General features: G+C 66.6%; 55 protein-coding genes and 1 pseudogene (1 of these 56 only partly in view). 37 read left to right on the forward strand and 19 right to left on the reverse strand.

Features of this window, described 5'->3' with window-relative positions; all coding sequences use genetic code 11:
* A partial coding sequence (locus tag C662_RS11990; RefSeq protein ID WP_037984566.1) for a hypothetical protein occupies window positions 1-822 on the reverse strand: 822 nt, incomplete at its 3' end.
* A gap of 172 nt (window positions 823-994) precedes the next feature.
* Here C662_RS11990 and C662_RS11995 point away from each other — a divergent pair.
* The 6 genes from C662_RS11995 to C662_RS12020 are packed head-to-tail and all read left to right on the forward strand — an operon-like array spanning window position 995 to window position 4049.
* On the forward strand, window positions 995-1324 hold the full coding sequence (locus C662_RS11995; protein WP_002929327.1) for an ArsR/SmtB family transcription factor: 330 nt from the start codon (window positions 995-997) through the stop codon (window positions 1322-1324).
* 36 nt (window positions 1325-1360) lie between these two features.
* Window positions 1361-1777 (forward strand): rhodanese-like domain-containing protein, encoded by a 417-nt coding sequence (locus C662_RS12000; protein ID WP_002929329.1) that lies wholly within the window; start codon window positions 1361-1363, stop codon window positions 1775-1777.
* Window positions 1774-2049 (forward strand): glutaredoxin 3, encoded by a 276-nt coding sequence (gene grxC, locus C662_RS12005; protein WP_232433259.1) that lies wholly within the window; start codon window positions 1774-1776, stop codon window positions 2047-2049. The genes C662_RS12000 and grxC overlap by 4 nt, the downstream gene beginning before the upstream one ends.
* A 56-nt stretch (window positions 2050-2105) precedes the next feature.
* Window positions 2106-2570 carry a protein-export chaperone SecB gene (secB, locus tag C662_RS12010; protein ID WP_002929331.1) on the forward strand — a complete coding sequence of 155 codons (465 nt, stop codon included), beginning with the start codon at window positions 2106-2108 and terminating at the stop codon, window positions 2568-2570.
* A 10-nt stretch (window positions 2571-2580) separates the two neighbouring features.
* Window positions 2581-3060, forward strand: coding sequence for an SH3 domain-containing protein (locus C662_RS12015; protein ID WP_002929332.1), 480 nt, complete (start codon window positions 2581-2583; stop codon window positions 3058-3060).
* Window positions 3057-4049: an NAD(P)H-dependent glycerol-3-phosphate dehydrogenase gene (locus tag C662_RS12020; RefSeq protein WP_002929333.1), complete on the forward strand. Its 993-nt coding sequence runs from the start codon at window positions 3057-3059 to the stop codon at window positions 4047-4049. The genes C662_RS12015 and C662_RS12020 overlap by 4 nt, the downstream gene beginning before the upstream one ends.
* Before the next feature lie 79 nt (window positions 4050-4128).
* Here C662_RS12020 and C662_RS12025 read toward each other — a convergent pair whose 3' ends face one another.
* Together C662_RS12025 and C662_RS12030 are read right to left on the reverse strand one after the other, a co-directional pair.
* Entirely contained in the window at window positions 4129-4599 is a 471-nt protein-coding gene (locus C662_RS12025) for a tRNA (cytidine(34)-2'-O)-methyltransferase (protein WP_002929335.1), read from the reverse strand.
* Between the two features lie 60 nt (window positions 4600-4659).
* The gene (locus C662_RS12030; RefSeq protein ID WP_002929340.1) at window positions 4660-5379 is read right to left on the reverse strand and encodes a ComF family protein; all 720 of its coding nucleotides are present in this window, start codon (window positions 5377-5379) and stop codon (window positions 4660-4662) included.
* Window positions 5380-5477: 98 nt separating this feature from the next.
* Here C662_RS12030 and C662_RS12035 point away from each other — a divergent pair, with 98 nt between their 5' ends.
* Window positions 5478-6398, forward strand: coding sequence for a methyltransferase domain-containing protein (locus tag C662_RS12035; RefSeq protein ID WP_002929344.1), 921 nt, complete (start codon window positions 5478-5480; stop codon window positions 6396-6398).
* A gap of 23 nt (window positions 6399-6421) precedes the next feature.
* Window positions 6422-7069: a pyrimidine 5'-nucleotidase gene (locus C662_RS12040; RefSeq protein ID WP_002929347.1), complete on the forward strand. Its 648-nt coding sequence runs from the start codon at window positions 6422-6424 to the stop codon at window positions 7067-7069.
* Between the two features lie 5 nt (window positions 7070-7074).
* Here C662_RS12040 and C662_RS12045 read toward each other — a convergent pair whose 3' ends face one another.
* The 3 genes from C662_RS12045 to yihA form a co-directional block, all read right to left on the reverse strand.
* Complete coding sequence (locus C662_RS12045) at window positions 7075-7581, reverse strand: GNAT family N-acetyltransferase (protein WP_002929354.1); 507 nt, start codon at window positions 7579-7581, stop codon at window positions 7075-7077.
* Between the two features lie 8 nt (window positions 7582-7589).
* Entirely contained in the window at window positions 7590-8606 is a 1017-nt protein-coding gene (gene hemB, locus C662_RS12050; RefSeq protein WP_002929357.1) for a porphobilinogen synthase, read from the reverse strand.
* Window positions 8607-8783: 177 nt separating this feature from the next.
* On the reverse strand, window positions 8784-9434 hold the full coding sequence (yihA, locus tag C662_RS12055; protein ID WP_002929358.1) for a ribosome biogenesis GTP-binding protein YihA/YsxC: 651 nt from the start codon (window positions 9432-9434) through the stop codon (window positions 8784-8786).
* A 122-nt stretch (window positions 9435-9556) separates the two neighbouring features.
* Here yihA and C662_RS12060 point away from each other — a divergent pair, with 122 nt between their 5' ends.
* From C662_RS12060 to phoU, 4 genes are all read left to right on the forward strand, one after another.
* Entirely contained in the window at window positions 9557-10186 is a 630-nt protein-coding gene (locus tag C662_RS12060; protein ID WP_002929361.1) for a c-type cytochrome, read from the forward strand.
* Between the two features lie 363 nt (window positions 10187-10549).
* Window positions 10550-11800 (forward strand): molybdopterin molybdotransferase MoeA, encoded by a 1251-nt coding sequence (gene moeA / locus C662_RS12065; protein ID WP_002929364.1) that lies wholly within the window; start codon window positions 10550-10552, stop codon window positions 11798-11800.
* Between the two features lie 26 nt (window positions 11801-11826).
* Entirely contained in the window at window positions 11827-12486 is a 660-nt protein-coding gene (gene rpiA, locus C662_RS12070; RefSeq protein WP_002929366.1) for a ribose-5-phosphate isomerase RpiA, read from the forward strand.
* 94 nt (window positions 12487-12580) lie between these two features.
* Window positions 12581-13276 carry a phosphate signaling complex protein PhoU gene (gene phoU / locus C662_RS12075; RefSeq protein ID WP_002929368.1) on the forward strand — a complete coding sequence of 232 codons (696 nt, stop codon included), beginning with the start codon at window positions 12581-12583 and terminating at the stop codon, window positions 13274-13276.
* An 81-nt stretch (window positions 13277-13357) separates the two neighbouring features.
* On the opposite strand, the gene C662_RS12080 is transcribed toward phoU, so the two are convergent.
* The 9 genes from C662_RS12080 to C662_RS12120 form a co-directional block, all read right to left on the reverse strand.
* Entirely contained in the window at window positions 13358-13630 is a 273-nt protein-coding gene (locus tag C662_RS12080; RefSeq protein ID WP_002929370.1) for an oxidative damage protection protein, read from the reverse strand.
* A gap of 70 nt (window positions 13631-13700) precedes the next feature.
* On the reverse strand, window positions 13701-15062 hold the full coding sequence (locus C662_RS12085) for a GGDEF domain-containing protein (protein ID WP_002929371.1): 1362 nt from the start codon (window positions 15060-15062) through the stop codon (window positions 13701-13703).
* Complete coding sequence (gene argA / locus C662_RS12090; RefSeq protein ID WP_002929373.1) at window positions 15059-16384, reverse strand: amino-acid N-acetyltransferase; 1326 nt, start codon at window positions 16382-16384, stop codon at window positions 15059-15061. Before argA ends, C662_RS12085 begins: the two co-directional genes overlap by 4 nt.
* Before the next feature lie 180 nt (window positions 16385-16564).
* Entirely contained in the window at window positions 16565-17167 is a 603-nt protein-coding gene (locus C662_RS12095; RefSeq protein WP_002929375.1) for a hemerythrin domain-containing protein, read from the reverse strand.
* Between the two features lie 43 nt (window positions 17168-17210).
* Entirely contained in the window at window positions 17211-18002 is a 792-nt protein-coding gene (locus C662_RS12100) for an ABC transporter ATP-binding protein (RefSeq protein ID WP_002929376.1), read from the reverse strand.
* A 14-nt stretch (window positions 18003-18016) separates the two neighbouring features.
* Window positions 18017-19810, reverse strand: a complete 1794-nt coding sequence (locus tag C662_RS12105; RefSeq protein ID WP_002929381.1) for a branched-chain amino acid ABC transporter ATP-binding protein/permease — start codon at window positions 19808-19810, stop codon at window positions 18017-18019.
* Complete coding sequence (locus C662_RS12110) at window positions 19807-20844, reverse strand: branched-chain amino acid ABC transporter permease (protein ID WP_002929384.1); 1038 nt, start codon at window positions 20842-20844, stop codon at window positions 19807-19809. The genes C662_RS12105 and C662_RS12110 overlap by 4 nt, the downstream gene beginning before the upstream one ends.
* A gap of 111 nt (window positions 20845-20955) precedes the next feature.
* Window positions 20956-22104, reverse strand: coding sequence for an ABC transporter substrate-binding protein (locus C662_RS12115; protein WP_002929386.1), 1149 nt, complete (start codon window positions 22102-22104; stop codon window positions 20956-20958).
* A gap of 346 nt (window positions 22105-22450) precedes the next feature.
* Complete coding sequence (locus C662_RS12120) at window positions 22451-23272, reverse strand: IclR family transcriptional regulator (protein ID WP_002929388.1); 822 nt, start codon at window positions 23270-23272, stop codon at window positions 22451-22453.
* A gap of 64 nt (window positions 23273-23336) precedes the next feature.
* Between C662_RS12120 and paaY the strand changes: the two genes are divergently transcribed.
* Window positions 23337-23960 (forward strand): phenylacetic acid degradation protein PaaY, encoded by a 624-nt coding sequence (gene paaY, locus C662_RS12125; RefSeq protein WP_002929391.1) that lies wholly within the window; start codon window positions 23337-23339, stop codon window positions 23958-23960.
* Window positions 23961-23979: 19 nt separating this feature from the next.
* On the opposite strand, the gene paaX is transcribed toward paaY, so the two are convergent.
* Window positions 23980-25074, reverse strand: coding sequence for a phenylacetic acid degradation operon negative regulatory protein PaaX (gene paaX / locus C662_RS12130; protein ID WP_232431600.1), 1095 nt, complete (start codon window positions 25072-25074; stop codon window positions 23980-23982).
* 359 nt (window positions 25075-25433) lie between these two features.
* Here paaX and paaN point away from each other — a divergent pair, with 359 nt between their 5' ends.
* The 13 genes from paaN (at window position 25434) to C662_RS12195 (ending at window position 40038) form a co-directional block, all read left to right on the forward strand.
* Window positions 25434-27101: a phenylacetic acid degradation protein PaaN gene (gene paaN / locus C662_RS12135; protein ID WP_002929395.1), complete on the forward strand. Its 1668-nt coding sequence runs from the start codon at window positions 25434-25436 to the stop codon at window positions 27099-27101.
* A gap of 10 nt (window positions 27102-27111) precedes the next feature.
* Window positions 27112-27909 carry a 2-(1,2-epoxy-1,2-dihydrophenyl)acetyl-CoA isomerase PaaG gene (gene paaG, locus C662_RS12140; protein ID WP_002929398.1) on the forward strand — a complete coding sequence of 266 codons (798 nt, stop codon included), beginning with the start codon at window positions 27112-27114 and terminating at the stop codon, window positions 27907-27909.
* The gene (gene paaH, locus C662_RS12145; protein WP_002929401.1) at window positions 27906-29465 is read left to right on the forward strand and encodes a 3-hydroxyacyl-CoA dehydrogenase PaaH; all 1560 of its coding nucleotides are present in this window, start codon (window positions 27906-27908) and stop codon (window positions 29463-29465) included. The genes paaG and paaH overlap by 4 nt, the downstream gene beginning before the upstream one ends.
* Entirely contained in the window at window positions 29458-29925 is a 468-nt protein-coding gene (paaI, locus tag C662_RS12150) for a hydroxyphenylacetyl-CoA thioesterase PaaI (protein ID WP_002929404.1), read from the forward strand. The genes paaH and paaI overlap by 8 nt, the downstream gene beginning before the upstream one ends.
* A gap of 36 nt (window positions 29926-29961) precedes the next feature.
* Window positions 29962-31287: a phenylacetate--CoA ligase PaaK gene (paaK, locus tag C662_RS12155; protein WP_002929406.1), complete on the forward strand. Its 1326-nt coding sequence runs from the start codon at window positions 29962-29964 to the stop codon at window positions 31285-31287.
* A gap of 10 nt (window positions 31288-31297) precedes the next feature.
* Window positions 31298-32518 (forward strand): 3-oxoadipyl-CoA thiolase, encoded by a 1221-nt coding sequence (gene pcaF / locus C662_RS12160; protein WP_002929407.1) that lies wholly within the window; start codon window positions 31298-31300, stop codon window positions 32516-32518.
* A gap of 16 nt (window positions 32519-32534) precedes the next feature.
* Window positions 32535-33320, forward strand: coding sequence for an enoyl-CoA hydratase/isomerase family protein (locus C662_RS12165; RefSeq protein ID WP_037984552.1), 786 nt, complete (start codon window positions 32535-32537; stop codon window positions 33318-33320).
* A 107-nt stretch (window positions 33321-33427) separates the two neighbouring features.
* Window positions 33428-34432 carry a 1,2-phenylacetyl-CoA epoxidase subunit PaaA gene (paaA, locus tag C662_RS12170; protein ID WP_002929409.1) on the forward strand — a complete coding sequence of 335 codons (1005 nt, stop codon included), beginning with the start codon at window positions 33428-33430 and terminating at the stop codon, window positions 34430-34432.
* Entirely contained in the window at window positions 34429-34725 is a 297-nt protein-coding gene (paaB, locus tag C662_RS12175; protein WP_002929410.1) for a 1,2-phenylacetyl-CoA epoxidase subunit PaaB, read from the forward strand. Before paaA ends, paaB begins: the two co-directional genes overlap by 4 nt.
* Window positions 34725-35510, forward strand: coding sequence for a 1,2-phenylacetyl-CoA epoxidase subunit PaaC (gene paaC, locus C662_RS12180; protein WP_002929411.1), 786 nt, complete (start codon window positions 34725-34727; stop codon window positions 35508-35510). The genes paaB and paaC overlap by 1 nt, the downstream gene beginning before the upstream one ends.
* Window positions 35511-35521: 11 nt before the next feature.
* The gene (paaD, locus tag C662_RS12185) at window positions 35522-36028 is read left to right on the forward strand and encodes a 1,2-phenylacetyl-CoA epoxidase subunit PaaD (protein WP_002929413.1); all 507 of its coding nucleotides are present in this window, start codon (window positions 35522-35524) and stop codon (window positions 36026-36028) included.
* Between the two features lie 18 nt (window positions 36029-36046).
* The gene (locus C662_RS12190; protein ID WP_002929418.1) at window positions 36047-37144 is read left to right on the forward strand and encodes a 2Fe-2S iron-sulfur cluster-binding protein; all 1098 of its coding nucleotides are present in this window, start codon (window positions 36047-36049) and stop codon (window positions 37142-37144) included.
* A 236-nt stretch (window positions 37145-37380) separates the two neighbouring features.
* Window positions 37381-40038 (forward strand): bifunctional acetate--CoA ligase family protein/GNAT family N-acetyltransferase, encoded by a 2658-nt coding sequence (locus C662_RS12195; RefSeq protein ID WP_002929420.1) that lies wholly within the window; start codon window positions 37381-37383, stop codon window positions 40036-40038.
* A 19-nt stretch (window positions 40039-40057) separates the two neighbouring features.
* On the opposite strand, the gene pap is transcribed toward C662_RS12195, so the two are convergent.
* Both pap and C662_RS12205 read right to left on the reverse strand, forming a co-directional pair.
* The gene (pap, locus tag C662_RS12200; protein ID WP_002929421.1) at window positions 40058-41539 is read right to left on the reverse strand and encodes a polyphosphate:AMP phosphotransferase; all 1482 of its coding nucleotides are present in this window, start codon (window positions 41537-41539) and stop codon (window positions 40058-40060) included.
* A 62-nt stretch (window positions 41540-41601) separates the two neighbouring features.
* Window positions 41602-42324, reverse strand: coding sequence for a 16S rRNA (uracil(1498)-N(3))-methyltransferase (locus C662_RS12205; protein ID WP_002929422.1), 723 nt, complete (start codon window positions 42322-42324; stop codon window positions 41602-41604).
* 50 nt (window positions 42325-42374) lie between these two features.
* Between C662_RS12205 and C662_RS12210 the strand changes: the two genes are divergently transcribed.
* The 8 genes from C662_RS12210 (at window position 42375) to fba (ending at window position 53600) form a co-directional block, all read left to right on the forward strand.
* Window positions 42375-43184, forward strand: coding sequence for an inositol monophosphatase family protein (locus C662_RS12210; RefSeq protein WP_002929423.1), 810 nt, complete (start codon window positions 42375-42377; stop codon window positions 43182-43184).
* Between the two features lie 85 nt (window positions 43185-43269).
* A complete protein-coding gene (locus C662_RS12215) occupies window positions 43270-44145 on the forward strand; it encodes a phosphoribulokinase (protein WP_002929424.1) in 876 nt (291 codons plus the stop codon).
* Between the two features lie 96 nt (window positions 44146-44241).
* Window positions 44242-46242 carry a methyl-accepting chemotaxis protein gene (locus tag C662_RS12220; protein ID WP_002929429.1) on the forward strand — a complete coding sequence of 667 codons (2001 nt, stop codon included), beginning with the start codon at window positions 44242-44244 and terminating at the stop codon, window positions 46240-46242.
* Window positions 46243-46380: 138 nt separating this feature from the next.
* Window positions 46381-48396, forward strand: a complete 2016-nt coding sequence (gene tkt, locus C662_RS12225) for a transketolase (RefSeq protein ID WP_002929430.1) — start codon at window positions 46381-46383, stop codon at window positions 48394-48396.
* 142 nt (window positions 48397-48538) lie between these two features.
* The gene (gap, locus tag C662_RS12230; RefSeq protein WP_002929431.1) at window positions 48539-49567 is read left to right on the forward strand and encodes a type I glyceraldehyde-3-phosphate dehydrogenase; all 1029 of its coding nucleotides are present in this window, start codon (window positions 48539-48541) and stop codon (window positions 49565-49567) included.
* A gap of 67 nt (window positions 49568-49634) precedes the next feature.
* Complete coding sequence (locus C662_RS12235) at window positions 49635-50819, forward strand: phosphoglycerate kinase (RefSeq protein WP_002929434.1); 1185 nt, start codon at window positions 49635-49637, stop codon at window positions 50817-50819.
* Between the two features lie 140 nt (window positions 50820-50959).
* Window positions 50960-52414 (forward strand): pyruvate kinase, encoded by a 1455-nt coding sequence (gene pyk, locus C662_RS12240; RefSeq protein WP_037984571.1) that lies wholly within the window; start codon window positions 50960-50962, stop codon window positions 52412-52414.
* A 121-nt stretch (window positions 52415-52535) separates the two neighbouring features.
* Window positions 52536-53600, forward strand: a complete 1065-nt coding sequence (gene fba / locus C662_RS12245; protein WP_002929444.1) for a class II fructose-bisphosphate aldolase — start codon at window positions 52536-52538, stop codon at window positions 53598-53600.
* A 67-nt stretch (window positions 53601-53667) separates the two neighbouring features.
* Here the strand turns inward: fba and C662_RS12250 are convergent, their stop codons facing one another.
* A complete protein-coding gene (locus C662_RS12250; protein ID WP_002929445.1) occupies window positions 53668-54588 on the reverse strand; it encodes a LysR family transcriptional regulator in 921 nt (306 codons plus the stop codon).
* Window positions 54589-54800: 212 nt separating this feature from the next.
* On the opposite strand from C662_RS12250, the pseudogene C662_RS12255 reads away from it, so the two are divergent.
* The 3 genes and pseudogenes from C662_RS12255 to cbbX all read left to right on the forward strand — a co-directional run.
* Window positions 54801-56189: pseudogene (locus tag C662_RS12255) on the forward strand (form I ribulose bisphosphate carboxylase large subunit).
* Window positions 56190-56224: 35 nt separating this feature from the next.
* The gene (locus C662_RS12260; protein WP_002929450.1) at window positions 56225-56650 is read left to right on the forward strand and encodes a ribulose bisphosphate carboxylase small subunit; all 426 of its coding nucleotides are present in this window, start codon (window positions 56225-56227) and stop codon (window positions 56648-56650) included.
* A gap of 28 nt (window positions 56651-56678) precedes the next feature.
* Window positions 56679-57066 carry the beginning of a CbbX protein gene (gene cbbX / locus C662_RS12265; protein ID WP_002929452.1) on the forward strand. The gene runs 515 nt beyond the window's last position, so only the first 388 of its 903 coding nucleotides appear in the window; its start codon is at window positions 56679-56681; the stop codon falls past the right edge of the window.

Here is a 57066-nt window from a genome sequence, read left to right on the forward strand (position 1 = left end):
GGCCTGCGCAGCGCGACGCTCGGCTTCGCGCTGCTCGGCGAGCCGACGCGCAGCCTCGCGCGCTGCCGCCTCGCGCGCCCTGCGCACCAGGGTATCGATGACCTTGGCCAGGCGCTGCTCGTCCTGCTGCAGCGTGCTGACCTGCTTCTTCTGGTCCTGCAACTGGCGCGAAACCTCCGCCAACGCCTGTTTGCGCCGTGCCTGCACGGCTTCGAGCTCAGCCTGCCGACTGCGCTGCGTAACCTCGAGCGCCACCAGGCCGTCACGGCGCGACTGGATCTCGGCGGCACGCGCCGCCGTCTCGCGCAAGTCTGTGCGCAGGCCATCGATCAGCCCCAGGCGCGCGCGCCCCAGGTGTTCGAGATAGTGCGCGTCACGCGCAAGCTGGTTCGGATCCCGCGCGGACAGCAGCGGCGCCACGCCATCGGCACCGCCATGCACGTAGTGACGCCTCAACCACTCCGCGAGTTCGCCACGCCGAGCCTCGATACGCTGCTCCGTGGCACGCTGTTCCACCTCGAGCAGGCGGAGCATCTTCTCCACCTCACGGCGCTCGCCCTCGATGCGGGCAAGCTCCCGGCGGACGCGCGACACGCCGCGTTCGGCCTCGACCACCGCCTCGGCAGCGCCGGAGCGCACCTGCTCGGTACGGGCGATGTCCTGCTGAAGATCCTGGATACGCTTCTTGAGGTCTTCGAGATCGGAGCGGCGCTCCACGATCTCGCCCCCCGACTGAGCCTGTGCTGCCGCGGGCGACGAGAGCACGGCGCCGATACAGGCCAGCGCCAGTCCCGCCAGCATTGCCCTGGAGCGATCACGCATGTTCGCTTCGACGCCCGGCACGAGAGTTCGGTTTCCCCGGATACGGGAAGCAATGCACGTACATCAGAATGCGCCTTCGTCCACCTGCAATAATCGTCGCCAACAGCGGCCACCCCTGCATCAGGGCAACACGTTATTTTATACTAGCGCTTTCCAATGAGCCGACTTCATCGTGAACAATGACGACATATTCGCCCTCATCGACAAGCACGAGCACATCGAAACCGCTGCTCGCGCCCTGAAGGCGATCGCCCATCCGCTGCGCCTCAAGATCCTGTGCGTACTCGGCGAAGGCGAGGAGTGCGTCCAGGACATCGTCGATGCGGTCGGCACCTCGCAGAGCAACATCTCCCAGCATCTTGCCATCCTCCGCGACAAGGGCGTGCTGCAGACGCGCAAGGACGCCAACCGGGTCTACTACCGGGTAGGCGACCAACGCACCCTGCAGCTGATCGTCCTGATGCGCGAGGTCTTCTGCGGCGTCGAACCCGGCAAGAGCTGACCCCAACCGAACCCAACAGACGGAGCACCCCCTTTCGTGGATTTTCTGCAGCAGAACTGGTACTGGGCCGCCCTCGCAGCCCTCTCGGGCACCTGGCTCATGGTCGACATGATCCGCAACCGCGGCGACAAGAGCCAACTCTCGCCGATCGAGGCGACGCTCCTTGTGAACCGTGAAGACGCGGTGATCATCGATGTGCGCGAACAAGGCGAATATGCCCAGGGCCATATTCCCAACGCGCGCCACATCCCGCTCGGCGAGCTCGAGCGCCGCAGCAAGGAGATGGACAAGTACAAGAGCCATCCTGTGATCCTGTGCTGCGCCACCGGCAGCCGCTCCAGCACAGCGATCAAGCAACTCCGCCAGGCGGGCTTCGAAAAGCTCTACAACCTGCGCGGCGGCATGATGGAATGGCAGAAGGCCGGCCAGCCGGTCAGCAAGAAGCGCAAATGAGCACTCAGCCCCGCGTCCGCATGTATGCGACCGCCACCTGCCCCTACTGCATCCGGGCAGAGCAGCTTCTTCTGCACAAGGGCGTCGGCGAGGTCGACAAGATCCGCGTGGACCTCGACCCTGCACGCCGCGAAGAAATGATGAAGGCAAGCGGGCGGCGAACGGTTCCACAGATCTTCATTGGCGACTACCATGTCGGTGGCTGCGACGACCTCCACGCACTCGACCGCGCAGGCAAGCTCGATGCATTGCTGCGTGGCGAGCCTGCCTGAAGCACGGACCAGCGCAACCGCCCTTTACTGAACGAACCCTGAACGGACTCTCATCCATGTCGGAAAATACCCAACCCGTCTTCTCCATCGAAAAGCTGTACGTAAAGGACCTCTCGCTCGAGGTTCCCGGCGCACCGCAGATCTTCCTCGAACGCGAGAGCCCGCAGATCAACGTTCAGCTGCGCACTTCCGGGCAGGCGGTCGACGAGGGCGTCTATGAGGTTGCGCTGACCGTCACCGTAAGCGCGAAGATCGGCGAGGACCGCACCCTGTTCCTCGTCGAAGTAGCCCAGTGCGGCATCTTCCAGATCCGCAATCTGCCCGAAGCCGATCTCGAGCCGGTGATGATGATCGGCTGCCCGAACATTCTCTTCCCGTATGCCCGCGAAGCGGTTTCCGACGCCGTCACCCGCGCCGGCTTCCAGCCCGTGCTGCTGTCGCCGGTCAACTTCGAGGCGCTCTATCAGGCGCAGCGCCAGCAGGCCAGCCAGGGCGCGCCTGCCGAAGTCCCCATTCAGTGAGACCACGCTCATGAACGCCGGGCATCGCAGGACCGCACACTGGCAGACCGGGCTACGGTTCCTGTCGGTGCTTGCCGCGAGCGCGGCCCCGGCCGTGGCGAGCGCCCAGGCGATCGAGTTCCGCTCGCTCGGCGAGGAGGCAGTCGTTCGCGACGCACCCTCGCCACAAGGGCGACAGCTGTTCGTGCTGCGTGCAGGCACACCGCTCGAGATCATCGTCACTCAGGACGGTTGGGTACGGGTGCGCGACCCTGAAGGCAGCCTGAGCTGGATTGAAGGCCATGTGCTCGTGCCGCGACGCACCGTGATGGTGTCCGTGGAACGCGCAAGCATCCGCCGGGAAGCTCGCGAGGATGCAGCCGTGAGCTTCGAAGCCACGCGAAACGTCGTGCTCGATCTCGTCGAGCCGGCAGCGGTGGGCTGGGCGCGCGTGCGCCATCGCGACGGCGTCGAGGGCTACGTGCGCGTGAGTGAGGTGTGGGGCCTGTGAAGCGCTGCCGCATTGCCGTCTTCGGCGCGGGCGCCTGGGGCACCGCGCTCGCCCAGGCTTTCAGCGCCAGCCACGACGTCTGCCTGTGGGGCCGCGACCGCGTACATCTCGGCGAGATGGCGGATCGCCGCGAAAACCTGCGATACCTGGCGGGCGTTCGGCTACACGACGCCTTGGTCATCGAACCCGATTTTGAAACGGCGGCACACCGCGCCGACCTTCATCTCGTCGTGACCCCGCTGTCCGGGCTGCGTGACACCGCACGCCAGCTCCACCGCCTGCAGCCAGCGACGCCGCTGCTATGGGCCTGCAAAGGCTTCGAGGCGGGTACCGGCTTGCTCCCGCACGAGATCGTGGCCGAAGAGCTCGGTACGGATGCGCCGTGCGGGGTTCTGACTGGCCCGAGCTTCGCCGCAGAGGTCGCACGCGGACTGCCTGCCGCCATCACCCTGGCGGCCCGCGACCCCGCTTTTGCCCGCCACTGGATCGGGGCGCTGCATCAACCGCGCCTGCGCCTGTACGCCAACACCGACCTCGTCGGCTGCGAAATCGGCGGCGCGGTCAAGAATGTGATGGCAATTGCTGCGGGGGTCTCCGACGGCATGGGCTTCGGCCTCAATGCCCGTGCCGCGCTCATTACGCGCGGACTGGCCGAAATCGCCCGCCTCGCCCAGGCGCTGGGCGGTCGCGCGGAAACGCTGATGGGCCTTGCCGGCATGGGCGACCTGATCCTGACCTGCACCGGCGACCTTTCACGCAACCGGCGTGTCGGCCTCGCCCTGGCTGCCGGAAAGACGCTGGACGACATCCTGCGCGAACTTGGTCATGTTGCCGAAGGGGTATCGACGGCGCGCGAAGTGGTGGGGCTCGCCCATCGCCACGCCATCGAGATGCCGATCTGCGAGGCGATCGACGCCCTGCTCCACCACGGCCTCAATGCTCGCAAGGCGGTTGAGCTGCTGCTCGCCCGCGACCCCCGCGACGAGTAACCCGCATGGACCGCGCAGTGCTACGGGCCGCATCGGCTCGGCGCCGTAGCATGCGACGTCGATCCGCAGCCTTTGGGCGCTAAACCGCAAGCGCCCCGGCAAAATCGTGCTGGCGCCAGGCCTCATAGGTCACGATCGCGACCGAGTTCGAAAGATTCACGCTGCGATTGGTCGGGCGCATCGGGATGCGAATGCGGTGCTCCGGCGCGAACGTATCCAGAACGGCGTCGGGCAAGCCCCTGCTTTCGGGACCGAAGACGAGAACATCGCCGGGCAGCCAAGCCACCTTGTCATGACGTAGCGTTCCGCGCGTAGTAAGGGCGAACATCCGGCGACCAGCAAGCGCCTCCAGGCAATGCGCCCAATCGTGGTGTACGCTCACGCAGGTGAGGTCGTGGTAGTCGAGCCCGGCCCGGACCAACTGCTTGTCCGTAAGGTCGAAACCGAGCGGTTCGACCAGATGCAGGCGGCAGCCGCTGTTGGCCGCGAGGCGGATCACATTGCCGGTATTGGGCGGAATCTCGGGCTGGTAGAGGACGATCTCGAACATCGGGGCGAACGCGAAAACGGAGAGGATATCGGGCGCGCACTGTACCGCAGCACGGCCTGTTCAGTAAGGGGCGGGGGTACGCGCGACCACCAGGTTGCCGACCCAGGCAGCACCGCACAACTTGAGACAGCGTGCAAGTTCGTCGAGGGTAGCGCCCGTAGTCATCACGTCATCCACCACGATGACCCGCTTGCCATTGAGTGCGGTGTCGCAGCCGAAAGCGCCGCGCGGATTGCGCAAGCGTGCCGCGCGGTCCAGGCCGGCCTGCGGCTCGGCGTTGCGCACCTTGGCGACAAGGGCGAGCGCGAGCGGCAAGCCCCTTGCCCTCGCATAGGGGCGTGCGATCTCGACTGCCTGGTTGAACCCACGCTCGGCCAGGCGCAGCGGATGCAATGGCATCGGCAATACCAGGTCCGCATCGCCGCCGAAGTCGCGCGCAAGCGCGATGAGCGCATCGGCAAAGAACGATGCCAGCGCGAGTTGATGCCGATACTTGAGCGCATGCACCATCGCATCGACAGGGAATGCGAAATCGTACAGGGCCCGTGTCGCATCGAACGCGGGAGGCGTACGCTGACAGGCTGCGCACTCGGCACCCGCCAGGCCCGGCAAGGCGCAACGCGGACACGCCGTTGCCGGACGCCGCGGCAACTCTGCAACGCAGTGCTCGCACACCGCCTGGCCACCCGCATTCGCTCCACAGACGAAGCAATCCTGCGGCGCAAGGACGTCGGCGACGCGTTGCCACAGGGCGAGCAGATCAAGCGCGGAGTTTGACAAGTTTTCTTCCGATGAAAGAACATGCGCACCTCGCAATTACAGCCCGGAATGCCGCTCATGACAACGGTGTCGAAGCCGCCAGACCGCAACCCGCAGCGATGAGCACCGATACCGCCCCGGTGTTCGCGCTCGACCGCGCACTACTGCGCCGCCGCTGCGAGCGTGCAGCGGGCACGGTCGACGGCGCCGACGTCCTTGCCCGCGAAGTCTCACGGCGAATGGACGAGCGTCTCGACTACATACGCATCGCGCCGCGGCGCATCCTCGACCTCGGCTGCGGCACCGGCGCAGACCTCGCCCGCCTCAGCGCACGCTTCCCCGAGGCAAGTGTACTGGCCGCCGACTTTTCCCCCGCCATGCTGGCCCGGGCCGGCGCGCGCGCGCGCGCGAACACGGGTGGTCGCGGCCTGCTCGACCGCCTCTTCGGCAGGCATCCCGCAACCCCACTGCCGCACCTGGTGGCCGACGCTGCAGCGCTGCCGCTGGCGCGAGCGAGCCTGGGCCTGATCTGGTCCAACCTCATGCTGCCCGCGCTGACCGACCCTTTGCCGGTATTCAAGGAGGCCCACCGCAGCCTCGAGGTGGGCGGACTGCTGATGTTCTCCACCCTCGGTCCCGACACGCTGCGCGAACTGCGTGCGACCCTGCCGACCACTCACGGCGAACGCGTGCACCGCTTCATCGACATGCACGACCTCGGCGACGCCCTTGTGCAAGCCGGTTTCTCCGACCCGGTGATGGACATGGAAGTGCTGACCCTCACCTACACCGATCTCGACACCCTGTTCGCCGACCTGCGTGCCTGCGGCGCACGCAACGCGGCGACGAACCGCCCGCGCGGCCTGTCCGGGCGCAGCGGCTGGCAAGCCGCGCGCGCCGCATACGAGCGCCTGCGCAAGGACGGCCGACTGCCCGCAACCTTCGAGATCATCCAGGGCCATGCCTGGAAAACGGCAGCGAAGGCCACCGACGATGGCCGCAGCATCGTGCGGTTCCAGCCTCGCCACGGCGGACGCTGACCCCGACACGGAAGCCGAACAAGATGCCCCGCACCCCGATCTGGCTATTCGACCTCGACAACACCCTGCACAACGCCAGCCCGCACATCTTCCCGCACATCAACCGCAGCATGACGGACTATCTCGAGCAGCACCTCGGGCTGGCCCGCGGCGAGGCCAACGCCTTGCGCACACACTACTGGCACCGCTACGGCGCCACGCTGCTCGGCCTGATGCGCCACCACGGCACCGATCCACACCATTTCCTGCACGAAACTCACCGCTTCGACCGCCTGCACGAAATGATGGTATTCGATCGCGCCCTGCGCGGCATGCTGCGCAAACTGCCCGGTCGGCGCTTCGTGTTCTCCAACGCACCCCGCCATTATGCCAACGCTGTCCTCAACATCATGGGCGTGTCCGATCTGTTCGAGACAGTGATCGGCATCGAGGACCTGGACTTCCACCCCAAACCCGGCATTCGCGCCTATCGCAGCCTGCTGAGTTCGCACCGTCTCAACCCGGCGCACTGCATCATGCTCGAAGACTCGGCGGTGAATCTGCGCACGGCCAAGCGCCTGGGCATGCGCACGGTGCTGGTTGGCCGAGATCTGCGCACGCCGGGATATGTGGATCTGAAGCTGGCCTCGATCCTAGACCTGCGCCGACGCCTCGGCGCCCTGCTTGCCTGAGGCGATCAGACCGCGGAGCGACGCATGTAGAGCGCCCCTGCACCGTACCCACACGGCAACTCAGCGCCATCGGCAGCAAAACCAAGCCCGCGCCAGAAATCGATCGCATCGGCGAGCGCGACCAAGCCGAGAGCCTGCAGATTGCTCGCCCGAGACCAGGCCTGCACCTTGCCGAACAAGGCCCGTCCAAGGCCCAGCCCGCGCGCTGCGGGCGACACCGCGAGATCGTGCAGGAAGCCCTGCTCGAGGACGTCCGGCAGGCGCTCGATCGGCGAATGCAGGCGAGGAACACCCGACGACCAGGGGTGAGCAAAGACATAGCCGAGTGCCTTATCCCCATGCTCGGCAAACCAGCACGCAGCGGGCGCGAGTGCGAGCTTGCGGGCGAACACCTCGGCGTCCTCCTGGTAATCGTCGCCGTAGGCGAGGCGCTGAATTGCCAGCACCGCGCCAAGGTCAGCCTGCCGCATCGGTCGCAGCGTCACGCCGTTTGCGACCTCCTCCATCTCCATCCACCCACTCACGCGCCGGCTTTCATCCAGCGCGCGGCGTCGAGCGCGTAGTAAGTGAGGATGCCATCCGCGCCCGCGCGCTTGAAGGCAAGCAGCGCCTCGAGCGCGCACGCCTTCTCGTCGAGCCAGCCATTGGCCGCAGCCGCCTTGAGCATCGCATACTCGCCGCTGACCTGATAAACGTAGGTCGGCACCTCGAGCTCCTGCTTGACCCGCCGCACGATATCGAGATAGGGCATGCCCGGCTTCACCATGAACATGTCCGCCCCCTCTGCGATGTCGAGCGCAACCTCACGGATCGCCTCGTCGCTGTTGGCCGGATCCATCTGGTAGGTGTACTTGTTGCCCTTGCCCAGATTGCCCGCGGAACCGACGGCATCACGGAAAGGGCCGTAGAAGCTCGAGGCATACTTGGCCGAGTAGGCGAGGATGCGCGTGTGGATGTGCCCGCCCGCATCGAGCTCGGCACGGATGCGCCCGACCCGCCCATCCATCATGTCGGAGGGTGCCACCACGTCCGCGCCCGCCTGTGCATGGCACAGCGCCTGCTTCGCCAGCGCCTCGAGCGTCTCGTCGTTCATGACATAGCCGCGCGGGTCTGCAGGATCGATCAGACCATCCTGGCCGTGGCTGGTGTAGGGATCGAGCGCGACATCGGTGATCACACCAAGCTCGGGAAAACGCGCCTTGAGGGCCTGGACGGTGCGCGGCACAAGACCATCGGGATTCCACGCCTCCTCAGCCCCCTCGGTCTTGCCTGCGGCATCGATGACTGGAAACAGCGCCAACGCCGGCACACCCAGCGCCACCGCCTCCTCGGCCACCTTCAGCAGGCGGTCGATCGACACCCGCTCCACGCCAGGCATGGACGGCACGGCCTCGCTGCGCGCGCTGCCATCGAGGACGAAAACCGGGTAGATGAGGTCGTCCGCAGTCAGCACATGCTCGCGCATCAATCGCCGCGAAAAATCGTCACGACGCATGCGGCGCATGCGGATCGAGGGGAATGCTCCAGTCGGTCGCATAGTGTGTTCTCGCTGTTCTCGCAAATTCTCAAAGGCTGCCCGGGCAGTGGCCGCGGAACTTCCGGCGGAAGTCATGCATCTTAGCAAGCAGATGGCGCCCGGCCGCTTGCCGGCCATCTCCCGCTTCACCTCCCTGAGCGGGTGCCTCACGCCCCGTGAGGCATTTTTGGCCCCCGACTAAGTCCCCTGGTCGGGGGCTTTTGTTTCCTCTCCAGCTTCATCGGGGGGCGCAGCGTCCCCGTTGAGCCAGCCACCGATCACCCTCTCCGCCTCCTCCACGCCGCTCTTCTTCAAGCTCGAAAAGAGTTGCACGGTAACGAGCGGACCGAGCGGACGCAGCTGCGCTCGCACATCCTGCAAGGTCGCCGCAGCCGCGCCACGCGACAGCTTGTCGCTCTTGGTCAGCAGGACATGCATCGGTCGCCCGGTGCCAGCGAACCAGTTGATCATCTGGCGATCGAGCGGCGTGAGCGGGTGGCGCGAGTCCATGATGAGCACCAGGCCGATGAGGCTCTCGCGCTTCTTCAGGTAGGTCTCGATCAGGCCTTGCCAGTCACGCCTGACCTTCTCCGGGACGGCCGCGTAACCGTAGCCCGGCAGGTCGACGAGCAGCGCGCCATTGTTCAGACGAAAGAAGTTGATGAGCTGGGTACGCCCAGGCGTCTTCGACACGTAAGCCAGGCGGACGTGTCCGGCGAGCGTATTGATCGCGCTCGACTTGCCGGCATTGGAACGCCCCGCGAAGGCAACCTCCGGCCCGGAGGGCGGAGGCAGGCCGGATGGCTTGGCGATCGAGATCTCGAATTGTGCGTTGCGGAAAATTGGCATGAAGAATCGGCCGGAAAAGCCGGTTGGCTGCGGGATAAACCCCACTTCGCATCGCGCAAGCGGGGTTTCGTGTTATAGAATACCGCGTTTGAAATAATCACTCACGGCTTTCCGAGGACATCATGATCAAGCGTTCCCTGCTGCTCTCGTCGTTGTTGCTGGTCGCCGGCAGCCTCCAGGCTCAGGACCAGGCTCCGGACCTCGCCAAGGCGAAACAGACCGCCGAGACGCTCTGCGCGGCCTGTCACGGCGCCGATGGCAACAGCCAGCTCTCGGCCAACCCGAAGATCGCCGGGCAGCATGAAGACTACCTCTTCAAGCAACTGCGCGAATTCAAGGGCTGGAACGGCAACACCCCGGCGCGTGAAAACGCAGTCATGTCGGCCATGGTCGCCGGCCTCGAGGAAGACGACATGCGGGCGCTGGCACGCTACTACGCCTCCTTCGAGCTGCAGCCCGAGCCGGCCAAGAACCTCGACACCATCGAGCGCGGCCGTGCCATCTGGCGTGCCGGTATCGCCGACAAGGGCGTGCCTGCGTGCGCAGCCTGTCACGGCCCCGCCGGCGCCGGCATGCCTGCACAGTACCCGCGCCTGTCCGGGCAGTTCGCCGAGTACACCGAAGCGCAGATGAAGTCCTTCCGCGACGGCGTTCGCCACAACGACCCGAACAGCATGATGCGCATGATTGCGCTCAAGATGACCGATGCGGAAATCAAGGCCGTTTCGGACTACGCTGCCGGCCTGCGCTAAGCAACTGCAGTCCGCGGCAACGGGGGCGGCCCACCCGCCCTGGTTGCCGCGGCGGGCCGCAGCCCTGCCCTCCTTGAGCGCCGCAGCCCTCCCTTCCGGCTGGTTTCCAGCCCCTCGGCGCCGATTCCTCGGTCCGCTCCAGCCGTCCCAGGCGAGCCCTGCGCTGCTGGCCCCGCGCGTGTGCTGCGCCGCTCCGGTGAGCCTCCGCGCCCGGATTGCGCCGCCTGAGATCGCCGTACCGCCCCGCTTTCAAGTCCGCATGCAGAGGCGACGGTGGCGCCCCGCCCACGATCACGCTGGCGACCTGCCGCACGCCAGACCCATGACGCCGAAGGCCGGCCCTCACTCAGGACCACGACAGCCATGAATTCCTCCAGCACAAGCACCGATCCCGCACGCAGCTTTCTGTCGGTCGATACGGCACGCGCAGCCATACTGGACTCACTCTCTCCGCTGTGCGGCTGGGAAAAAGTGGCCGTGCGAGCGGCGCTTGGCCGCGTACTGCGTACCGACGTCATCGCCCCTTACAACGTCCCTTCGCATGACAACTCGGCGATGGACGGGTACGCGATCCGTGCTGCAGATCTCGATGCGGGCACCGACACCGCGCTCGCCGTGGTCGGCACGGCCTACGCCGGACGGCCGTTCTCGGGCATCGTCGGCGCGGGCCAGGCAGTGCGCATCATGACGGGCGCTTCGATCCCGCAAGGCGCGGACACCATCGTCGTGCAGGAGGTCGTGCGCCGCAGCGACGACCGGGTCTTCGTGCCTGCAGGCCAGAAGAAGGGCCAGAACCTTCGCCGCGCAGGCGAGGATCTCGCCGAAGGCGGGGTCGCCCTTGCCGCGGGCCGGCGCTGCGGCCCGGCGGAACTCGGCCTGATCGCCTCCCTGGGCATTGCCGAAGTGGATGTATACCGGCCACTGCGCGTGGCATTTTTCTCCACCGGCGACGAGATCGCCTCGATCGGCCGGCCGCTCTGCCCTGGCGAGGTCTATGACAGCAACCGCTACACCCTCTTCGGCGCACTGTCCCGGCTGGGCTGCGACTTGATTGACATGGGGGTCATCCCCGACCGGCCCGATGCGCTGGAGGCGGCCTTTCGCGACGCGTCGGAAGCGGCCGACGTGATCATCACCAGCGGCGGCGTCTCGGTGGGAGAGGCGGACTTCATCCGCGAGATGATGGCGCGCATGGGCGAGGTCGCGTTCTGGAAACTGGCGATCAAGCCTGGACGGCCGATGGCCTTCGGCCGCATCCGCAATGCAGTGCTGTTCGGACTCCCGGGCAACCCGGTCGCCGTCATGGTCACCTACTTTCAGTTCGTCCAGGACGCGTTGCTCAAGCTCATGGGCGTCACCCCACTGCCACCCGCCCAGCGCTTTGCCGTCCAGGCGGCCTTCACCCTGCGCAAGCAGCCAGGACGTACCGAGTACCTGCGCGGACGCCTGCAGCGCGACGGCGCAGCATGCTCGGTCGCCCTCGCCGGCGCTCAGGGCTCGGGCGTGCTCAGCTCGATGTCGGAGGCCGACTGCTTCGTCGTCCTTCCCGAAGACTGCCTGTCGGTGCAACCGGGCGACACCGTTTACGTTCAACCCTTCCACGGCCTGCTCTGAGCAGCCATCCTCCCGGACTCCAAGCCATGACCCAGGACGAACTCAAGAAAGCCGCCGCCCATGCCGCGCTGGACTACATCACCGAGGGCACCATCGTCGGCGTCGGCACCGGCTCGACGGTCAACCACTTCATCGACGCCCTGGCCGGCATGCGTGAACGCATCCGCGGCGCCGTATCGAGCTCCGAGGCGAGTTCGGCCCGCCTGCGCGCGCACGGCATCGACGTGTTCGATCTGAACAGCATCGACACCCTCCCTGTATACGTCGATGGCGCCGACGAGATCGACGCAGGCTTCGCCATGATCAAGGGCGGCGGCGGCGCCCTGACGCGCGAGAAGATCGTCGCCGCGGTTGCCGAGCGCTTCGTGTGCATCTGCGACGCCAGCAAGCGCGTCGACGTGCTTGGCCGCTTCCCGCTACCGGTCGAGGTGATCCCGATGGCGAGCAGCCATGTCGCCCGTGCGCTGCGGCGCCTGGGCGGCGAACCCCGCATGCGCGAGGGCTTCGTGACCGATAACGGCAACCTGATCCTCGACGTCCACGGCCTGTCGATCGATGCCCCGATCGAGATGGAAGCGCGCATCAACCAGATCGTCGGCGTCGTCACCAACGGCCTGTTCGCCGAGCGCGGCGCCGACATCCTGCTGCTGGCAACCGCCGGCGGCGTCGAGCGCTACGTTCGATAGGGCGGAGCAAATCAGGACGGCAAGAGCAGGATGAAACAAAAGCTTAACAAATGCCTGCTAGCCTTCCATTTCTTCCGACTGGACCATGGCAACAATGACTCAACACACTCTCAAGCAGTTCGACGTCGAACTCGAAGAAATCCGCCGCGGCGTACTGCAGATGGGCGGTCTGGTCGAAACCCAGGTCGCACGCGCGCTGGAAGGCCTGGCAAGTGGCGACCTGGCCCTGCTGGATGCGGTTACAGCGGGAGACAAGGAAGTCAACCTGGCACAGATCCAGCTCGATGACGAATGCAGCCGGCTCATCGCCCGGCGCCAACCTGCCGCCACCGACCTGCGCTTCGTACTGTCGGCAATCAAGGCCGTGGCCGACCTCGAGCGCATCGGAGACGAAGCCAAGAAGATCGCGAAGGCAGCCCGCCGCCTGCATTCGGCCGACGTACCTTTCACGCCGCGCGTGGGCCTGAGCCAGTCCGCTCAACTCGTGCTCGAGATGCTGCGTACCGCGCTCGACGGCTTCGCCCGCGCAGACGCCAGCCACGCTCAGGAGATCAAGCTCAAGGACGCCGAGGTCGACACCCAGTTCAAGGGCACGATGCGCCAGCTCATCACCTACATGATGGAAGATCCGCGCACCATCACCAGCAGCCTGGAGACGCTGTTCATCGCCAAGTCGATCGAGCGCATCGGTGATCACGCGATGAACGTCGCCGAGCACGTCGTCTATATGGTGAGCGGCGAAGACGTCCGCTTCGAAAACACGCAAGCCGTGCTCGGCGGAAAGCACTGAGCGGCCGCACGAATCGAAGCCGCGGTAAAAGAAAAACGGGGATGCGCAGGCATCCCCGTTTTTCTTGCCGATCGCCCGGGTTCAGTTGCTGGGCGGTACGTAGCCTGAGACCTGATCCGCGCCACCTTCGAAGAAGTGCTTCTCCATCTGTTCGGCGAGGTACTTGCGCGCGCGCGCATCCATCAGGTTGAGGCGGTTCTCGTTGATCAGCATGGTCTGGTACTTGACCCACTGCTGCCATGCCTCTTTCGAAACGCTCTCGAAGATGCGCTTGCCGAGCGCGCCCGGAACCGGCGGAAGGTCCAGACCTTCGGCCTCACGACCGAGCTTCACGCAGTTGACCATGCGAGCCATCTTTCAATCCTCTCTGCTGTCGGGTTCATTGATACACGAAGCCCCGATTCTAGCCGATTCGGCGCAAACCCTAGGCGCCCATCCGTCCCGACACCGTCGCGCGGTTGCGCCCCTCGCTCTTGGAGCGGTAGAGCGCCTCGTCGGCCGCCGCCACGAGCGCGTCACCACGTCGGGCATTTGCCGGGAAGCGCGCAATGCCCACGCTCGCGGTAACACCCACTTCATCACCCTCGAAGCAGAATCGCGACGCCGCGACCGTCTCGAGCAAACGGTGCGAAAGCTCGAGCAACTCATCAATGCTCGCATCGGGCACAAGCAGGGCAAATTCGTCGCCACCGATACGGAAAAGCAGTTCGTTCCTGCGCACGATGCGCCCGAGCGCCCGTGCAAGTCCAACGAGCACCTCGTCTCCCGCCTGGTGCCCGAATGAGTCGTTGATGGGCTTGAAGCCATCGAGATCGAAAGCGAGCAGGCCCACTGCCGAATGTCGCCGCTCGGCGTCCGCGAGCAAGCGCTCGAGCTCCTCGTGGAAACGGCGGCGATTGTAGAGCCCGGTCAGTTCGTCGCGCACCGCCAGCTCCACCAACTGCCGCGAGGTCCGGCGTGCCTCGCTCACGTCCTCGTAGATCCACACCCGGCCGATACCTCGCCCCTGCTCCCCCCCCTGCACGACGGCCGAGCGATCGGTCACCACACGACCATCAGCGAATACGAACTCGTGCTCCTCGCTTGCGGATTCCCGGCCACCCACCACCGCATCGATATGACCGAAGTACGCTTCAGGATCTGCCAGCACGTGCGCGGCCTGGCGCTTGAGCACGGCCTCCCTGCTGCCGACCAGCTCCGTAGCGGGCGGATAGGCCCAGATTTCGAGCATGGCGCGGTTGTGGTAAAGCACGCGACGGTCATGATCGATGAACAGGATCCCCAAGCGGATCAGATTCAAGAGGGCCGACAAACGCTGGCGCTCGTCGTTGCTGCGCAACAGGTAGTGCTCACGCAGGGCCTGAGCGCGGCGCAACTCGGCCACCGTCTCGAGCAATGCGTACTCGGCCTCCTTGCGCGCCTGGATATCCTCGGCCGACAGGCGCAGGCCGCCAGCCCGACGCCGCCAGTGCATGGCGACCCACACCACCCGCCCATCGCGCGCCACCAGACGCAACTCGAAATCCTGCGGCAAGCCGGTGTCGAGCACCTGCCTGGCCATACGCCGACAGAAATCGCGATCCGACTCGTGGAGCAGGAACGCAAAGAAGTCCCCGGCCGCAATGCAGTCGGCAGGCGCCTGCGCGGTGAGCCGGCCAATCGAGGGACTGATCCAGGTCAGACGCAGCGCCTCGTCGAACAAGGCTTCGACGCCGTGAACGCCCTCGGCCAGCTCGCGCAGGCTGGCGAGCTCATCGTCCCGGTCCAGCTTGCGCCCCCAGATCATAAGGTCTTGACGAACACCTTCGAGCGCCGCTGAAGGTTGTAGAGCTCGCGCTTCTGGCGCGGCAGCGCCTCCGGGCCGATCTCGCTGAAGCCGCGCTCGCGGAACCAGTGTGCGGTGCGCGTGGTGAGCACGAACAGGCGCTCCAGGCGCTGCAGGCGCGCCCGCCGCTCGATGCGCCGCAGCAGCTGGTCGCCAAGCCCGGCTCGGCGATACTCGGGCATGACCGCCAGGCAGGCGAGTTCGGCGGCGTTTTCCTCGCTGAACGGATAAAGCGCTGCGCAGCCGACCAGAACACCATCGTGTTCGACCACGGTGAAGCGTTCGATCTCTTGTTCCAGCAGTTCACGCCCGCGCCTGACCAGGGTGCCGTCGGCCTCCATCGGCGATATCAACGACACCAGCGCCGCCACGTCGTCCACCGAGGCCTCACGCAGGCGGAACAGCGGGTCGCGCGACACCACCGTACCGACGCCGGCATGGGTGAAGAACTCGAGCAGCAGGCCGCCGTCGAGGTCGCGATCGATGAGGTGGCAGCGAGCAACACCCTTGCGCACTGCACGAATCGCACTCGGCAGGAAGAAGTGCAGGTCCTCGGTCAGGCCTTCGCCAGTGTCGAGCTTGCGCTGGGCCTCGTCCGCGGTGACCGACTCGATGAGCAGGCCTGCTTCGTCAAGCAAGCCAGGGGCGTCGCACAGGTAAATGAGCTTCTCGGCCTTGAGTGCGACCGCCACCGCCTCGGCCACTTCTTCCATGGCCAGATTGAAGATCTCGCCGGCCGGCGACACGCCGAGCGGCGTGATGAGCACAACGTTCTGCTGGTCGAGGTCGGCGTTGATCTCGTCGGCGATGATCTTGCGCACGGCGCCGGTGTACTGGTAATCGACGCCTTCCATCACCCCGACTGGCCGCGCGGTGATGAAATTGCCACCGGTCACGCGCATATAGCTGCCGGCCATCGGGGTATTGGGCAAGCCCTGGGAGAGCAGCGCCTCGACCTCGAAGCGGGTCACCGCCATGGCCGACTTGACGCACTCGAGCGCCTCTGCATCGGTGACGCGCAAACCGTGGTGGAAGCGCGACTCCAGGCCGCGACGAGCAAGCTCGGCGTCGATCTGGGGACGCGCGCCATGCACCAGCACGAGGCGGATGCCGAGCGCCGCGAGAAGGTTGCAGTCGTAGGCGAGGCTTTGTGCGCGCTCACCGGCTGCCACCTCGCCACCGAATCCGACGACGAAGGTACGGCCGCGAAAGGCGTGGATATAAGGCGCCGCGCCGCGCACCCAGGCGACGAACTGAGCCGTGGCGTCATCGACCCGCGGCACGGTGGGAGAGGAAGAAGTAGATCCGGGGCTGGCGTTGTTGTTTTCGGCGCTCACACATTCACCGCTGCTGAAGCCGGGCGTGCGCGCGGGCTGCCCGGCCAAATGGAATTGATGCCGGAATTCTAGCCCGGATCCTCCGCCGCAGCGCGGCCCTCGCCGCCGAAAGGGCGGTGCAGCGCGCTAATCGGCCTTGTACGGCCCCGCACCAAGCCCGATCGGCGCCGGTGCGGCAGCGACCAGCCGGGAGAAGATCTGCGCAAAGTCCTCCTCGCCTGCCCTGGCGCCTGCGCGCGCGCCGCTCAAGGGATCATCGGCAATGAAGCCGGCATTGGCCCTGTCCCAGTCCTCGGCGGTGAAGTACTTGCGGATCAGCGGCAGCACCTCACGCTCCTCGGTGATCATATGGCTGCGGTAGAAGGCCGCATAGTCCTCGAAAGCACGCTTGAAAGCCTCGAATCCGCCCGTGGGGTCCTGCGCGTAGCCCTTGACCGCAGCATCCAGCACGGCGATGCGCGCCTCGGCTTGAGCGTGCTCGGCTTCGAGACGGTCGAGCGCGGCATCGGCATCATGCGTGAGTGCGCGCAGCGGCCCGAAGAGGAACTCGTCTTCCTTCGGGTGGTGGCGCCTTTCGGGGTAGGCATCGAGGTAGTGCACCATCGCCTCGAGCAACTTGTGGTCGGGCTGCAGGCGGCCCGCACCGATCTCGCCGATCATGTGGCGGATGGCGTGGATGATCGCCGCCAGCGACTGGTGTTCGTCCATCAGGATGCGCATCGCGTCCATGGGAATGTCCTTTAACGTTTGGGGTCCGGCTTCGCGGGCGAGCTCAGGTCGACAGCATCGCCTGGTGCTTGCCACCAAAGCCGAGATAGGCCTCGATCACGCGCGGGTCATCCGCGAGTTCGTGCGCCGGGCCCTGCATGGCGATCTGGCCGGTCTCGAGCACATAGGCGTAGTCGGCCACCTGCAGCGCGGCGCGCGCGTTCTGCTCGACAAGCAGGATCGACACGCCGCGCCGGCGCAGCTCGCTGATGATGCGGAAGATCTCGCGCACGATCAGCGGCGCAAGCCCGAGGCTCGGCTCGTCGAGCATCAGCAGCTTGGGCTTGGCCATCAGCGCGCGGCCCACCGCCAGCATCTGGCGCTCGCCACCCGACATCGTGCCGGCGTGCTGATCGCGGCGCTCCTTCAGACGCGGGAACAGCGCATAGACCTCCTCGAGCGTCTGCGCGTGGTCGCGCTTGCCCATGCGGTAGCGCTGGAAGGCGCCAAGCACCAGGTTGTCCTCGACACTCATCTCGCCGAAAAGCTCGCGCTTCTCCGGCACCAGGGTCATGCCGCGCGCAACCATGCGCTCGACCTCGGGTACCACCTCCAGGCTGCCGTCGAAGGCGACCTGGCCTCTGGAACCGAGCACCCCCATGATCGCGGACAGCATCGTCGTCTTGCCCGCCCCGTTGGGGCCGATCACGGTGACGATCTGGCCCTCGCCGACGGTGATGCTGGCGTTGGTCAGCGCCTCCACCTTGCCGTAGGACACACACAGCTCCTTGACCTCGAGCACGGGGTTCTTCGCACTCGCGTTCGAGGGCGCGCTGGCTTGGGTTTGTTGTGTCATCGCGTTCTCCTCGCTCACTCCACGCCGCCCAGATAGGCTTCAAGCACCGCCGGGTTCTGCTGCACCTCTTCCGGCAGGCCTTCGGCGATCTTCTGGCCGAACTCCATCACCACCACGCGATCGACCAGGTTCATCACGAAATCCATGTCGTGCTCGACGATCAGCGTGGCCATGCCTTCCGAGCGCAGCCTCTTCAGGAGTTCGGCGAGCGCCTGCTTTTCCTTGTAGCGCAGGCCGGCCGCGGGCTCGTCGAGCAGCAGCAGGCAGGGGTCGGCACACAGGGCACGTGCGATCTCAAGGATGCGCTGCTGGCCAAGCGCAAGACTGCCGGCCTCGTCGAACATATGGTCCTTGAGACCCACACGCTCGATCTGGTGCGCGGCCTCCTTGAGGATGCGCGCCTCTTCGGCGCGGTCCAGGCGCCAGGCCGAGCTGAGCACGCCCTTGTGGCTGCGCAGGTGTGCGCCGATGGCCACGTTCTCGAGCACGCTCATGGTGGGCAGCAGCTTCACATGCTGGAACGTGCGGCTCATGCCCATGCGGGCGATCTCACGCGAGTCGCGACCGGCCACCGGCTTGCCCAGGAACAGCACCTCGCCCGAAGTCGGCGTATCGACACCCGAGATCTGGTTGAACATCGTGCTCTTGCCCGCACCGTTGGGGCCGATCAAGGCGAGGATCTCGCCGGCCTTGACCTCGAGGCTCATGTTGTTGTTCGCTACCAGACCGCCGAACCTGCGCGTGACGTCCTTGGCCTCGAGGATCAGCGTCCCGGGCGCGGGCAGCGTACGCCGCGGCAGAGGCTCGGCCTGGGCATCGATCGTCTTGTGGATGGTACGCATCGGCACAAGCTTCTTGAGGATCGGCCACAGGCCCTCGCGGGCGCGGTGCAGCACCAGCACCATCAGGATGCCGAATACGATCATCTCGAAGTTGCCGCTCGCGCCCAACAGGCTCGGCAGCCAATCCTGCAGCCACTGCTTGAGCACGGTGATGACGCCTGCGCCGACGATCGCCCCCCACACATAGCCAGCACCGCCGACCACCGCCATGAAGAGATACTCGATGCCGATATGCACACCGAACGGAGTCGGGTTCACGAAGCGCTGCATGTGCGCATACAGCCAGCCCGAGGCACAGGCCAGCAGCGCGGCGATCACGAAGATGATCATGCGCGCACGGCCGGTGTCGACTCCCATCGCCTCTGCCATCACCCTGCCGCCTTTCAAGGCGCGGATCGCGCGCCCTTCGCGCGAGTCGAGCAGGTTGTGGGTGGTGAGCATGCCCAGCAGCAGGAAGGCCCAGATCAGGTAGAAGATCTCGCCGCCGCCATCGAGCGTCCAGCCGAACAACTCGATGGGCGGAATGCCGGTGATGCCGGTGTGCCCGCCCAGGCTTTGCATGGTGCCGAACAGGAAGTACAGGCTGATGCCCCAGGCGATCGTACCCAAGGGCAGGAAATGGCCCGACAGCTTGAGCGTGAGCGAACCCAGCAGGACCGCCACTGCAGCGGTAATGAGCAAACCCGCCACAAGCGTGAACCAGGGCGAAGCCCCCACCCAGGCCAGCCAGGCCGGCAGGTCCGTCGCCGTGGTCAGCGCAGCGGTGGTGTAGGCCCCCAGGCCGACGAAGGCCGCCTGGCCAAAGCTCGTGAGCCCGCCCACGCCGGTGAGCAGCACCAGGCCGAGGGCGACCATCGCATACAGGCCGATGTAGTTGAGCAGCGTCACGTAGTACGGCGACAGGATCGCCGGCACCATCAACAGCAGGGCAAGGAAGGCCCCCAGCACCAGACGGTCGGTTCTCATTCTTCCTCCTCCACGTGGTGGCTGGTCAGCGAACGCCACAGCAGCACGGGGATGATCAGCGTAAACACGATGACTTCCTTGTACGCGCTGGCCCAGAATGAAGCGAAGGCTTCGAGCAACCCGACTGCAATGGCGCCCAGCGCGGCGATCGGGTAGCTGGCCAGGCCGCCGATGATCGCGGCAACGAAGCCCTTGAGCCCGATCAGGAATCCGGTGTCGTAATAGATGGTGGTGATCGGGGCGATCAGCACGCCCGAGAGCGCGCCAATGAAAGCGGCCAGGAAGAAGGTGAGCTTGCCGGCAAGCGCGGGCGAGATCCCCATCAACTGCGCCCCGACGCGGTTGATCGCGGTTGCGCGCAAGGCCTTGCCGTACAGCGTGCGTTCGAAGAACTGGTAGAGCGCCACGATCAGCAGCACCGACACCACCAGCACCCAGATCGTCTGCCCCGTCACCATCAGCGGGCCGAGATCGAAGCTGAGCTCGCTGAAGGCCGGCGTCCTGTGCCCCTCGGCGCCGAAGAACAGCAGCCCCAGACCCACCATCGCGATATGCAGGGCCACGGACACGATCAGCAGGATCAGCACCGGCGCAGAGGCGATCGGCTGGTACATCAGGCGGTACATCATCGGTCCCATCGGCACCACGATCGCCAGCGTGAGCACAACCTGCAGCACCAGCGGCAGTTCATTGACCGGCAGCGCGGACAACACAGCCACCAGCGCCAACGGATAGGCCAGGTTCCAGCCCGCCACCATGCCCGCACGCTGCATCTGGCCGGCCTTGAGGGCTTTGAGGCCGTCGAACGCCGTCACCAGCCCCCCCATCGCCACCAGCAGCCAAACCGTCGCAGGGGTCGCACCCGACTGCATCATCGCCAGTGTCAGCGCGCCGTAGGCCACGAACTCGCCCTGCTGGATGAAGATCACCCGTGTGACCGCAAACACCAGTACCAGAGCCAGCGCCAGCAGCGCGTAGATCGCGCCGTTGGTGATGCCGTCCTGGCCCAGGATCAGTGCAATTGACATATCCATGGATGTACCCCATGTCCGCTGGCCGCCATAAAACGCCAGTCGAGTTGAAAACACCGTGCCGGCCGCGCGACACGGGCAGGCGCGGAGCGCAAGCGCTCCGCGCCTCAGGACTTACTTGAGCAGCGACCAGGTGCCGTTGCGGATCTCGATCATCACGCGCGAGCGCTCGTCCAGACCAAGGTGGTCATCCGCGCTCATGGTGTAGATGCCGGTCGCACCCGCCACCTCCTTCACGCCCTCGAGCGCGTCGCGCAAGGCGCTGCGGAACTCGGCCGACCCGGGCTTGGCCACCTGCAGCGCAACCGGAGCGGCCGCTTCGAGCAGCACGCCCGCATCCCAGGCGTAGGCACCAAAGCTCGACACCGAACCCTCGCCATGCACCGCCTCGTACTTCTCCACATAGGCCAGCGCGCTCGCCTTGACCGGGTGGCTGTCGTCAAGGCTGCGTGCCATCTGCACCGGACCGACCGGCAGCAGCGTGCCTTCGCAGTCCTTGCCGCAGATACGCAGGAAGTCGTTGTTGGCCACGCCGTGCGTCTGGTAGATCGGCCCCTTGTAGCCACGCTCGCGCAGCGTCTTCTGCGGCAGCGCGGACGGCGTACCCGAACCGGCGATGAAGACGGCATCCGGCTTGGCGGCCATGAGCTTGAGTGCCTGGCCGGTCACCGAGGTGTCGGCCGGGTTGAAGCGCTCGTTGGCAACGAGCTCGACCCCCTTCTCCTCGGCCTGCTTCTTGAACTGCTCGAACCAGCCTTCGCCGTAGGCGTTGGCAAAGCCGATGAAGGACACCCGCTTCACGTTGTTGGCGGTCATGTGCTCGACGATCGCCGAAGCCATCTGCTGGTCGTTCTGCGGCGTCTTGAAAATCCAGCGCTTCTTGTCGTCCATCGGCGACACGATGCGCGCCGAAGCGGCAAGGGAGATCATCGGCGTACTGGTCTCGGCCGCGACATCGATCATCGCCAGCGAGGCCGGGCTGGTCGTCGAACCGATCAGCACATCGACCTTGTCCTCGGCAACCAGCTTGCGCGCGTTCTTGACCGCCGTGGTGGTGTCCGAAGCGTCGTCGAGCACGATGTAGCGCACCGGCTCGCCACCGATGGTGGTCGGCAGCAGCGCCACGGTGTTGCGCTCCGGGATGCCCAGCGACGCCGCAGGACCGGTGGCCGAGACGACGACACCGACCTTGATTTCGGCGTGGGCGGCGGAGGCGGCAAAGGCGAGGCTGATTGCTGCCAGCAGGGTGTGACGCAGTTTCATGGTTTCTCCTCCGATATTGATGCAAACAGCCGGGTATCCGTGACGGGCCTGTCTCACGGCGCCGCCCCGGACTTCGGCGCCTTGTGCTTCTGGACCTTGCCGAGAACCTGGCCGAGGCATCTGCCCGGACCAAATTCTGCATTACAGAAAACGTTTCTCTTATTAGAAATGATACAAAACAGCGCGTCAAGACATTATTTTGTATCGCATGAACACCCTGCCTGCGCCCCTCAGCCCCAACAACGAAAAAGGCAGGAGGACGCTCACCATCGAGCCTCCTCCTGCCTCATCCGCACTCTCATCCGCGACCTTCGCCGCGGTCGCGCCAAGCCCGCGCCGTGCCGCTCTATTGAATATCGGCGTCCATCGCAAGCGAGTCCAACGTGGCGCCAAGCCGTCGCGAGAGCGCTGCCGCGGTACGACGCAGCGCCGCAATCGTCTCGCCATCCATGGAGAGATCCATCGACCCTTCGACACCGACGATCGCGATCGCCATGGTGATCTCGTTCTTGAAGTTGAAAACCGGCGCCGCAGCAGCTTCGACGCCGCGCGCAAAATAGTCGCCACTGAGGACGACGACACCGGACTCGCGCACCTGCGCCAGCAGCGCCCGCGCGTCCTCAAGGTTCGCAACCCCCGCGGGCGCCCTGCCCGTCTCCAGTTCACGACGCAGCAGGGCTTCGGTCTGGCGCTCGGGGAGCCAGGCCGCAAACACGCGCCCACCCGCCGAGCGCAGCAGACTCAGGTGCGTACCGGTGACAACGTTCACCGTGATCGGTCGGCGCGGACGCTCCCAGCGCACCACCACCGGACCGGCATCGCTCCACACCGTGAGGGCGACGGTCTCGTTGGTTTCGTCACGCAGATCAGTGATCGCGAGCAGACCCAGACGGATGCGATCAATGCGATCGAGGGCCACCAGGCCGAGGTTGAGCGCAAAGGGTCCCAGGTCGTAGCGCGAGGTCAGCCGGTCCTGCTCGACCAGCCCGCTGCGGATGAGGCTGACCAGATAGCGGTGCGCCTTCGACGGCGGCATGCCAGCTGCCTCGGCGATCTCCTTGAGCATCATCGAACGCCTTCCAGTCGCCATCGCGCGCAGAATGCTCATGCCCACCTCGAGCGACTGAACCCCATGCTTGCCGTCAAGTTCTTCGTTCGCGCTGCCCATCGGGACTGTTCCTTATTGGAGAAATCGTTTATTTATATGTAACACAAACCTCAGGAGCGCGCGCGTGATCAAGCCGGAACTCAAAGTCTATGCAATCGATGGCATCGTGCCCGTGGTCGACCCGACCGCCTACGTTCACCCCTCGGCGATCCTTATCGGCGACGTGATCATCGGCCCGGGCTGCTATGTCGGCCCCTGTGCCAGCCTGCGCGGCGACTTCGGCCGCCTCATCCTGGAACGCGGTGCAAACCTGCAGGACACCTGCGTCATGCACGGTTTCCCGGGCACCGACACGGTGGTTGAAGAGGACGGCCACATCGGTCACGGCGCCGTACTGCACGGCTGCCGCATCGGGCGCAATGCGCTGATCGGAATGAACGCGGTGATCATGGACAACGTGGTGATCGGCGAGGAAGCCATCGTCGCCGCCTCGGCCTTCGTCAAGGCGGGTGCGGAGATCCCGGCACGCGTGCTCGTCGCCGGCGTGCCGGCAAAGGTCGTCCGCCCGCTCAGTGAAGACGAGATCCGCTGGAAGAGCCAGGGCACCGCGACCTACCAGGACCTGACCCGGCGCTGCCTGGCAACGCTATGCGAAACGACACCGCTGGCCGCGGTCGAACCTGGCCGCAAGCGCATCGAGATGCCGGACGTGATCCCGCTCGTCGAAACCCGCAAGCGCGAGGGCTGAGCCCCGCGCAAGCACCGCATCAGGTCGGCAGGGAAAGCAGGTCCGGGTCCCGGAAACGCTCATGCAGGCGCGGCGACGCCTCGGGCACCGAACCGTCGGCAAGCTGGAAGCAGGCATCGAGGTGGCGTTCCGACGCGCTCAGAAGCCTGCGGTAAAGCTCTCGGCAAAGCAGCCGGGCCTTCTGACCCGGCCAGTCGGACGGCAGCAGGACGTCGGGCAGCACCGGATCGCGCAGCAGCAGACGACGGTAGTCGTGGATCAGCAGCACGCGCAGCAGCAGGGCTGTCTCATCGCTCGTCTCGAAGCTGCCCTCGCGCAATTGCCCCAGCACGGGCCGATAGCGCGCCACGAAGTCCCGATACAAGTCAGCAAGGTGCGCCAGGTCCCAGGCCGAATGCACCATCGCCGCATCCGTCGCCGCCGCGCCCAGCGCAGCGTCCGCCGCGATCAGCGGCTTCAGCCGATCGAGCAGGCTGCCCAGGCCCTCGGCCACGAGCGCGTCAAAGGTTGCGATCAAGTCAACGCTTGGATGCACGAAGCAGTCGTTGTTGAGTGCCCCGAAGCCGTGCCACGTCAAGGCCTTGCGCAGGCGATCACGGTCCCGGGACGAGAACTCGCCGACAGTGACGATCAGCCGCCAACGCCGGTCCCATTGCGGCATCGCAGCTGCGTAGATGAGCCGCGACGCCTCATCCATGCGCTGCTCTGCCGACGGCGTGAGCAGGTAGTCGGTCCGCCGCCCTGCAGGCGCACTCGCCAGCCACTCGTCACGCACCAGACGAAACACCGCCGTCCGCACGAGACGCTCATTGAGACCCAGAGGCTGGAGCAAGCGGATGAGGCTCCCCAGCCAGATGCGCCCTCCCCGCGGCACCACGGCATCGCCGAACACCGAGATGATGAGCGAGCCCGCATGCACACGGTCTTTGCGACGGAAATCGTCGAGGATCTGCTGCGAGGGAGAGGACACGATAGTGGCGGGAGAGCGTGCATTTTGGGGGCGGAAGTCTAGCGGATTCAGTGGCTTGCGTACAGGCAGATGACGCCCTTCAGGCACCTCTTCGGCAACGCCGAGCCCCCGTTTCGAAGCCATCGCAGCACCGCCGCCGATCACTCGCGCCACGCCCCACCCACCATATCGAAGCCGGTCCGAGGGCAGGCTCTCGGCGCTGCAGCGGACGATCTGAAAGAATCCACAAAACGACTCCTGAAAACACTTTTTATGGTCATTTTTGTATCACATCAACAACCACCATAGATCATAAAAACTTTCTATGGAAAATATGCAGGACCTGAAGTACAGACGAAATAAATCATATCTGTATGTTTTTATTGTTATTTTGTTTTACGGAACATCTTTCCAATAGTGTAATACGAGCATTTTCAACAACATCAGAACGATACTTTCTATTGACCATTCGGCATCACATTTGTATCGTTTGAACACAGAACCACTCCCCCGGAGAGAGACGAATGAGCCACCCCCTTCTTGACAAGCACCGTGACACCCTCGATGGCGCGCTGTCCGCGATTGCGACGCGTGGCTACTGGACGCCCTTCCCGGAGATGCCGAGCCCGAAGCTCTACGGCGAAACCTCAGCCGACGACGGCAAGCGTGCCTTCGAGGCGCACCTGGGCAAGCGCTTCGAGCTCGATCAGCCAGGCCAGACCGGCTGGCACGGAGGCGAAGCCTCGCCCTACGGCATCGCGCTCGACGTCAGCTACCCGGTGTGCGACCCGGATGCACTGATCTCTGCCGGTCTCGAGGCCATGAAGGGCTGGCAGGCCGTGGGAGCGGATGGCCGCACCGGAATCTGCCTGGAGATCCTCGACCGCCTCAACAAACAGAGCTTCGAGATCGCTCACGCAGTGATGATGACCACCGGCCAGGGCTGGATGATGGCTTTCCAGGCCGGCGGCCCGCACGCCCAGGACCGCGGGCTCGAGGCCGTAACCTATGCCTGGCGCGAACAGAGCTTCGTGCCCGCTGAGACCACCTGGGAAAAGCCGCAGGGCAAGAACCCGCCCCTGGTCATGAAGAAGCACTTCCAGGTCGTCGGTCGCGGCGTAGGCCTGGTGATCGGTTGCGGTACCTTCCCGACCTGGAACACCTACCCGGGCCTGTTTGCAGCACTCGCCACCGGCAATGCAGTCATCGTCAAGCCGCACAGCAACGCCATCCTGCCGGCAGCGATCACCGTACGCACCATCCGCGCCGTGCTCGCCGAGAATGGCATCGACCCCAATCTGGTGAGCCTGTGCGTCGCCACCCAGCGCAGTGTCACCCAGAAGCTCGCCACCCACCCGGCGGTCAAGTCGGTCGATTTCACCGGCAGCAACGTGTTCGGCCAGTGGCTGATCGACAACTGCCGCCAGGCCCAGGTCTATGCCGAGCTCGCTGGCGTGAACAACATCGTCATCGACTCCACCGACAGCTACAAGGCAATGCTCGGCAACCTGGCCTTCACGCTGTCGCTTTACTCCGGCCAGATGTGCACCACCTCGCAGGCGATCTTCGTGCCCGCGGGCGGCATCGAGACCGAAGACGGCCACAAGAGCTACGACGAGTTCTGCGCCGACCTCGCCCGCGCCGTCGAGCGTTTCCTGTCCAAGCCCGAGGTCGCTCACGCGGTGCTCGGCGCGATCCAGTCGGCCGACACCGCAGAGCGCATCGACATCGCCAACAGCGGCGAACTGGGCAAGGTGGTGCTCGCCTCGCAGAAGCTCGACAACCCGGAGTTCCCGAACGCCAAGGTACGCACCCCGGTGCTGCTCGCCTGCGACGCCGCCGACGAAAAGGCCTACATGGAGGAGCGCTTCGGACCGATCAGCTTCATTGTCAAGGTCGCCGACACCGCCGCCGGCATCGCGCTGTCCGAGCGCGTAGTCAGCGTCCATGGTGCGCTCACAGTCGGCCTGTACTCGACCAAGCAGGCCGTCATCGACGCCATGACCGAGGCCACCTGGCGCGGCAAGGTTGCGTTGTCGATCAACCTCACCGGCGGCGTGTTCGTGAACCAGTCGGCCGCCTTCTCCGACTACCACGGCACAGGTGGCAACCCGGCTGCCAACGCCTCGTACGCGGACTCCGCCTTCGTCGCCAACCGCTTCCGTGTCGTTCAGCGCCGCTATCACGTCTGAGGAGGCGCTCGTGGAATACCAGAACATCCAGTTCGCGGTGGAGGCGGGCGTCGCCCGCCTGACACTCAACCGCCCCGACAAGCTCAACAGCTTCACTGGCGACATGCATGCCGAACTGCGTGACGCACTGGACCGCGTGCACGCCGACCATGCCACGCGCGTGCTGGTGCTGAGCGGCGCCGGGCGGGCCTTCTGCGCCGGCCAGGACCTCGCCGACCCCGACATGGCTACGCAGCCCGACGGCCGCCTACCCGACATCGGCGACGTCGTCGACAAGAACTACAAACCGCTGGTGCTGCGCCTGCAGAACCTGCGCGTACCCACCATGGCTGCCGTCAATGGCATCGCCGCCGGTGCCGGCGCCAGCCTGGCGCTGGCCTGCGACCTGGTGGTGGCGACGAAGTCGGCGTCCTTCCTGCAGGCGTTCAGCAAGATCGGCCTCATCCCCGACACCGGCGGCACCTGGTTCCTGCCCCAGCGCGTCGGCATGGCACGCGCCATGGGCCTGGCCCTGCTCGCCGACAAGCTGCCCGCGGAGAAGGCCGCCGACTGGGGCCTGATCTGGGCCGCGTACGACGACGCCGAGTTCGGCGCCAAGGTCGACGCGCTCGCCACCCAGCTCGCCGCCATGCCCACCAAGGCGCTGGTGCGCACCCGCCAGGCCATGCACGCCGCCCCCGGCCACACCCTCGAACAGCAGCTCTCCTTCGAAGGCGGCTTCATGCGCGAGTTGGGCTGGAGCGCGGACTACGCCGAGGGCGTCGCCGCCTTCACTGAAAAGCGCGCGCCGAGGTTCACCGGGAAATGATCGTGAACGCCACCCAGACCTGCAAACCCGTCGCACACGCATTGCCCACCTCGGCCATCGTCGCCGTGGTCGGTACCGGTGCCATGGGTGCCGGCATCGCACAGGTCGCGGCTGCGGCCGGCCACGTGGTCAAGCTGCTCGATAACCGACCGGGCGCCGCCGCCAAGGCAATCGAGGGCATCCGCGCCCAGTTCGGCAAGCTTGCCGACAAGGCGAAGATGAGTGCCGAGGCCGCACAGGCCGCAAGCGCGCGCCTGGTCGCCGTCGAGCAGCTCGGCGATCTCGCCGATGCCGCACTGGTCATCGAAGCTATCGTCGAGAACCTCGAAGCCAAGCAGACGCTGTACCGCAACCTGGAAGAGATCGTCGCTGCCGACTGCATCTTCGGCACCAATACCTCCTCCATCTCGGTGACCTCGATCGGCGCCGCAATGCAGCGCCCCGAGCGCCTGGCCGGCCTGCACTTCTTCAACCCGGCGCCGCTGATGAAGCTGGTCGAGATCGTCTCCGGGCTTGCCACCGAGCGCGCCGTGGCCGACACCCTGTTCGCCACCGCTGCGGCTTGGGGCAAGACGCCGGTGCATGCACGCTCGACCCCGGGCTTCATCGTCAACCGTGTCGCCCGGCCGTACTACGCCGAGGCACTGCGCATCCTCAATGAAGGCGGTGGCGACTGTGCCACGGTGGATGCCATCATGCGTGACGCCGGCGGCTTCCGCATGGGGCCGTTCGAACTGATGGACATGATCGGCCACGACGTAAACTTCGCCGTGACCCGTTCGGTATGGAACGCGTTTTACAACGATCCGCGCTTTACCCCCTCCCTGATCCAGCAGGAGCTGGTCGACGCCGGTTTCTACGGGCGCAAGTCGGGACGCGGCTTCTATGATTACCGCGACGGCGCCGAGCGTCCCGGTGCGCAGGTCGCCGTGGCGCAGCAGGCACCCGGCGACATCGTGCTGCATGGCCACTCGGCCGTGGCCCATGCGCTTGCCGATCGCCTGTTCGAACGCAAGATCGCCCACACCTGGGGTGAGGCCGCAGACGGCCGCATCGCCGAGGTGGGCGGCGCAGTGATCTTCGTGACTGACGGCCGCACGGCCACCCAGCGCGCCGCCGAGTCGGGCATCGACAATGTGGTGTTGATCGACCTCGCACTCGACTACGCCAGCGCTCCCCGCCTGGCCGTCGGCGCCGCGATCAACTGCTTCGCCCCAGCCGTCGGCGCCGCTATCGGACTGCTTCAGGCCGCCGGCTTCGAGGTCTGCCGCCTCGGTGATACGCCGGGCCTGGCGGTGATGCGCACGGTCGCCATGCTCGCCAACGAAGCCGCCGACGCCGTGCATCAGGGCGTATGCGATGCCGCGGCCGCCGATGCGGCAATGAAGCTCGGCGTTAACTACCCGCGCGGCCCGCTCGAGTGGGCCGACCGCATCGGCCTCCCGGCCATCTGCGCGGTGCTCGCCAACCTCGCCCGCTTCTATGGCGAAGACCGCTACCGCGTCTCGCCGCTGATCCAGCAGCGCGTCCTTGCCGGAAAGAAGATCCATGACTGATATCCAGACCATCCCCACGGACCCGCAGGCCCTGGCCGAAGCCGTGGCCGCTGCAATGTGGTCGCGCGACCGCGCCGCCCAGGCGCTGGGCATCCGCATCGAGGCCGTCGGCCCCGGCACCGCCACGCTCAGCATGCTGGTGCGTGGCGACATGGTGAATGGCCACCACATCTGCCACGGCGGCCTCATCTTCTCGCTTGCCGACACTGCCTTCGCCTACGCCTGCAACGCCTACAACCGCAACACCGTGGCCTCGGGCTGCAATATCGACTTCGTCGCCCCCGGCAAGGAAGGCGACACGCTCACCGCCGAGGCCATCGAGCGCTCGGCCTCGGGACGCACCGGCGTCTATGACATCACCGTGCGCGACGGCAGCGGCAGGACGGTCGCGCTTTTCCGTGGCAAGAGCTACCGCATCGCCGGCGAGGTCATCGCCGGCCTGGCAGCAGAACAGGCCTGAGCGGCCCCCGAAGAACAGAGAGGAGAGGACAACATCATGACCGTGAAGCGCCCCCAGCCCGGCGAACTCGACCCGATCGAGACCGCCAGCCGTGACGAGATCTCCGCCCTGCAACTGCAGCGCCTGCAGTGGTCGGTGCGCCACACCTACGACAACGTCGCAGCCTACCGCACACGCTGCCAAGAAAAGGGCGTGCACCCCGACGACCTCAAGTCGCTCGCCGACCTCGCCAGATTCCCGTTCATGACCAAGACGGACCTGCGCGACAACTACCCCTTCGGCCTGTTCGCCGTGCCGCGCGACAAGGTACTGCGCCTGCATGCCTCGAGCGGCACCACCGGCAAGTCGGTGGTGGTCGGCTATACCCGCAACGACCTCGACAACTGGGCCGACGTCGTCGCCCGTTCGCTGCGCGCCGCCGGCGTGCGCGCCGGCGACATGGTGCACAACGCCTATGGCTACGGCATGTTCACGGGCGGGCTCGGCGCCCACTACGGCATCGAGCGCCTGGGCTGCACCGTGGTGCCGATGTCGGGCGGGCAGACCGAGAAACAGGTGCAACAGATCGTCGATTTCCGCCCCGACGCGATCATGGTCACGCCGTCGTACTCGCTGGTGATCGCAGAGGAGTTCGAGCGCCTCAACATCAAGCCCGAGGAGATCTCGCTCAAGGTCGGCATCTTCGGCGCCGAGCCCTGGGGTGAAGGCATGCGTGCCGAGATCGAGCGCAAGCTCGGCATCGACGCCATCGACATCTACGGCCTCACCGAAGTCATGGGACCGGGCGTGGCCTGCGAGTGCATCGAGACCAAGGACGGCCCGGTGATCTGGGAAGATCATTTCTACCCCGAGATCATCGACCCCGACACCGGCGAGGTGCTGCCCGACGGCGAGGAAGGCGAGCTCGTGTTCACCTCGCTCACCAAGGAAGCCTTCCCGGTCATCCGCTACCGCACCCGCGACCTCACCCGCCTGCTGCCGCCGACTGCACGTTCGTTCCGCCGTATCGGCAAGATCACCGGGCGCTCGGACGACATGCTGATCGTGCGCGGTGTGAACGTGTTCCCGACCCAGATCGAGGAGCAGATCCTGCGCGACAAGCGCCTGTCCGGCAATTACCAGATCGTGCTCACCCGCGACGGTCACATGGACAACGTCGAGGTGCGCTGCGAAGTCCAGCGCGAGTTGTCGGGAGCGCTCAGCCGCAACGACACCGAGCTGATCGCGCGCGAACTGCAGTCCCACATCAAGACCATCATCGGCATCACCACCAAGGTGAGCGTGATGGAGTTCGACACCATTCCGCGCACGCTGACCGGCAAGGCCCGCCGCGTCATCGACCAGCGCCCGAAGCAGCTCTGAGGAGCGCACGATGACACAAGCCTCAACGCCCCAAGCCTTCATCTGCGACGCCATTCGCACCCCGATCGGCCGCTACGGCGGCACGCTCGCAGCAGTGCGCGCCGACGATCTCGGTGCCGTGCCGCTCAAGGCCCTGATGACCCGTAACCCGCAGGTCGACTGGGCTGCGGTGGAGGACATCATCTACGGCTGCGCCAACCAGGCCGGCGAGGACAACCGCAACGTCGCACGCATGTCCGGCCTGCTCGCCGGGCTGCCGATCGAGGTCCCCGGCACCACGGTCAACCGCCTGTGCGGCTCCGGCATGGACGCCATCGGCCTGGCCGCGCGCTCGATCAAGTCGGGCGAGACCGCGCTGATGATCGCTGGCGGCGTCGAGAGCATGTCGCGCGCGCCCTTCGTGATGGGCAAGGCCGAAAGCGCGTTCTCGCGCCAGGCCGCGATCTACGACACCACCATCGGCTGGCGCTTCATCAACCCGATGATGAAGAAGCTGTACGACACGCACTCGATGCCGCAGACCGCGGACAATGTCGCCGCCGAGTTCGACATCTCGCGCGCCGACCAGGACGCCTTCGCGCTGCGCTCGCAACAGCGCTGGGCCGCCGCCCACGCCGCCGGCCGTTTCGCGGACGAGCTGGTACCGGTAGAGATCCCGCGCAAGAAGGGCGAACCGATCGTGTTCAACACCGATGAGCATCCGCGCCCCGACACCACGCTCGAGATGCTGGCCAAGCTCAAGGGCGTCAACGGTCCCGAACTCAGCGTCACCGCCGGCAACGCCTCGGGCGTCAATGATGGCGCGTGCGCAGTGCTGCTGGCCTCCGAAGCCGCCGCCGCGGCGCACGGCCTCACCCCGCGCGCGCGCGTCGTCGCCATGGCCACTGCCGGCGTGCCGCCGCGCATCATGGGCTTCGGCCCGGCGCCCGCGGTGCGCAAGGTGCTGGCCAAGGCCGGCCTCACCCTCGACCAGATGGATGTCATCGAACTCAACGAAGCCTTCGCCGCACAGGCGCTCGCCGTGGTCCGCGACCTCGGCCTCGCCGACGACGAGGCGCGCGTGAACCCCAACGGCGGCGCGATCGCCATGGGCCACCCGCTCGGCATGAGCGGCGCGCGCCTGGTCACCACCGCGGCCTACGAGCTGAAGCGCCGCAATGGCCGTTACGCGCTGTGCACCATGTGCATCGGTGTCGGCCAGGGGATCGCGATGATCATCGAGCGCGTCTGAAGCACAGGACATGGCCATGACCTACGACACTCTCGCCATAGAACGCTGCGGCGCCGTCGCCACCGTCTGGATGGATCGCCCTGAGGTATTCAACGCCTTCGACGAGCAGCTCATCGCCGAACTCGCCGCTGCCTGCACGGCGCTCGACGCCGACGCTGGCGTGCGCGTGGTCGTGCTCGCCGGCCGTGGCAAGCACTTCTCGGCGGGTGCAGACCTGAACTGGATGCGCCGCGCCGCCGACAGCAGCGAAGCCGACAACCTCGCCGATTCGCGCAAGTTCGCCGCCATGCTGCATACGCTGGCAAGCATGTCGAAACCGACAATCGCCCGCGTACAGGGCGCCGCACTTGGCGGCGGCACCGGCCTGACCGCGGCCTGCGACATGGCGATTGCCGCGGCCGACGCCAGCTTTGCGACCTCCGAGGTCAAGTTCGGCATCATCCCCGCGGTCATCAGCCCGTACGTACTGCGCGCCATCGGCCCGCGCCACGCGCTGCGCTACTTCCAGAGCGCCGAACGCTTCGGTGCAGCGGAGGCCAAAGCAATGGGACTGGTCAGCGAGGTCGTTGCCGTGGATGAACTCGACGCTGCCGTGGACCGCCTGGTCCAGGCCCTGCTGGCCTGCGGCCCGCAGGCCCAGCTCGCAGCCAAACAGCTGATCGCGGCGATCAACGGGCGTCCGATCGACCCCGAGGTCGGCGAGGAAACCGCGACCCGCATTGCCCGCCAGCGCGCCACCGCAGAGGCGCGCGAGGGCTTCGCAGCCTTCTTCGAGAAGCGCCAGCCCGCATGGATGGCATGAACCCCCGCCGCGCCCGGAGCGCAGCGGACCACTGAGGAAAGGGCGGGCCACACGTCCCGCGTTCCGCACCGGCATTCTCCGGCGCGGTGTTTGCTAGGAGGAAACACATGTACACCCAGGCAATGGACATACCGGATGAGTCCGGGAAGAAGCTCGCCGTCGTCGCAGGGCAGAGCGAGCAGGAAGCCGCGTTCGAGGCCCGCATCGACGCCGACGGCCGCATCGAGCCGCAGGACTGGATGCCGGACGCCTACCGCAAGACCCTGGTGCGCCAGATCAGTCAGCATGCCCACAGCGAGGTCGTCGGCATGCTGCCCGAGGGCAACTGGATCTCGCGCGCGCCCAGCCTCAAGCGCAAGGCGATCCTGATCGCCAAGGTGCAGGACGAGGGCGGCCACGGCCTCTACCTTTACTCCGCCGCCGAAACGCTTGGCACCAGCCGCGACGAAATGATCGACGGCCTGCTCTCGGGCCGTGCCAAGTACAGCTCGATCTTCAACTATCCGACCCTGAACTGGGCCGACGTGGGCGTCATCGGCTGGCTGGTCGACGGCGCTGCGATCATGAACCAGATCCCGCTCTGCCGCTGCTCCTACGGCCCCTACTCGCGCGCCATGATCCGCGTGTGCAAGGAGGAATCCTTCCACCAGCGCCAGGGCTACGAGGCCCTGCTGGTGATGATGAAGGGCACCGAGGCACAGCGCGAGATGGTGCAGGACGCAGTCAACCGCTACTGGTGGAAGTGCCTGGCCATGTTCGGGCCGCCCGACGCCGACAGTGCGCACAGCGCACAGGGCATGCGCTGGGGCATCAAGCGCATCAGCAACGACGACCTGCGCCAGAAGTTCATCGACGCCACCGTGCCGCAGGCCAAGGTGCTGGGCGTCACCCTGCCCGACCCCGACCTCAAGTGGAACGAGGCGCGCGGCCACTACGACTACGGCCAGATCGACTGGCAGGAATTCTGGAACACCGTCGAGGGCAACGGCCCCTGCAACAAGGAACGCCTGGCCACCCGCGTCAAGGCACACAAGGACGGCCAGTGGGTCCGCGACGCGGCCATGGCCCATGCACGCAAGCAACAAGAACGCGCACAAAAGGAGGCAGCATGAACACCCCCGCACTCAAGGATTGGCCGCTCTGGGAAGTCTTCGTCCGCAGCAAGCAGGGTCTCGAGCACAAGCACTGTGGCAGCCTGCACGCAGCCGACGCCGCCCAGGCCCTGCACATGGCGCGCGACGTCTACACCCGCCGCCAGGAGGGCGTGAGCATCTGGGTCGTGCCTTCGGCCGCGATCACCGCCAGCAACCCGGACGACAAGGGCGAGCTCTTCGACCCGGCTGCGGACAAGATCTACCGCCACCCGACCTTCTACGAAATTCCTGAAGAAGTGGGGCACATGTGATGAGCAAGGCACCCGTCGAATACCTGCTGCACCTGGCCGACAACGCCGTGGTGCTCGGCCAGCGCGACGCCGAATGGTGTGGCCACGGCCCCATCCTGGAAGAGGACCTCGCGCTCGCCAACGTCAGCCTCGACCTCATCGGCCAGGCCCGCCTGCTCTACCAGCTCGCCGCGGCGCGCATGGGCAACGGCGCCACCGAGGACGCCCTGGCCTACTTCCGCGATGACAAGGACTTCCTGAACTACACGCTGGTCGAGCTGCCCAACCACGGTGCCCTGGTCGGCTACGCGGCCGCAGACCGCGACTACGCCACCACCATCGTGCGCAACTTCCTCTACAGCGCGCTGATGGTGCTGGTGTGGGATGCGCTGCAGAAGTCGCCCGACAGCGACCTCGCCGCCATCGCCGCCAAGTCGCTCAAGGAGGCACGCTACCACCTGCACCACGCCGCCGACTGGCTGGTGAAGTTCGGCGACGGCACCGAAGAGTCGCATGCCCGTGCCCAGGCTGCGCTCGACCACCTGTTCCGCTACACCGAGGAGTTCTGGACGCCGAGCGCAGTGGAAGACGCCGCCATCGCCTCCGGTGCCGCAGTCGACGTGCGCACCCTGCGTGCCGCCTGGGACGCCATCGTCGCCGACACCCTCGCCGAGGCCACGCTGAAGCGACCCGAGGTGCGCGGTTACATCCCCGAGGGCAAGCACGGCCGCCACTCCGAGCACCTGAGCTACCTGCTGGGCGAGATGCAGGGCCTGGCGCGCGCCCACCCCGGCGCAACCTGGTAAGGCGGCAAGCCATGAGCAGCACGATCGAAAAAGTCTGGGCCACCCTCGAGCACCTCACCGATCCCGAGATCCCGGTGGTGACCCTGCGCGAGCTGGGCATCCTGCGCGAGGTGCGCGAGACCGACGCGGGCATCGAGGTGGTCATCACGCCGACCTACAGCGGCTGCCCGGCCATGGGCCAGATCGAGGACGACGTGCGCGCAAGCCTGGACCAGGCCGGCATCGCAGCGCGGGTGATCACCCAGCTCGCGCCGGCCTGGACTACCGACTGGATGAGCGACGAGGCCAAGGAAAAGCTGCGCGCCTACGGCATCGCCCCGCCCCACCGCACCTGCGGCAGCGGCGGCGACGTCAGCGTGGTGCACTTCGTGCGCCGCGTGCAGGCCGAGCCCGTAGCCTGCCCGCGCTGCGGCTCCATCCACACCACGGTCACCTCCCAGTACGGGTCGACGGCGTGCAAGGCACTGTACAAGTGCCTCGACTGCCAGGAGCCCTTCGACTACTTCAAACCCTATTAAAGCCGGAGCCCAAACGCCATGTCAGCACTCCGTTTCCAAGAACTCGCCGTCAAGCGCGTGAGCCCAGAGGCCGCCGGCGCGGTGGCAATCACGTTCGACATCCCGCCTGCCGAGCGCGAACGCTTCACCTTCGAGCCGGGCCAGTTCCTCACCCTGCGCGCCACCATCGACGGCCAGGACGTACGCCGCAACTACTCGATCAGCAGCCCACGCAGCCGCCTCGCCCGCGATGGCGAACTCGAGATCGGCATCCGCCCGGTCGAGGGCGGCCTGTTCTCGAACTGGGCCACGCGTGCGATCAAGGCCGGCGACACCCTTCAGGTAATGCCGCCCGATGGACGCTTCGTGGTCAGGAAGAAGCGCGCACTGCACCGCGTTGGCTTTGCCGCCGGCTCGGGCATCACCCCGATCCTGTCGATCGCCGCGACCACGCTCGAGGAGCAGCCGGACGCCAAGTTCACGCTCATCTACGGCAACCGCCGCATGTCCACGGTGATGTTCAACGAGGAGCTGCAGGACCTCAAGGACCGCTACCGTGACCGCTTGACGATGATCCATGTGCTATCGCGTCAGGCCCAGGAGGTCGACCTGCTGCAAGGCCGCATCGACGGTGACAAGGTGCGCGCCATCATCGGCGCCCTGCTCCCCGTGGGCAGCATGGACGAAGTCTTCATCTGCGGCCCCGATGAGATGATCACGGCCACCGAATCGGCTCTGGTCGAGGCCGGCGTGCCGGCAGACCGTATCCGCACCGAGCGCTTCACTGTCAACCTGCCCGCCGGCGCCCAGCCCGTCGGCGCATCGAGCAGCGCCGAAGCCGCCGCCGCCGCAACCAAGGACATCACCATGACCTTGGTGCTCGACGGCAAGGAACACGAGATCGCCATCGGCCCGGACGACCACCTGCTCGACGCCGCGCTCAACGCCGGCCTAGACCTGCCGTTCTCGTGCAAGGCGGGCGTGTGCTGCACCTGCCGTGCCAAGGTGCAGGAGGGCGAGGTGGTGATGGACAAGAACTTCACCCTCGAGGCGGCCGAAGTGGCACAGGGCTTCGTGCTCAGCTGTCAGGCACGGGCGACGACCAAGCGGCTCAAGATCAGCTTCGACGAACGCTGAGCGCGCGGTGCGGCCAAGGGCCCGCGGCTGGCGCCGTGGGAGCGGGCCGAGCCGCGAGCGGTTGAAGGCAATCGCGGCAACTGCCCTGCCCGCATCCGTACCCTTGCAACGGCCGTCTCGACGGCCGTTGGCGTTTTCGCGGCGAGGCGCCAGCGGACGCTTACTGATACACATCAACAAAGAAAATCAATTTATCTGGTATCACTTAAGCTCTAGCCACCTCTGCGCCCACCGCCATGTCCAGCCACCACGCCCTGAGCACCGCCTTCGAACCGGCGTCGATCGCCGTCATCGGCGCTTCGGACTCACCCGGCTCGGTCGGCCGCATCATCTTCCGCAACCTGGTCGAGGGCGGCTACCGCGGCACGCTGCACGCGGTGAACCCGAAGTACGAGCGCATCCAGGACCACCCCTGCCATCGCTCGATCGAGGACATCGGCCGCCCGGTCGACCTCGCCATCATTGCCACGCCCGCGCGCATGCTGCACAACGTCACTGCCCAGTGCGGGCGCAGCGGTGTGCGCAATGCCATCATCGTCGGCGCCACCGGGCGCACACTCGAGCGCCGCATCATCGAGACCGCGCGTGAAAGCGGCTTGCGCCTGCTCGGACCCGGCAGCCTGGGTATCGCCCGCCCGGGCAGCGGGCTCAACGCCGCGCTCACCCGCATCGCGGTCAAGCCGGGCGAAATCGCCCTGGTGTCGCAGTCGGGCGCACTGTGCTCGGTCGTGCTGGACTGGGCCTCCACACAGGGCGTGGGCTTCTCGTCGGTGATCTCGCTCGGCGGCACCGTGGACATCGACTTCGGCGAGACCCTCGAATACCTGACCCACGACCCGCAGACACGCTACATCCTGCTCTACGTCGACCACGTCCGTAATGCCCGCCACTTCATGAGCGCACTGCGCTCGGCGGCACGCATCAAGCCGATCATCGTGCTCAAGGCGGGCCGTCACGGCGCGGACGAGAACGACACGACCGCAGCTGCACACGGTGGACTCGCCGACGTGGTTTTCGACGCGGCCATGCGCCGTGCGGGGGTGGTACGGGTCAACAATCTCGACCAATTGTTCTTCGCCACCAAGGCGCTCTCCTGCGGCTTCCGTCCGCGCGAGGACAGCCTCGCCATCGTCTCCAACGGCAGCGGCCCGGCCGACCTCGCCGCCGACCGCGCCAAGGACCTCGGCACCACCCTGGTCAATCTCGGCTCGCCCACCATCGCGGCACTCGAGCGCCTGGGCGGACGCGAGCGCCGCAGCCACAACCCGCTCGACCTCGGCGGCGACGCGAGTCCGCAACGCTATCGCGACGCCATCCTGGCACTCGCCGAGGACGCCGCAGTGACCAACCTGCTGGTGATCCTGTCGCCGCATGCCCTCGTGGAGCCGGTCGAAGTCGCCCAGGAGATCATCGACCTCTCGGCGCAGCTGCGGCTCAAGCTGTGCTGCTGCTGGATGGGCGGCGGCCAGGTGGCCGAGGCGCGCAGCCTGCTCGAACAGGCCGGCATCCCGGTATTCAGCGCCCCTGAGGCCGCGGTCGAGTTGTTCCACGACATCTCCCGCTTCCATCACAGCCAGACACTGCTGCTGCAGACCGCGGGCGGCGGCGCGGCGGCCTACCGTCGCAGCGGCGGGGCACGCGTGCTGATCGAAACCTTGCTCAACCAGCGCCGCCACACCCTGTCGGCGATGGAGTCCAAGGCCCTGCTACGCAGCTACGGCATCGCGGTCACGCCCACCACGGTCGCCCACGATGCCACCCAGGCCCTGTTCGTCGCCGAGCAGGTCGGCTTCCCGGTGGCGATGAAGGTCGACGCTGCCGAGCTTGCCAGCAAGTCGGAGTCGGGCGGCGTACGCCTCAACATCAACACCGCCGAATCGGTGTGGAGCGCCTACCACGACATCGTCGATGCGGTCCGCCTGCGCCACCCCGAGGCGCACATCACGGGCGTAGCGATCGAGCCCTACCTGTACCGGCCGCGCGCCCGCGAGTTCAGCATCCAGGTCGTACGCGACGCCATCTTCGGCCCGGTGATCAGTCTCGGGCCAGAGGACGCCTCGGCGCCACGCACCTTTGCGCTGCCGCCGCTCAACCCGGTGCTGGCGCGCGACCTCATCGACACGGCTATGCCGACTGCGCCGCGCGGCCCCCGCAGCCCTGCGGGCACGCTCAACCGCGCCGCCGTCGAGCAGGTGCTGGTATCGGTGTCCGACCTGGTGTGCGAATTGCCCTGGGTGCGCGAACTGGAGATCGGCCCGCTCATCATCGACGCTGAGGGTGCAGTGGCGGCGGACGCGCGCGTCGTCATCGACCAGGGCCTGCCTGCCGGCAGCGACCGCTATGCCCACATGGCGATCCATCCCTATCCGCTGCACCTCGTCCAGGACTGGAAGGTCGGCGACGGCCGCGCCGTGCGCACCCGCCCGATACGCCCGGAAGACGCCGGGCTGCTGCTGGCCTTCTTCAACGGCCTGAGCGCCGAGACCCGCTACATGCGCTTCATGGAGGAGCTGGACGAACTCAGCCCGGCGATGGTCGCGCGCTTCACGCAGATCGACTACGACCGCGAGATGGCACTGATCGCCACGACGCCCGACGACGCGGGTACCGAGCAGATGATCGGCAGCGCGCGCTATGCGCTCGCTGCCGATGGCGAGTCGGTCGAGTTCGCCCTCGTCGTCGCCGACGGCTGGCAGCGCTTCGGCCTCGGCCGCCGACTCATGGGGGCGCTCATCGAAGTCGCCCGCGCCAAGGGCTATCGCAGCATCTTCGGCGACGTGCTCGGCAACAACCCGAAGATGCTGCGCCTGATGCACGGCCTCGGCTTCCTGGTCCAGCCCCACCCCGAGGAGAGCGCGCTGCGGCGGGTCGTCAAGGCGCTGCACGGCAAGTGAGCGCTCCCGCGCCGCAGCCTCAGCCGAGTGCTGCCTCGAGGCGTTCGCAGATCGTGCGCAGCACCTTGATGCGGGCGAAATGCTTGTCGTCAGCCTCGACCAGGGTCCACGGCGCGTACTCGGTGCTGGTGCGATCGACCATGTCGCACACCGCACGGCTGTACTCGTCCCACTTGTCGCGGTTGCGCCAGTCCTCCTCGGTGATCTTGAAGTGCTTGTGCGGCTCGGATTCACGCTCCTTGAAGCGGGCGAGTTGCTCGTCCTTGCTGATCGCAAGCCAGAACTTGACGACAACCGCGCCGGCACTCGCCAGTTCGTCCTCGAAGTCGTTGATCTCGGCGTAGGCACGCATCCAGTCGGCCTCGGAACAGAAGCCCTCGACGCGCTCGACCAGCACACGGCCATACCAGGAGCGGTCGAATACGACCACTTTGCCGCGCCGCGGCAGGTGGCGCCAGAAGCGCCACAAGTAGGGCTGAGCGCTTTCTTCGTCGGTCGGCGCCGCGACCGGGATGACGCGGTACTGGCGCGCATCGAGCGCGCCGACCACGCGGCGGATCGCGCCGCCCTTGCCCGCCGCATCCATGCCTTCGAACACCAGCACCAGCGCGCGCGTGCGAAACGCCGGCGAGCGCGACAGCAGGGCAAGTCGCCCCTGCAGGCGCTCGAGCTGGTCGTCGTAGTCCTTGCGTTTCATGTCCTGGCGCACGAGCGCGTCGAGCACATTGAGCCCATCGACGCGCGGCGGCAGCGGCGCGACCGACAGCCGCGGCGTCCAGTGCTGGGATGCGGCATCGAGCCGGCGGCGCAGCGCCGACAACAGCGTGCGGCCGACGAACAGGGCGCGGTAGTTGGCGTCCGAGCCATCCACGATCAGCCAGGGCGCCGCAGCCGTGCTCGTCGTCCGCAACACATGCCCCGCCACCTCCCGGTAGCGCTCGTAAAGGTTGTAGTAGCGCCAGTCGCGCTCGGTCACCCGCCAGCGCGTGCGCGGATCCTTCTCGAGCGCCTTCAGGCGCGCCTTCTGTGCGTCCCGCGGCAGATGGAACCAGAACTTGATCAGCAGCACGCCCTCTTGCGCGAGCATCGACTCGAAACGGCGGATGTCGTCGAGGCGCTTGTCGAGCTCGGCCTTCTTCGAGGTCCGGTCGACGCGCTCGAAGATGGGCTGGGTATACCAGTTGCCGAACATGACGGCGATCTTTCCGCGCGGCGGCAGCGCCCGCCAGAAGCGCCACATGTAGGGGCGCTCCGACTCCTCCGCGCTCGGCGCGTCAAACGCCCAGGTCTGGATGTGGCGCGGATCCATCCACTCGTTGAGCAGGTTCACCGTCTCACCCTTGCCGGCCTTGTCGACGCCATTGACGAGGACGACGACGGCGAACTGCCTGAGTTCGAGCAGGTCCAGCTGCGCATCGAGCAGCTCTGCACGCAATGCCGGCACCGCCTGGCGGTAGGTGTCCTTGTCGGTGCTATGGCCAAGCTCTGCAGATTCGAACATTCCCCCTCCCCCTTCGATCTTCGTTGTCGCGCCGCGGGCGCTGTGCGGACCTGCCGATCCGTTCAGTAGTCGCCCCAGCGCGCCTGCAGCACCGCCAGCGCCGCCAGACCTGCGGTCTCGGTGCGCAGTACGCGGGGGCCGAGCACGATGCGCCGGCAGCCAGCAGCATCGAAAGCAGCCAGTTCGCCCTCGCTCCACCCCCCCTCGGGACCGACAAGCAGGTGAACCGGCCCCGCGGGCGGCGGCTCTTGCGCAAGCCCCACCCGCCCACCCGGGGCCAGCACGTAGTTGGTCGCCGCCCTGTTCGCGGCGAGCCATTGCAGCACCGGCTGCATCGGCCGCAGCTGGGGAATGCGGTTGCGACCGCACTGCTCGCAGGCCGACACCGCGACCTGCTGCCAATGCGCCAGCCGCTTGTCCGCGCGCTCGCCGGCCAGGCGCAACACCGAGCGCTCAGCCTGCACCGGCTGGACAGCGGCGACGCCGAGCTCGACCGCCTTCTGCACCACCCAGTCCATCTTGTCGCCCGTGGCCAGGGCCTGCACCAGCACCACCTGCAGCGGCGACTCGCGCTCGATGTCGCGCCGCGCCCCGAGACGCGCGAACGCGGCCTTGCCGCGCACCACCAGCTCGGCATCGACCTCGCCGCCATGGCCGTCGAAAAGCACCAGACCAGCCCCGTCCGGCAGCCGCAGAACACGCACCGCGTGGTGTGCCAGCGCCTCCGGCAGGGCGACCTCGCCACCGTCCGGGAGGCGACCATCAAAGTGGAATCGTGAAATCATCGTAAAATTATAGGCCCGAGCATCGCTCCCCCGAGCGCAAGGAGTTCCGCATGCCCACTGCAGCCATACGCCTGTCCCGCGCCCGCGCCCTCGAATCGATGGTGCGCGAGGTGGCACGCGAGGAAATCCTGCCCCGTTATCTCAAGTCAGCACGCAACCGCAAGGCAGACGGCTCGCTGTTTACCGAGGCCGACGTCGAGTCCCAGCGCCGCTTCAGCGAAGAGCTGCCCAAGCTGCTGCCCGGCGCGGTGCTAGGCGAGGAAATGACCGCGGCCGAGCAGGCCCACCTGTGGAACGAGGGCGCTCGCGGCCTGTGGTGCATCGACCCGATCGACGGCACCACCAACTTCGCCAACGGCATCCCGCTGTTCGCGGTTTCGATCGCCTACCTGATCGACCATCAGCCGGTGATCGGCGTGGTGTACAACCCGATCACCGACGAATCCTTCTACGCCGCACGCGGCGCGGGCGCCTTCCTCAACGGCGCAGAGCTGCCACTGCGCGGCGGTGCGGCCAGCCTGCGCGATGCCGTCGCCGGCGTGGACTTCAAGCGCATCAGCCACCACTTGGGCGACGAACTCGCGGTGCGCCCGCCTTATTACTCGCAGCGCAACTTCGGCTCGAGCGCGCTCGAATGGTGCTTCGTCGCCGCCGGCCGGCTCGATGTCTATCTGCACGGCGGACAGATGCTGTGGGACTACGCCGCTGGCCGCCTCATCCTCGCCGAGGCCGGCGGCCAGGCCGAAGCGCTCGACGGTGGCGAACTCATGGCCGGCCCGGCCATCAAGCGCGGCGTGATCGCAGCGGTCACGCCCTCGCTATTCACCGAGTGGTCGGCGTGGGTGAAGGGACGCTCCTGAGCGCCCCCGCTCCTCTGCACGCACCCGCGAATACATCCCAAGCCCGCAACACCCCACAGCCGTCGGCCGTAGGCGGAGAACCCCCATGTCCATGAAGCACCCCATCATCGCGGTCACCGGCTCTTCGGGCGCGGGCACCACCACGGTCAAGCACACCTTCGAGGCGATCTTCCATCGCGAGAACGTGAACCCCGCAATCGTCGAGGGCGACAGCTTCCACCGCTACACCCGCGCCGAGATGAAAACGCTCATCGAGGACGCCGAACGCGCAGGCCAGCGCGGCATCAGCCACTTCGGCCCGGAAGCCAACCTGCTTGCAGACCTCGAGAGCCTGTTCCGCTCCTACGGTGACGCCGCCACCGGTCGCCGCCGCTACTACATACACAACGAGGCGCAGTCGATGCGCTGGAACCTGCCGATGGGTACCTTCACCGAATGGGAAGACCTGCCGGTCGGCACCGACTGCCTGTTCTACGAGGGCCTGCATGGGGCCGTCGTAACCGACAGCACCGACGTGGCGCGCCATGTCGACCTGTTGATCGGCGTCGTACCCACGATCAACCTGGAGTGGATCCAGAAGCTGCACCGCGACACCAAGCTGCGCGGCTACACCGCCGAGGCCGTGCAGGACACCATCCTGCGCCGCATGCACGACTACGTGCATTACATCGTGCCGCAGTTCGCCCGCACCCACATCAACTTCCAGCGCGTGCCGGTCGTCGACACTTCCAACCCCTTCATCGCCCGCGACGTGCCGACCCAGGATGAATCCATGGTGGTGATCCGCTTCAAGGATCCGCGCGGCGTCGACTTCCCCTACCTGCTGCGCATGATCCACGACGCCTTCATGAGCCGGGCCAACACCATCGTGATTCCGGGCGGCAAGCTCGACCTGGCCATGCAACTGATCCTCACCCCGCTGATCTGGAAGCTCATGGAACGACGCCGGCAGTGGGTATGAAAGCGCTCAAGTCAGCCCCCGGCGCGCCGTTAGCAGCATGAACGGCGCCGTCCGCGGGACTGCTGCCCCACCCCGACTCACAAGGATCGACCAGCCATGCCCGGAATGTTGTCCAGCCTTCGTGCAAAGCTGCTGACCGCCACGCTTGCAGTGGTGGCTACAGGTTTCACCGTCACCATCGGCGTGATGTCCTACCAGAGCTACAACGCCGTGCTCGAGCAAGGTGACATTCGCGCCAAGCGCACCGCCGAACTCGCAGCCAAGACCGTATCGCAGCACCTCGACCATTCGATGACCACCGCACTCGGCCTGCGCCATGTGCTCGAAGGCCTGCGCAGCCACGGCGCGACCGACCGCGATGCGGTCAATGCCATCCTGCGCCGCCAGCTCGACGGCAATCCAGCCCTGCTTGGCCTGTTCACCGGCTGGGAGCCCGATGCCTTTGACGGTGATGACGAACAGTTCGCCAACACCCCCGGTCACGATGCCAGCGGCCGTCTGGTGCCTTACTGGAACCGGGGCGACGGCAGCCTCGCAGTGGAGCCGCTGGTCGACTACGACCAGGCTGGCGCCGGTGACTATTACCAGACCCCCAAGCGCACCGGCCAAGCGTTTGTATCCGATCCGTACGAATACGAGGTGGGGGGTCGCAAGATGCTCATCGCCTCGCTGGTGCACCCCATCATGGTCGGGGGCCGCTTCCACGGCATCGCCGGCGCGGACATCGCACTCGATGCGATGGGTCAATGGCTTGGCGGCATCAAGCCTTTCGGCGTAGGCCATGTCACCGTCCTCAGCCAGTCGGGGACCATAGTCTATGGCCCCGACCGCAGTGCGGTCGGCAAGATGGCGAGCACGCTGCCGGCTGCGGCGCTCAATGCCCTGGCCAGAGGGGAAGAGTACCGTTGGCTGGACGACGCCGGCATCAGCCACTTCCTCGAACGCATCGACATCAAGGGCGCCGAGCGCGCATGGGGAGCGATCGTATCGGTACCCCAACACGTCATCACCGCATCGGCGGATCAACTGCTGCGCACCGCAATCATGCTCGGCCTGCTCAGCCTGGCGCTGACTGCCGGCGTCATCTTTACCCTGTTGACCGCACTGACGCGCCCACTCAACCAACTCGCAGGGGCGATGGAAGAGCTCGCAGGTGGCGAGGGCGACCTCACCCGTCGCCTGGACATTCGCAGCAACGACGAACTCGGGCGTGTCGCTGGCAGCGTCAACGCCTTCCTGAGCACGCTGCAGCGCATGTTCGTCGAGGTTCGCGACCAGAGCACGACCCTGGAGCACGGCCTGCGCACAGTCACCCAGGCAACCCAGCAGGTCGCGAGCAGCTCGCGCACCCTGGCAGGCACCTCCAGCAGCAACGCTGCCACCGTCGAGCAAGTCACCGTCTCCATCGGACATATCGCCGAACACGCCCGCGAAGCGGACGAAACCATGCTCCATACAAGCGCAGTGTCGCGTCGCAGCGCAGCGGCGGTGGGCGCCATGGAACAGCAGATGCAAGGCATTGGCTCCACAATGGAAGGACTTGCCGCCTCGCTCAGCGGGCTGGAGCAGCGCTCGGAGCAGATTGCCGGGGTCGCCCAGGTCATCCGCGACATCGCCGACCAGACCAATCTGCTGGCGCTCAATGCGGCCATCGAGGCCGCCCGGGCAGGCGAACAGGGTCGTGGCTTCGCCGTGGTCGCCGACGAGGTGCGCAAGCTGGCCGAACGCACCGGCTCAGCCACGCTGGAGATTCGTGCCACCATCGAGTCCATCCGCAACGAAACACAGGCGGCGGTCGACGGCATGAAGCAGGCTCGCAAGGCCGTCGACCTGGGGATGGTCAAAGCGCACGAGGTCGCCGGCGAGATCGGATCGATCGAGACACAGATGGACCAGGCGGCAGGGCGTGTCAGGGAGATCGCCGAAGCCACCCAGGAGCAAAGCGCCGCCGCCACACAGCTGGCACAGTCGATCGAGGAGGCCTCGCTCATGGTGCAGACCACCGATGAAGCCATTCAGGACGCCTCGAATACCATCGACGAACTCGGACAGACTGCCGAACGCCTCGGCAAGCTGGTGGGGCGCTTCCGCCTCTAGCATTCCTTCGACATATCCCCCTGCAGTTGGCGCCAGCGCGCGCAGTTGCAGGGCCGTGGTTCCTGAATTTCCAAAAATGCCGAGGTTTCAGCGATAATTCTGGTTTTTTCCAGCCGCCCCGGCGGCGTCGAGGCAACCATGTCGCAGTCCAGAAACGTCAAGCCCCCGGTTTTCAACCCGCTTACCGGCGCCATCCGCGCGCTGGCGATGGATGCCGTGCAACAGGCCAACTCCGGCCATCCGGGCGCGCCGATGGGCATGGCCGAGATCGCCGAGGTGCTGTGGCGCCACCATCTGCGCCACAACCCGGCCAACCCCAAGTGGGCCGACCGCGACCGCTTCGTGCTGTCGAACGGCCACGGTTCGATGCTGATCTACGCGCTGCTCCACCTCACCGGCTACAATCTGCCGATCGAGGAGCTCAAGCGCTTCCGCCAGCTGCACAGCAAGACCCCGGGCCACCCGGAATACGGCTACGCCCCCGGCGTCGAGACCACCACCGGCCCGCTCGGCCAGGGCATCACCAACGCCGTCGGCATGGCACTCGCCGAGAAGATCCTCGCCGCCGAGTTCAATCGGCCTGGCCACGAAGTCGTCAATCACAACACCTATGTATTCCTGGGCGACGGCTGCCTGATGGAAGGCATTTCGCACGAGGCCTGCTCGCTCGCCGGCACCTGGGGCCTGGGCAAGCTCATCGCCTTCTACGACGACAACAACATCTCCATCGACGGCCACGTCGAGGGCTGGTTCACCGACGACACCCCGAAGCGCTTCGAAGCCTACGGCTGGCAGGTCATCCGCGACGTTCAGGGCCACGACCCGGTCGCCATCGAAGCAGCCATCCAGCAGGCCAAGGCCAACACTGCCCAGCCCACGCTGATCTGTTGCAAGACCATCATCGGCGCCGGCGCTCCCAACAAGCAGGACAGCCATGATGTGCACGGCGCCCCGCTCGGCGCCGCCGAGATCGAGGCCGCGCGTGCCCACATCGGCTGGAACCATCCCCCCTTCCACATCCCGGCCGACGTCTACGCTGCCTGGGACGCGCGCACCAAGGGCGCCTCGCTCGAAGCGCAGTGGAATGCCACCTTTGCCGCCTACCGTGCAGCCCACCCCGAACTCGCCGCCGAGTTCGAGCGCCGCATGGCCGGCGAGCTGCCTGCCGACTGGGACAGCCACGTCGCCGCGGTGCTCGCCAAGGTTGTCGACAAGGCCGAGACCATCGCCACCCGCAAGGCCAGCCAGAACAGCATCGAAGCCTACGCCCCCAAGCTGCCCGAACTGCTCGGCGGCTCGGCCGACCTCGCCGGCTCCAACCTCACGCTGTGGTCCGGCGCCAAGGGTGTCAGCAGGACCAGCGGCGGCAACTACGTGTATTACGGCGTACGTGAGTTCGGCATGGCGGCAATCGCCAACGGCGTCGCGCTGCACGGCGGCCTGATCCCCTACACCGCCACCTTCCTGATGTTCAGCGAGTACGCGCGCAACGCCTTGCGCATGGCCGCGCTGATGAAGGTGCGCCAGATCTTCGTGTTCACCCACGACTCGATCGGCCTCGGCGAGGACGGCCCCACTCACCAACCGGTGGAGCAGACCGCAACGCTGCGCCTGATCCCCAACATGGACGTATGGCGCCCCTGCGACACCACCGAATCGGCAGTGGCCTGGGCGAGCGCGATCGAACGCAAGGACGGCCCGACCAGCATGTGCTTCTCGCGCCAGAACCTGCCCTTCCAGGCGCGCACGGCCGAACAGGTCGCCGCAATCCGCAAGGGCGGCTACGTCCTGTCGGAAGCTGAGGGTGGCACGCCGCAGGCGGTGATCCTCGCCACCGGCTCCGAAGTCGCCCTCGCCATCGCTGCGCAGCAGGCCCTGGCCGAACAAGGCGTCGCGGTGCGCGTGGTGTCCATGCCCTCGACCAACGTCTTCGACCGTCAGGATGCTGCCTACAAGGCCAGCGTGCTGCCCGCCGGCCTGCCGCGCGTCGCGGTCGAGGCCGGCAGCACCGACGGCTGGTACAAGTACGTCGGCCTCGAAGGTCGTGTCATCGGTATCGACCGCTTCGGCGAATCGGCACCCGCCGGCGAGCTGTTCAAGTATTTCGGCATCACCGCGGATGCGGTCGTGCAGGCAGTGAAAGCGGTGCTCTGAAGAAGGCCTGGCGCGGGAGCGGCTCCGGAAACGGACCGCTCCCGCTGCACATCAAGGCACGGACCGGCGCGGGCCGGCAGCGCATCAACAAGGACAAACACCCGGTTTTCCACTCTTACCTTCATTCCAGGGAGAAGCATCGATGAGCATCAAGGTCGCCATCAACGGTTTCGGTCGTATCGGTCGCTGCACGCTGCGCGCCATCTACGAGCAGGGCCTGCAGAACGAATTCGAAGTGGTCGCCATCAACGCCTCAGGCGATCTGGCCACCAACGCCCACCTGCTCAAGTACGACACCACGCATGGCCGCTTCGCCACCTCGGTCGAGACCGCAGGCGAGAGCTGCATCATCATCGATGGCAAGAAGATCCCCTTCTACTCCACCAAGGACCCGAAGGGCGTCAACTGGGGCAGCCACGGCGTTGACGTGCTGCTCGAATGCACCGGCGCCTACACCACCAAGGCCAAGGCCCAGGCTCTGCTCGACATGGGTGCCAAGCGCGTGCTGATCTCCGCCCCGGGCGGCGATGACGTGGACACCACCATCGTCATGGGCGTGAACGAAGAAGTGCTGCGCGGCGACATGACCGTCGTCTCCAACGCCTCTTGCACCACCAACTGCCTGGCCCCGGTTGCCAAGATCCTGGCCGACAGCGTCGGCATCAAGCAGGGCCTGATGACCACCATCCACGCCTACACCAACGACCAGGTGACCGTGGACGTGCGCCACAAGGACCTGCGCCGCGCCCGCGCCGCCGCCGCCAACATCATCCCGACCAAGACCGGTGCCGCCAAGGCCGTCGGCCTGGTGCTGCCGCAGCTCGTCGGCAAGGTCGATGGCTTCGCGCTGCGCGTGCCCACCATCAACGTGTCGCTGGTCGACCTCACCTTCACCGCCGAGCGCGCCACCACCAAGGAAGAGATCAACGCACTGATGACCGCCGCCGCCAACGGCCCGCTCAAGGGCATCCTGGCGGTGAACAACGAGCCGCTGGTGTCGTCGGACTTCAACCACACTACCGTCTCGTCCACCTTCGATGCCACCCAGACCCGCGTCATCAAGGGCGAGGACGGCTCGGTGCTGGTCAAGGTGCTGGCCTGGTACGACAACGAGTGGGGCTACTCCTGCCGCATGCTCGACGCCGCGCGCGCCTTCTACAACGCCAAGTAAGCCGGCCACCGATAGCACAACCCCAACGCCCTGCCCTGCAGGGCGTTTTCACGAGCCTGATACGACCATGCAAGTCAAGAAACTCACCGAACTCGACGTCAGCGGCAAGAAGGTGTTCATCCGTGCCGACCTCAACGTGCCGCAGGACGAAGCCGGCAACATCACCGAGGACACCCGCATCCGCGCCTCCATCCCCTCCATTCGCTACTGCCTCGAGCACGGCGCTGCAGTGATGGTCACCTCCCACCTCGGCCGCCCCACCGAAGGCGAACTGCGCGCCGAAGACTCGCTGATGCCGGTCGCCGTACGCCTGGGCCAGCTCCTCGACAAGCCGGTACGGCTGATCCAGGGCTGGGTCGACGGCGGCTTCGAAGTCAAGCCGGGCGAGGTCGTGCTGCTCGAGAACTGCCGCTGCAACAAGGGCGAGAAGAAGGACAACGAAGAGCTCGCCAGGAAGATGGCCGCGCTGTGCGACATCTACGTCAATGACGCCTTTGGCACCGCTCACCGCGCAGAAGCCACCACCCACGGCATCGCCCGCTTCGCCCCGGTCGCCTGCGCGGGCATCCTGATGGGCGCCGAGATCGACGCGCTGTCCAAGGCGCTGCACAACCCGGCCCGCCCGCTGGTGGCGATCGTCGGCGGTGCCAAGGTGTCGACCAAGCTCACCATCCTGCGCACGCTGGCCGACAAGGTCGACCAGCTCATCGTCGGTGGCGGTATCGCCAACACCTTCCTGCTCGCCGCCGGCAAGCGCATCGGCGAGTCGCTCGCCGAACCCGAGATGGTGCGCGAGGCGCAGCAGGTGATGGACATCATGAAGGCACGCGGCGCCGAAGTGCCGCTGCCTGTGGACGTGGTCGTGGCCGACGAGGTCTCGGCGCTCGCCCGTGCCAACCGCATTTCGGTGGACGAAGTCGGCCCCCACGACCGCATCCTCGACTTCGGCCCGAAGAGTTCGGCGCGCCTGGCGGACATCATCGCCCACGCCGGCACCATCGTCTGGAACGGCCCGGTCGGCGTCTTCGAGCACCCGCAGTTCGCCGGCGGCACCAAGATGATGGCCTCGGCCATCGCCCACTCCGAAGCCTTCTCGATCGCCGGCGGCGGCGACACCCTGGCGGCCATCGCCAAGTTCGACATCGCCCAGGACGTCGGCTACATCTCCACCGGCGGCGGCGCCTTCCTCGAATTCCTCGAGGGCAAGACGCTGCCCGCGATCGCGGCACTGGAAGAACGCTTCGCAGCCTGACCCAGGCCACAGCCTGCGCCATCGAAAGGCCGTCCCACGCGACGGCCTTTTTCTCGTGCGGCGCTAGAATGCCGGCTGACAAGCGCTTTCAGGCCTGCCGCCCCCCGGCCATCACGTACCCCGCCTCGCTGGAGTCCTACATGTCCCGCCACACCAAGATCGTCGCCACCCTCGGCCCCGCCTCATCAGACCCCCACGTCCTGCAACGCATGGTCCAGGCCGGCGTCGATGTGGTGCGCATGAACTTCTCCCACGGCAAGGCCGAGGACCACGTCGCGCGCGCCGAGGCAATCCGCGAGGCCGCGGCACTCGCCGGTCGGCCGGTCGGCATCCTCGCCGACCTGCAAGGTCCCAAGATCCGCGTCGGCAAGTTCGCAGACGGCCGGATCACACTCACCAAGGACCAACCCTTCATCCTCGACGCGCGCTGCGAGCTCGGCAGCGGCGAGCGTGTCGGACTCGACTACAAGGACCTGCCCAAGGACGTCAAGCCGGGCGACGTGCTGCTGCTCGACGACGGCCGCCTCAAGCTCACCGTGCAGCGCGTGCTCGGCCACGAGATCCACACCACGGTGAAGGTGGGCGGCGAGCTGTCGAATAACAAGGGCATCAACCGTCAGGGCGGCGGGCTCACCGCCCCCGCGCTCACCGCCAAGGACATGGATGACATCCGCACCGCAGCGCAGATCGGCGTGGACTTTGTCGCCGTGTCCTTCCCCAAGAGCGCGGCCGACATGTACATGGCCCGCCAGCTGCTGCGCGCCGCCGGCAGCAGCGCGGTGCTGATCGCCAAGATCGAGCGCACCGAGGCCGTCGCCAACCTGGAGGAGATCCTAGGCGCCTCGGACGGCATCATGGTGGCGCGCGGCGACCTCGCAGTCGAGGTCGGCGACGCCGCCGTGCCTGCCCTGCAGAAGAAGATGATCCGCGCCGCGCGTGACCGTAACAAGCTCACCATCACTGCCACGCAGATGATGGAATCGATGATCACCAGCCCGGTGCCGACGCGCGCCGAGGTGTCCGATGTCGCCAACGCGGTGCTCGACGGCACCGACGCGGTGATGCTGTCGGCCGAGACCGCCGCCGGCAAGTACCCGGTGGAAGTCATCGAGGCGATGAGCCGGGTCTGCCTGGAGGCCGAGAAGTCGTCCGAGATCGGACTGGACCGCGAGATGCTCAACCGTGTGTTCTCCCGCATCGACCAGTCGATCGCGATGGCGGCGATCTGGACCGCCTACCACCTCAAGGTCAAGGCCATCGCCTCGCTCACCCAGACCGGGTCGACCGCACTGTGGATGAGCCGGCTCAATGCCGGCGTGCCGATCTATGCCCTCACCCCGGAGGTAACGGCGCGCAATCTGATGACGCTGTACCGCGAGGTGCACCCGTTGCTGATGAGCCAGACCCACCAGGACCGCGACGTACTGCTGTGGGAGGCCGAACAGGTCCTGCTCGAGCAGGGCGTAGTCGACTACGGCGACCTCATCGTGCTCACCATCGGCGAGCCGATCGGTGCCTCGGGCGGCACCAACACGCTCAAGATCGTGCGCGTGGGCGAACACCACCGCCCGGGCACCCTGGACGACCGCCTCTGAGGCCCGGCCGCCTGCCCCATACCTGTCGCGCCGGCATGACGCATGCACCGCGCGACAGGATAAAATAACGACTTTCGAACATCGAACCGCCGGTCACCGGCGCCCCCTCCCGGAGAAACCCATGCCCCTCGTTTCCATGCGCCAGCTGCTCGACCACGCGGCCGAACACAGTTACGGCCTGCCCGCCTTCAACGTGAACAACCTCGAACAGGTCCAGGCCATCATGGAAGCGGCGGCCGAATGCGACAGTCCGGTGATCATGCAGGCCTCGGCCGGCGCGCGTAAATACGCCGGCGAAGCCTTCCTTCGCCACCTCATCGACGCCGCCGTCGAAGCCTACCCGAACATCCCCATCGTCATGCACCAGGACCACGGCCAGAGCCCTGCGATCTGCATGGGTGCGATCCGCTCGGGCTTCTCCAGCGTGATGATGGACGGCTCGCTGCTGGAAGACGGTAAGACGCCTTCCTCCTACGACTACAACGTCGCCGTCACCCGCGAAGTGGTGAAGTTCTCGCACGCCATCGGCGTCAGCGTCGAAGGCGAGCTCGGCTGCCTCGGCTCGCTCGAGACCGGCCAGGCCGGCGAGGAAGACGGTGTCGGCGCCGAGGGCACGCTCGACCACAGCCAGATGCTGACCGACCCCGACCAGGCCGCCGACTTCGTCAAGCAGACCGACTGCGACGCACTTGCCATCGCCATCGGCACCAGCCACGGCGCCTACAAGTTCAGCCGCAAGCCCACCGGCGACATCCTCGCCATCGAGCGCGTCAAGGCCATCCATGCCCGCATTCCCAACACCCACCTGGTGATGCACGGCTCGAGCTCGGTGCCCCAGGAGCTGCTCGAGATCATCCGCCAGTACGGCGGCGACATGAAGGAAACCTACGGCGTGCCGGTCGAGGAGATCGTGCAGGGCATCAAGTACGGCGTGCGCAAGATCAACATCGACACTGACATCCGCCTGGCGATGACCGGTGCAGTGCGCAAGTTCCTGGTCGAGAATCCCTCCAAGTTCGACCCGCGCGAGTTCAACAAGCCCGCGCGTGAAGCCGCCAAGCTGGTGTGCAAGGCCCGCTTCGAAGCCTTCGGCTGCGCCGGCATGGCCAGCAAGATCAAGGCGATCTCGCTCGACAAGATGGCTGCGCGCTACAAGGCAGGCGAGCTGACGCAGATCGTGCGCTGAGCCGACGCGGCTTTCCAGTCAGATCGAAACGCGCCCACGTGGCGCGTTTTCTTTTTTTGCGCTGGCCTCAGCGCTCCATCGCCCGCATCCGCGCCGCCCCCTCGGTCTGCAGGAACTCCAGCAACGCGTCGAGCGCGGGCGTCATTGGCCGGTCGGTGCGCGAGACCACGTTCCACTCGCGGATGACCGGCGTGTCGGCTACATCCAACCGCACCAGGCGCCCGCTTTCCACCTCCATTGCAAAGGTGTGATGCGACAGGAAGGCGATGCCCATGCCGGCCATCACCGCCTGCTTCAGAGTCTCGTTGCTGCCGAGCTCGTCCGCCGCCAGCGGCTTGACGCCGTGCGCGCGCAGGAAGCGCTCGAGGTTGTCGCGCGTGCCCGAGCCCTGCTCGCGCAGCAGCAGGCGCTCGTCGGTCAGCGCCGCGGGCGGGATGCGCTTGCGTCCGGCCAGGCGGTGGTCCGGGCGCGCCACGAAGGACAGCCGGTGCGGAGCGAAGGGAATCCGGCGCAAGTCTATGCCGCGCGGCGGCTGCCCCATGATCGCCACGTCACAGCGCTGTTCCTGCAGCAGCGTGCGCACCCGCTCGCGGTTCTCCACCGTCAGGCGGAAGGTGATGTCCGGGTGGCGACGACCGAACTCGGCCAGCAGGTGCGGCACGAAGTACTCCGCAGTCGTGATCGCCACCACGTCCAGCGTGCCGGCCGCCACGCCCATGCGCGCCTTCAGCTCGACCTCGGCCAGTTCGAGCGCCTGCAGTGCCTGGCGCGCCGCCCGCGCCACGATCTCGCCCGCCGGGGTCAGGTGGATCTCGCGCCGGCCATCGACCAGCACCTGGCCCACGATCGCCTCCGCGTCGCGGATCTGCATCGAGATCGCCGGCTGGGTCAGGTGCAGCAGGCGTGCGGCCTGGGTGAAGCTGGCGCTGTCGGCCACCGCCACCAGGGCGCGGAGCTGCTTGAGGGTAAGGCGCTGGGCGAGCTTCATCAGAAAACCTTATCTCAATAAGCCAGAAAACCTCATTTGAGCTTATTAAAGCACCGCCCTATTGTCCAGTCACCACCGCTTGCAAGTCACCGCTTCACAGCCCCTGGCAGCACACAAACGGAAGGAGACACGACATGGGCGCCGCAGACACCCCGCAACAGATCCTCGACCCCAAGAAGCGCTACCAGGCCGGCGTGCTGAAGTATGCGCAGATGGGTTACTGGAACCCGGACTACGAGCCCAAGGACACCGACGTGCTCGCGGTCTTCCGCATCACCCCGCAGGAAGGCGTCGATCCGATCGAAGCGGCCGCTGCGGTCGCCGGCGAATCCTCCACCGCGACCTGGACCGTGGTGTGGACCGACCGCCTCACCGCCTGCGACATGTACCGCGCCAAGGCCTACCGCATCGAGCCGGTGCCCGGCCAGGAGGGCCAGTACTTCTGCTGGGTCGCCTACGATCTCGACCTGTTCGAGGAAGGCTCGATCGCCAACCTCACCGCGTCGATCATCGGCAACGTCTTCAGCTTCAAGCCGCTCAAGGCCGCGCGCCTGGAAGACATGCGCCTGCCCGTGGCCTATGTGAAGACCTTCCGCGGCCCCCCGACCGGCATCGTGGTCGAGCGCGAGCGCCTGGAAAAATACGGCCGCCCGCTGCTGGGCGCGACGATGAAGCCCAAGCTCGGCCTGTCCGGCAAGAACTACGGCCGCGTGGTGTATGAGGCCCTGCGCGGTGGCCTGGACTTCACCAAGGACGACGAGAACATCAACTCGCAGCCCTTCATGCACTGGCGTGACCGCTTCCTGTACTGCATGGAAGGCGTCAATCAGGCCGCGGCGCAGACCGGCGAATCCAAGGGCCACTACCTCAACATCACCGCCGGCACCATGGAGGAGATGTAGAAGCGCGCGGAATTCGCTCGCGACCTCGGCTCCTGCATCGTCATGATCGACCTCATCGTCGGCTGGACCGCGATCCAGTCGATGAGCAACTGGTGCCGCGACAACGACATGATCCTGCACCTGCACCGCGCCGGCCACGGCACCTACACCAGGCAGAAGAACCACGGCGTGTCTTTCCGCGTCATCGCCAAGTGGCTGCGCCTGGCCGGCGTCGATCACATGCACGCCGGCACCGCGGTCGGCAAGCTCGAAGGCGACCCGATGACGGTACAAGGCTTCTACAACGTCTGCCGCGACACCTTCACCAGGCAGGACCTGCCGCGCGGCCTGTTCTTCGACCAGGACTGGGCCAGCCTCAAGCGCGTGATGCCGGTGGCCTCGGGCGGCATCCATGCCGGCCAGATGCACCAGCTGCTCAGCCTGTTTGGCGACGAGGTCGTGCTGCAGTTCGGCGGCGGCACCATCGGCCACCCGATGGGCATCCAGGCCGGCGCCACCGCCAACCGCGTCGCGCTCGAGGCCATGGTGCTCGCCCGCAACGAAGGTCGCGACATCGCCAGCGAAGGCCCGCAGATCCTCGCCGACGCCGCCAGGTGGTGCCAGCCGCTGCGCGCCGCGCTCGATACCTGGGGTGACATCACCTTCAACTACACCAGCACCGACACGTCCGACTTCGTGCCCACCGCCAGCGTGGCCTGAAGCTCAGACCCATCCCGGAACCGAGGAGACCCATCATGCGCATCACCCAAGGCTGCTTTTCCTTCCTGCCCGACCTCACCGACACCCAGATCGCGGCCCAGATCAACTACTGCCTCGAGCAGAACTGGGCGGTCGCGATCGAGTTCACCGACGACCCGCACCCGCGCAACACCTACTGGAACATGTGGGGCCTGCCGATGTTCGACCTGCGCGATCCCGCCGGCGTGATGGGCGAACTCAGGGCCTGCCGCGAGGCCAACCCCGAGATCTACATCCGCATCAACGCCTTCGACTCGACCAAGGGCTGGGAGACGGTGCGCATGTCCTTCATCGTCCAGCGCCCCACCGCCGAGCCCGGCTTCCGCGTGATCCGCCAGGAAACGCAGGGCCGCAAGCTGCGCTACACGATGGAGAGTTACGCCGTCGGCCGTGCGCCGGAAGGTGCGCGCTACAGCGCCTGACCCCCCGACGACAGCAGGAGACGAGACCATGAACGCCCCCGAGAAGGCCCCCGCCCCCGCCCGCATCGACCTCGGCGCCGAGTTCCGGGACGCCGGCATCGGCGAAGTGCTCGAGTCCCTCGAGCGCGACCTCGTCGGCCTCGCCCCGGTCAAGCGCCGCGTGCGCGAGATCGCCGCCCTGCTGCTCGTCGACCGCGTGCGCCAACGCCTGGGGCTGACCACCGAACAGCCCTCGCTGCACATGAGCTTCACCGGGAACCCCGGCACCGGCAAGACCACCGTCGCCATGCGCATGGCCGAGATCCTGCACCGCCTCGGCTACTGCCGCCGCGGCCACGTCGTCGCGGTGACGCGCGACGACCTCGTCGGCCAGTACATCGGCCACACCGCGCCAAAAACCAAGGAGGTGTTGAAGC

The organism is Thauera sp. 28 (assembly GCF_000310145.2).
In the GTDB taxonomy this organism is placed as follows: Bacteria; Pseudomonadota; Gammaproteobacteria; order Burkholderiales; family Rhodocyclaceae; genus Thauera; species Thauera mechernichensis.

Excerpts from the sequence above, each read along its gene's own strand:
- grxC (WP_232433259.1), top strand. The coding sequence starts at position 1,774 with ATGAGCACTCAGCCCCGCGTCCGCATGTATGCGACCGCCACCTGCCCC.
- secB (WP_002929331.1), top strand. The coding sequence starts at position 2,106 with ATGTCGGAAAATACCCAACCCGTCTTCTCCATCGAAAAGCTGTACGTA.
- C662_RS12015 (WP_002929332.1), top strand. The coding sequence starts at position 2,581 with ATGAACGCCGGGCATCGCAGGACCGCACACTGGCAGACCGGGCTACGG.
- C662_RS12025 (WP_002929335.1), bottom strand. The coding sequence starts at position 4,599 with ATGTTCGAGATCGTCCTCTACCAGCCCGAGATTCCGCCCAATACCGGC.
- C662_RS12035 (WP_002929344.1), top strand. The coding sequence starts at position 5,478 with ATGAGCACCGATACCGCCCCGGTGTTCGCGCTCGACCGCGCACTACTG.
- C662_RS12040 (WP_002929347.1), top strand. The coding sequence starts at position 6,422 with ATGCCCCGCACCCCGATCTGGCTATTCGACCTCGACAACACCCTGCAC.
- C662_RS12045 (WP_002929354.1), bottom strand. The coding sequence starts at position 7,581 with ATGGAGATGGAGGAGGTCGCAAACGGCGTGACGCTGCGACCGATGCGG.
- hemB (WP_002929357.1), bottom strand. The coding sequence starts at position 8,606 with ATGCGACCGACTGGAGCATTCCCCTCGATCCGCATGCGCCGCATGCGT.
- yihA (WP_002929358.1), bottom strand. The coding sequence starts at position 9,434 with ATGCCAATTTTCCGCAACGCACAATTCGAGATCTCGATCGCCAAGCCA.
- C662_RS12060 (WP_002929361.1), top strand. The coding sequence starts at position 9,557 with ATGATCAAGCGTTCCCTGCTGCTCTCGTCGTTGTTGCTGGTCGCCGGC.
- moeA (WP_002929364.1), top strand. The coding sequence starts at position 10,550 with ATGAATTCCTCCAGCACAAGCACCGATCCCGCACGCAGCTTTCTGTCG.
- rpiA (WP_002929366.1), top strand. The coding sequence starts at position 11,827 with ATGACCCAGGACGAACTCAAGAAAGCCGCCGCCCATGCCGCGCTGGAC.
- phoU (WP_002929368.1), top strand. The coding sequence starts at position 12,581 with ATGACTCAACACACTCTCAAGCAGTTCGACGTCGAACTCGAAGAAATC.
- C662_RS12080 (WP_002929370.1), bottom strand. The coding sequence starts at position 13,630 with ATGGCTCGCATGGTCAACTGCGTGAAGCTCGGTCGTGAGGCCGAAGGT.
- C662_RS12085 (WP_002929371.1), bottom strand. The coding sequence starts at position 15,062 with ATGATCTGGGGGCGCAAGCTGGACCGGGACGATGAGCTCGCCAGCCTG.
- C662_RS12095 (WP_002929375.1), bottom strand. The coding sequence starts at position 17,167 with ATGGACGCGATGCGCATCCTGATGGACGAACACCAGTCGCTGGCGGCG.
- C662_RS12100 (WP_002929376.1), bottom strand. The coding sequence starts at position 18,002 with ATGACACAACAAACCCAAGCCAGCGCGCCCTCGAACGCGAGTGCGAAG.
- C662_RS12105 (WP_002929381.1), bottom strand. The coding sequence starts at position 19,810 with ATGAGAACCGACCGTCTGGTGCTGGGGGCCTTCCTTGCCCTGCTGTTG.
- C662_RS12110 (WP_002929384.1), bottom strand. The coding sequence starts at position 20,844 with ATGGATATGTCAATTGCACTGATCCTGGGCCAGGACGGCATCACCAAC.
- C662_RS12115 (WP_002929386.1), bottom strand. The coding sequence starts at position 22,104 with ATGAAACTGCGTCACACCCTGCTGGCAGCAATCAGCCTCGCCTTTGCC.
- C662_RS12120 (WP_002929388.1), bottom strand. The coding sequence starts at position 23,272 with ATGGGCAGCGCGAACGAAGAACTTGACGGCAAGCATGGGGTTCAGTCG.
- paaN (WP_002929395.1), top strand. The coding sequence starts at position 25,434 with ATGAGCCACCCCCTTCTTGACAAGCACCGTGACACCCTCGATGGCGCG.
- paaH (WP_002929401.1), top strand. The coding sequence starts at position 27,906 with ATGATCGTGAACGCCACCCAGACCTGCAAACCCGTCGCACACGCATTG.
- paaI (WP_002929404.1), top strand. The coding sequence starts at position 29,458 with ATGACTGATATCCAGACCATCCCCACGGACCCGCAGGCCCTGGCCGAA.
- paaK (WP_002929406.1), top strand. The coding sequence starts at position 29,962 with ATGACCGTGAAGCGCCCCCAGCCCGGCGAACTCGACCCGATCGAGACC.
- pcaF (WP_002929407.1), top strand. The coding sequence starts at position 31,298 with ATGACACAAGCCTCAACGCCCCAAGCCTTCATCTGCGACGCCATTCGC.
- C662_RS12165 (WP_037984552.1), top strand. The coding sequence starts at position 32,535 with ATGACCTACGACACTCTCGCCATAGAACGCTGCGGCGCCGTCGCCACC.
- paaA (WP_002929409.1), top strand. The coding sequence starts at position 33,428 with ATGTACACCCAGGCAATGGACATACCGGATGAGTCCGGGAAGAAGCTC.
- paaB (WP_002929410.1), top strand. The coding sequence starts at position 34,429 with ATGAACACCCCCGCACTCAAGGATTGGCCGCTCTGGGAAGTCTTCGTC.
- paaC (WP_002929411.1), top strand. The coding sequence starts at position 34,725 with ATGAGCAAGGCACCCGTCGAATACCTGCTGCACCTGGCCGACAACGCC.
- paaD (WP_002929413.1), top strand. The coding sequence starts at position 35,522 with ATGAGCAGCACGATCGAAAAAGTCTGGGCCACCCTCGAGCACCTCACC.
- C662_RS12190 (WP_002929418.1), top strand. The coding sequence starts at position 36,047 with ATGTCAGCACTCCGTTTCCAAGAACTCGCCGTCAAGCGCGTGAGCCCA.
- C662_RS12195 (WP_002929420.1), top strand. The coding sequence starts at position 37,381 with ATGTCCAGCCACCACGCCCTGAGCACCGCCTTCGAACCGGCGTCGATC.
- pap (WP_002929421.1), bottom strand. The coding sequence starts at position 41,539 with ATGTTCGAATCTGCAGAGCTTGGCCATAGCACCGACAAGGACACCTAC.
- C662_RS12205 (WP_002929422.1), bottom strand. The coding sequence starts at position 42,324 with ATGATTTCACGATTCCACTTTGATGGTCGCCTCCCGGACGGTGGCGAG.
- C662_RS12210 (WP_002929423.1), top strand. The coding sequence starts at position 42,375 with ATGCCCACTGCAGCCATACGCCTGTCCCGCGCCCGCGCCCTCGAATCG.
- C662_RS12215 (WP_002929424.1), top strand. The coding sequence starts at position 43,270 with ATGTCCATGAAGCACCCCATCATCGCGGTCACCGGCTCTTCGGGCGCG.
- C662_RS12220 (WP_002929429.1), top strand. The coding sequence starts at position 44,242 with ATGCCCGGAATGTTGTCCAGCCTTCGTGCAAAGCTGCTGACCGCCACG.
- tkt (WP_002929430.1), top strand. The coding sequence starts at position 46,381 with ATGTCGCAGTCCAGAAACGTCAAGCCCCCGGTTTTCAACCCGCTTACC.
- gap (WP_002929431.1), top strand. The coding sequence starts at position 48,539 with ATGAGCATCAAGGTCGCCATCAACGGTTTCGGTCGTATCGGTCGCTGC.
- C662_RS12235 (WP_002929434.1), top strand. The coding sequence starts at position 49,635 with ATGCAAGTCAAGAAACTCACCGAACTCGACGTCAGCGGCAAGAAGGTG.
- pyk (WP_037984571.1), top strand. The coding sequence starts at position 50,960 with ATGTCCCGCCACACCAAGATCGTCGCCACCCTCGGCCCCGCCTCATCA.
- fba (WP_002929444.1), top strand. The coding sequence starts at position 52,536 with ATGCCCCTCGTTTCCATGCGCCAGCTGCTCGACCACGCGGCCGAACAC.
- C662_RS12250 (WP_002929445.1), bottom strand. The coding sequence starts at position 54,588 with ATGAAGCTCGCCCAGCGCCTTACCCTCAAGCAGCTCCGCGCCCTGGTG.
- C662_RS12260 (WP_002929450.1), top strand. The coding sequence starts at position 56,225 with ATGCGCATCACCCAAGGCTGCTTTTCCTTCCTGCCCGACCTCACCGAC.